Below are 56931 nucleotides of genomic sequence, written 5' to 3' on the forward strand. Positions count from 1 at the left end.
TCGTGGCGATCGCGGCCATGACCGCGAGGACACCGAAGACCAGGAAGAAGAAGCCTCCGGCCTTGGCCATGTAGACCGGCAGCAGCGGCATGCCGACCACGTTCTTGTTGGTCCGGCCGGGGCCCTCGTACTGCGTGTGCTTGTGGAAGAACACCAGGATGAGGTGGGCGACCACCAGGCCGAGCATGATGCCGGGCAGCAGCAGGACGTGCGCCGAGTAGAACCGGGCCACGAAGTCGCCGCCGGGGAACTCCCCGCCGAACAGGAACATCGACAGGTACGTGCCGATGATCGGCACGGACAGGATCGCGCCCTGCATGAAGCGGACACCGGTGCCGGAGAGCAGGTCGTCCGGGAGCGAGTAACCGGTGAAGCCGGTGAACATGCCCAGGAAGAACAGCAGGAAGCCGAACAGCCAGTTGATCTCACGCGGCTTGCGGAACGCGCCGGTGAAGAACACGCGCATCATGTGCACGAACATCGCCGCGAGGAAGACCAGTGCGCCCCAGTGGTGGATCTGCCGGATGAGCAGACCGCCGCGCACATCGAAGGAGATGCGCATGGTCGAGTTGAACGCCTCGGACATCAGCTGTCCCTGGAGCGGGACGTAGCTGCCGTCGTACTCCACCTCGTTCATCGACGGGTGGAAGAACAGCGTCAGGTACACACCCGTCAGGATGATGACGATGAAGCTGTAGAGCGCGACCTCACCCAGCATGAAGGACCAGTGGTCCGGGAAGATCTTCCGCATGTTGGCCTTGGCCAGGGAGTAGATCCCGAGGCGGCCGTCGGCCCAGTCGGCGACCCGCTCGCCGGCTGGTGCCTTCTTCTTCGTATCGGTCACAGTGCTCATCCGCGCTCCCAGAAGGACGGGCCGACGGGCTCGTCGAAGTCGCCGAGCGCCTCCAGGTTGCCCTTGTCGTTCACGCCGATCCGCAGCTGCGGGAGGGCGTGACCGGCCGGGCCGAAGATGACGCGGGCGCCGTCGGAGAGGTCGAAGGTGGACTGGTGGCACGGGCAGAGCACGTGGTGGGTCTGCTGCTCGTACAGGGAGATCGGGCACCCCACGTGGGTGCAGATCTTCGAGAAGGCGACGATGCCGTCGTGCGACCACTCCAGCTCGCGCTTGTCCTTGATGTCGTCCGGCTGGATGCGGACGATCATCAGGGCGGCCTTGGCGATCTGGATCTGGAAGTCTTCGTCGTGCACCGACAGACCCTCGGGCATCGCGAAGGTCAGCGAACCGACCGCGACGTCCTCGGGACGCAGCGGCTCGTCCGTGTTCATGTTGATGAGCTGCTTGCCGTTGGCCCACAGGGTGGTCCGGAGCTTCTTCTCGGGCAGCGGGCCCATGTCACGCAGCAGCACGATGCCGGAGAGCGGTACGAGCGACAGCGCGCCGAACATCGTGTTGCGGATGAGCTTGCGACGGCCCATGCCCGACTCGGCGGCACCGGCCGCGAAGTCCGCCATGACCTTCGACTTGGTTTCCGGCGACGCCTCGATCGGGTGGCGCTCGTCGGCGATCTCGACGTCGGACATCAGGGTGCGGGCCCAGTGGACCGCGCCCGCGCCGATGAAGAAGAGCGCGGCGCCGAGGGTCAGACCGAGCGAGAAGTTGAGTGCGGACACCCGGCCGAACGGCCAGATGTACACGATCTTGTCGACCGGGAAGATCACGTACGCCGCGATGAAGCCGACGGTGGCCAGCATCGACAGCGTGAACATGAAGGCGACCGCACGCTCGGACCGCCTGGCGGCCCGCTCGTCGATGTCCTGGATGCGCGGCTTGTGGGGCGGGAGGCCCGGGTCCGCGAACGGGTCGTCGAGGACCGTCACCGCGCCGTGCGCGGTGTCCTGCTCAGCGGGCAGGTTCTCTTCTGGAATCTCTTGGCTGCTCATGACTTCTTGGCCTTAGCGGTGTGGGCCGCGACCCAGACGGCAACTGCGATCAGCGCACCCAGGCCGAAGACCCATGCGAACAGACCCTCGCTGACCGGGCCGAGGCCGCCGAGCGAGAGCCCGCCGGGGTTGTCGGCCTTTACACCGTTGACGGCCTGGACGTACGCGATGATGTCCTTCTTCTCCTGCTCCGGCATGGACGTGTCCGGGAAGGAGGGCATGTTCTGCGGGCCGGTCTGCATGGCCTCGTACAGGTGCTTCGGGCTCACGCCTTCGAGGTCCGGGGCGTACTTGCCGTTCGTCAGCGCGCCGCCCTTACCGGTGAAGTTGTGGCACTGGGCGCAGTTGGAACGGAACAGGTCGCCGCCCTTGGCGATATCGGCGCCGTCGGGGCTGTACTGGCCCGCCTTCGGCGTGATCGGGCCGGCGCCGAGGGAGGCGATGTACGCCGCGAGCTGATCGATCTCAGCCTGCGAGTAGATGACCTTCTTCCTCGGCACCTGGGCGCCCGGCTGCTGGGCCGGCATGCGGCCCGTGCCGACCTGGAAGTCGACGGCGGCCGAGCCGACGCCGACCAGGGACGGGCCGTCAGTGGTGCCCTGACCGCCGGTTCCGTGGCAGGTTGCGCAGCCGACGGCGTAGAGCTTCTTGCCCTCCTCGATGGCGAGGGACTGGGCGGTTACATCGGCCTTCGCCGTGCCCGCGGGCGCGAACGCGGCGTACAACCCCCCAGTGGCCGCCAGCGCGAGGAGTAGGACGACGACCGCCGCCAGCGGATGGCGTCGTCGTGCGGAGAGCTTTTTCACGGATTACCCCGGTGTCAGGATCTTCTGCGTCGATGCTTGCTGGATGTCTCGGGTCCGGGACCCGTTACTTGATCATGTAGATCGTGGCGAAGAGGCCGATCCAGACGACATCGACGAAGTGCCAGTAGTAGGACACGACGATGGCGGCGGTTGCCTGCTCGTGAGTGAACCTCTTGGCCGCGTACGTCCTGCCGAGGACCAGCAGGAAGGCGATGAGACCGCCTGTCACGTGCAGGCCGTGGAAGCCGGTGGTCAGGTAGAACACCGAGCCGTAGGGGTCGGAGGACAGCGAGAGGCCGTCCTTCTTGACCAGCTCGGTGTACTCGAACACCTGGCCACCGATGAAGATGGCACCCATCACGAACGTGACGATGAACCACGCCCGGAGCTTCTTCACATCGCCCCGCTCGGCGGCGAAGACGCCGAGCTGACAGGTGAGGGAGGAGAGCACCAGGATCGTGGTGTTCGTCGCCGAGAACGGGAAGTTCAAGGCCGAGGCCTTTTCCGACCAGTACTCGGCGCCCATCACGGATCGCAGGGTGAAGTACATCGCGAAGAGGGCCGCGAAGAACATCAGCTCGGAACTCAGCCAGATGATGGTTCCGACGCTGGTGAGGTTCGGTCGATTGACCGAGGGGTGCGCGTGCCCGGTTTCTACTGTCGTTACTGTCGCCACGACCGACATTATGTCGGTCGCTTATCCCGCCCTCACTCCGGGGGGTGCCGTTCGGAGTGTCAGGGGCGTGTGTCCAGCCCGAACGGCCCATCGAAGCGGCCTCCCTGGCGGTGTCGTACCGGTGTTGACGGCGTGTGGGACGGAGTAGCATCCCGCGCATCGGTTGATGACCTTCACGGAGGAACGATGCAGTCGAGCGCCACGGTCCTGGTCTACAGCGACGACGCGAACACGCGGGAACAGGTGCGGCTTGCCGCGGGTCGCAGGCCCGCGGCCGACGTTCCGCCGGTCGAGTTCATCGAGTGCGCGACACTCCCGGCCGTGCTCGCGCGCCTTGAGGAGGGCGGGATCGACGTCTGCGTCCTGGACGGCGAGGCCGTCCCGGCGGGCGGGATGGGCGTGTGCCGGCAGATCAAGGACGAGGTCTTCCACTGCCCGCCGGTGCTGCTCCTCATCGGCCGCCCGCAGGACGCCTGGCTGGCCACCTGGAGCCGCGCGGACGCCGCGGTCACCCTTCCGGTGGAACCGGTCGAGTTCGCGGCGTCCCTGGCCGCGCTGCTCCGTTCGCGGCTGTCCATCGACGCCTGACGGCTAGATGGACGGCTGCAGGCGGGTCGGGGCGGGCTGGTAGGCGGCGCTCTTGGCGTCGGCCACCAGGGCGCTGCCCTGACGCCACTTGTCCCAGGCCAGGTTCCAGTCGCCGAAACCGTTCCCGAACGGGTCCATCGTGTCGCCGATGCTGTTGACGGTCTGCACGATGTCGCCCGGACGGACGGTCTCGAAGAACCAGGCCGCGTTGCCCGTCGACATGCCGACACAGCCGTGGCTGACGTTCGCGAACCCCTGCGAGCCCACGGACCAGGGCGCGGCGTGGACGTACTCACCACTCCAGGTCACCCGTGTCGCGTAGTAGACGGGCAGGTCGTACGACTCCGAGCTGCCCGCCGCGATGCCGACGCTGGTGGACCGCATCCGGACGTAGTACTCCTTGCCGAGCACGACCTTGACGCCGTTACGGGTGGAGAAGCCCGGTTTGCCGGTGGTCACCGGCATGGTCTTGATCACTTCTCCGTTGCGCCGCACGGTCATGGAGTACGAGCCCGCGTCCGCGACGGCCTCGATCCGGTCGCCGATGGTCAGCTTGAGCGGCTTCGACTCGCCTCCGTAGACCTTCTCGCCGACCTTGACGCCCGCGAGGTTGCCGGTGACGTTGATCACCGCGCCGGTGGGCCAGTACTCCTTCGGGCGGAAGTGCAGCTTCTTGTCGTCCACCCAGTACCAGGAGCCCTCGACGGACGGCATGGAGCGCACCTTGAGGGCCCGTTCGACGACCGCCCGGGCCTTGCGGTCCTTGACGGGGAGGCTGAGGGCGGCCGTGATGGGCTGTCCGACGCCGTATTTGCCCGCCTCCGGGCCGAACTCGACCGTCAGGGCCCGCTTGGCCGGGGCGGTCTCGAACGTGAACGTACGGGTGCCAGGAGCGCCGTCCTCGTCCTCCACGGACACCTTGACGGTGTAGCGGGCGCCGGCCGTCAGGGAGCCCGTGGAGCGCCACAGGCGGCCGTCGGCGGTGAGCTCGCCGGCCAGGTGGTGCCCGGTGGCGTCGACGGCCGTCACGTCGGTGATGCGGCCGTCGGTGCCCTTGGCCGTGATCTCCAGCGCCTTGTCCGGGTCGGCCTTCCTGCCGTCTGCCGGGGCGCTGAAGGAGACCTGCTGCGCCGCGTCGTACGGCTTCGTCGACAGCGGATGGCCGTCGGTGCCCGCGCAGGCGCCGACGCCCGCGGTGATGAGCGCGGCCAGAAGGGTGCAGCTCACAACAGTCCGAATGCGCGGCGTGTCGTTCATGACATCACCGTAAGAACATTCCACGCGACCAGCGCGCCGAGTGCTGCAAACGAGGGGCCCGGACACATCGGGTGACGAAGTGTCCGGGCCCCTCGGGGTGTTGCGGGGTGGAGCGGGTGGAGCTACTGGTTCTGGTTCTCACCGCGGTAGAACTCGAACACCCAGCCGAACAGACCGACCAGGATCAGCGGAGCCGAGAAGTACAGGATCCACCAGCCCATCGCGACGGCCAGGAAGGCGAGCGCGCCACCGATGGCCAGCGAGAGCGGCTGCCAGCTGTGGGGGGCGAAGAAGCCCACCTCGCCGGCCTCGTCCGCGACGTCGGCCTCCTTGTCGTCCTGCGCCATCGCGTCGACCCGCCGGGCCGTGAAGGCCAGGTAGTAGCCGATCATGATGGAGAGACCGAAGGCCAGGAAGAGCGCCGTGGTGCCGACCGGCTCCTTCGACCACACGCCGTAGAGGACCGCCATGGCGAGGATGAAGACGCTCAGCCAGATGAACAACTTGCCCTGGATCTTCACTTGCCGGCCTCCTTGCTGCCGGTGAGGGCCGGGGCCTCGTGCGGCTTGTTCTCCAGCTGGTCGACCGCCGCGATCTCAGGGTGGTGCAGGTCGAACGCCGGGGATTCGGAGCGGATCCGCGGCAGGGTGAGGAAGTTGTGCCGCGGGGGCGGGCAGGAGGTGGCCCACTCCAGCGAACGGCCGTAACCCCACGGGTCGTCGACCTCGACCTTCTTGCCGTACTTGGCCGTCTTCCAGACGTTGTAGAAGAACGGCAGGATCGACAGGCCCAGCAGGAACGAGGAGATCGTCGAGATGGTGTTCAGCGCGGTGAAGCCGTCGGCGTCGAGGTAGTCCGCGTAACGACGCGGCATGCCCTCGGCACCGAGCCAGTGCTGCACCAGGAATGTGCCGTGGAAGCCGATGAACAGCGTCCAGAAGGTGATCTTGCCGAGCCGCTCGTCCAGCATCTTTCCGGTGAACTTCGGCCACCAGAAGTGGAAGCCGGCGAACATCGCGAAGACCACGGTGCCGAAGACGACGTAGTGGAAGTGCGCGACGACGAAGTACGAGTCGGAGACCTGGAAGTCCATCGGCGGCGAGGCCAGGATGACGCCGGTCAGACCACCGAAGGTGAAGGTGACCAGGAAGCCGATCGTCCAGAGCATCGGTGTCTCGAAGGACAACGAGCCCTTCCACATCGTTCCGATCCAGTTGAAGAACTTCACGCCCGTCGGCACGGCGATGAGGAACGTCATGAAGGAGAAGAACGGTAGGAGGACGCCACCGGTGACGTACATGTGGTGGGCCCACACGGTCACGGAGAGACCGGCGATCGCGATGGTCGCGGCGATCAGACCGATGTAACCGAACATCGGCTTGCGGCTGAAGACCGGGATCACTTCGGAGACGATGCCGAAGAACGGCAAGGCGATGATGTACACCTCTGGGTGTCCGAAGAACCAGAAGAGGTGTTGCCACAACAGCGCGCCGCCGTTGGCCGCGTCGAAGACGTGGGCACCGAACTTGCGGTCCGCCTCCAGGGCGAACAGCGCGGCCGCCAGGACCGGGAAGGCGAGCAGGACCAGGACACCGGTCAGCAGCACGTTCCAGGTGAAGATCGGCATGCGGAACATCGTCATACCGGGCGCGCGCATGCAGATGATCGTGGTGATGAAGTTGACCGAGCCGAGGATCGTGCCGAAGCCGGAGAAGGCCAGACCCATGATCCAGAGGTCGGCGCCGACACCCGGCGAGCGGACGGCGTCCGACAGCGGGGAGTAGGCGAACCAGCCGAAGTCGGCCGCACCCTGCGGGGTGAGGAAGCCGCCCACGGCCATGAGCGAGCCGAAGAGATACAGCCAGTACGCGAACATGTTCAGCCGCGGGAACGCCACGTCGGGCGCACCGATCTGCAGCGGCATGATCCAGTTCGCGAAACCGGCGAACAGCGGCGTCGCGAACATCAGCAGCATGATCGTGCCGTGCATCGTGAACGCCTGGTTGAACTGCTCGTTCGACATGATCTGCGTACCCGGACGGGCCAGCTCGGCGCGCATGAAGAGCGCCATGAGTCCGCCGATGCAGAAGAAGGCGAACGACGTGACCAGGTACATCGTGCCGATCGTCTTGTGGTCGGTGGTGGTCAGCCACTTCACCACGACATTGCCGGGCTGCTTGCGGCGTACCGGGAGCTCGTTCTCGTACGAGTCCTCAGCCGCGGCCGCACCCTGGGGTTCGTTGAGGATGCTCACAGTTGGTTCTTCTCCGCATTCCTGGCCGGGTCCGTCTGCTCAACGCCCGACGGGATGTAGCCGGTCTGCCCCTTCTCCGCCAGCTCCTTCAGGTGCTGCTGGTAGCGCTCCGGGGAGACCACCTTGACGTTGAAGAGCATCCGGGAGTGGTCCACGCCGCAGAGCTCGGCGCACTTGCCCATGAAGGTGCCCTCCCTGTTCGGAGTCACCTCGAAGGCGTTGGTGTGACCCGGGATGACGTCCTGCTTCATCAGGAAGGGGACCACCCAGAAGGAGTGGATGACGTCACGCGAGGTCAGGACGAACCGGACCTTCTCACCCTTCGGCAGCCACAGGGTCGGACCCGGGTTGCCGTTCTGCGGGTTCCGGTCACCGGGGATGCCGGCGTCGTAGACACCGCCGGCGTTCGCCGGGAAGTCGTCCTGGTACTTGTCAGGAATGGCGTCGAGGTTCGGGGCCGTCTGCGCGTCACCCTTCACCCCGGGCACGTTCTCGATGTAGTTGAAGCCCCAGCTCCACTGGTAGCCGACCACGTTGATGGTGTGGGTCGGCTTGTCGGCGAGCGACAGGAGCTTCGACTCGTCCCGTGCCGTGAAGTAGAAGAGCACGGAGACGATGATGAGCGGGGTGACCGTGTACAGCGCCTCGATGGGCATGTTGTACCGCGTCTGCGGAGGTACCTCGATCTTGGTGCGGCTGCGCCGGTGGAAGATGACGGACCACAGGATCAGTCCCCAGACCAGCACGCCCGTGATGAGCGCGGCCGCCCACGAGCCCTGCCAGAGGGAGAGGATCATAGGCGCCTCTTCCGTGACCGGGGTGGGCATGCCAAGGCGGGGGAAGTCTTCCCAGTTGTACGTGCAACCGGTGGCTGTCGCCAGGATCAGGCCCGCAGTCAGCACCTGCGGCAGCATCCGCCGCATCGGGCGCCGCGACGTGGGGGTACCACCCGCGCCCTTCAGGCAGCGGGGGAGGTCGGAGCCGTTGGGACTCACGTAGCGCCTTCCCGAGAGTCTCGGCCCGCCCTGGTCGGCCACGGCCGTCCGTCTCGCTGGTCGGTCGCCGCCCCGGCCGCGGGCAGGGGTTTGGATGTTTATGCGGACCAAACCCTACTGGACGCTATTTGGGGTCGCGCGGGGAGGGTGCCCAACGCGCCGTCCGACTCCCCGAAGGGGTGGACGCGAGGCCTCCGCAGGCCGGTCGCGACCCCCCGGACGTGGGGCGATCGGCCGCGTGGGAGGGACATCTGACGGGGGATTACGGAGCGGGGGCTAGCGTGGTCCGGTGCCCTACTTCGACGCCGCCTCCTCCGCCCCGCTCCACCCCGTCGCCCGCCAGGCGCTGCTTGCCTCGCTCGACGAGGGCTGGGCCGACCCCGCCCGGCTCTACCGCGAGGGGCGGCGGGCCAGGATGCTGCTCGACGCGGCGCGGGAGGCCGCGGCGGAGGCGGTGGGCTGCCGTCCCGACGAGTTGGTCTTCACTCCTTCGGGGACGCGGGCGGTGCATTCCGGAATTTCCGGGGCGCTCGCGGGGCGTCGGCGTGTCGGGTCCCGGCTGGTGGTCTCGGCGGTCGAGCACTCCTCCGTCCTGCACGCGGGCGAGGCGCACGCGGCGGCCGGCGGCTCGGTGGCCGAGGTGCCGGTGGCCCGGTCCGGGGCGGTGGAGGCGGCGGCCTTCGCGGCGGCGGTCCGGGAGCCGGGGACGGCGCTGGCGTGTCTGCAGTCCGCCAACCACGAGGTGGGGACGGCGCAGCCGGTGGCGGAGGCCGCCGAGGCGTGCGGGGCGGCGGGCGTGCCGCTGCTCGTGGACGCGGCGCAGTCGCTGGGGTGGGGGCCGGTGGAGGGGGCCTGGTCGCTGCTCGCGGCGAGCGCGCACAAGTGGGGTGGTCCGGCGGGCGTGGGGCTCCTGGCGGTCCGTAAGGGTGTCCGTTTCGCCCCCCAAGGTCCGGCGGACGAGCGGGAGTCGGGGCGGGCGGCCGGTTTCGAGAACCTGCCGGCGATCGTGGCCGCGGCGGCCTCGCTGCGGGCGGTGCGGGCGGAGGCGGAGGCCGAGGGGGCCCGGCTGCGGGGTCTGGTGGACCGGATCCGGGCGCGGGTGCCGGAGCTGGTGCCGGATGTGGAGGTGGTGGGCGATCCGGTGCGTCGGCTCCCCCATCTCGTCACCTTCTCCTGCCTCTATGTCGACGGAGAGACGTTGTTGCACGAGCTGGACCGGGAGGGATTCTCCGTTTCGTCCGGTTCGTCGTGTACGAGTTCGACGCTGACGCCCAGCCATGTGCTGCGCGCGATGGGGGTGCTGAGCGAGGGGAACGTCCGGGTGTCGCTGCCGGCGGGCACGACGGAGGAGGACGTGGACCGCTTCCTGGCGGTGCTGCCGGGGGTGGTCGCCGGGGTGCGGGAGCGGCTCGGCGCGCCGGAGGCGGCTACGGAACCGGGCACCTCGGGGTCCCTCGTGGTGGACGCCCTGGGCAAGCGCTGCCCGATCCCGGTGATCGAGCTGGCGAAGGTGATCGGCGACGTGCCGATGGGCGGCACGGTCACGGTCCTCTCCGACGACGAGGCGGCCCGCCTGGACATCCCGGCATGGTGCGAGATGCGCGGCCAGCAGTACGTGGGCGAGGAGCCTTCGCCGAGGGGCGGCGTGGCGTACGTGGTGCGGCGGGTGGCGTAGGCGGGCGTGCGGGGGCTCCGCGCCGGGCGGAGCCCCTCGGCTCGTCAGGCCAGGTGGGACTGGACCTCGGTGGCGGCCTCTTCGCCGTAGGCCTTGGTGAAGCGCTCCATGAAGTTGGCGCGGCGCAGTGTGTACTCCTGGGTGCCCAGGGTCTCGATCACCAGCGTCGCGAGCATGCAGCCGACCTGGGCCGCGCGCTCCAGGCTGACGCCCCACGCGAGGCCGGTCAGGAAGCCGGCCCGGAACGCGTCACCGACGCCGGTCGGGTCGACCTTGGCGTCCTCCTCCGCGCAGCCGACCTCGATGCTCTCCCCGCCCGCGCGCTCGATGCGCACACCGCGCGAGCCGAGCGTGGTGACGCGGTGGCCGACCCGGCCGAGGATCTCCTCGTCGGTCCAGCCGGTCTTGGACTCGATGAGCCCCTTCTCGTACTCGTTGGAGAAGAGGTACGTCGCGCCGTCCAGGAGCGTGCGGATCTCCTCGCCGTCCATCCGCGCGATCTGCTGGGAGAAGTCCGCCGCGAAGGGGATGGAGCGCGTCTTGCACTCCTCCGTGTGGCGCAGCATCGCCTCGGGGTCGTCCGCGCCGATCAGGACGAGGTCGAGGCCGCCCACCCGGTCGGCGACGGCCTTCAGCTCGATCTGCCGGGCCTCGCTCATCGCGCCCGTGTAGAAGGAGCCGATCTGGTTGTGGTCCTTGTCCGTGGTGCAGACGAAGCGGGCGGTGTGCAGGACCTCGGAGATCCGCACGGAGCCGGTGTCGACGCCGTGCCGGTCGAGCCAGGCGCGGTACTCGTCGAAGTCGTAACCGGCCGCACCCACGAGGATCGGGTTGCCGCCGAGCTGGCCCATTCCGAAGCAGATGTTCGGGCCCACGCCTCCCCGCCGGATGTCGAGGTTGTCGACGAGGAAGGAGAGGGAGACCGTGTGCAGCTGGTCCGCGACGAGCTGGTCTGCGAACCGGCCGGGGAAGGTCATGAGGTGGTCGGTGGCGATGGAGCCGGTGACTGCGATACGCACGGCTGGGCGCTCCTGCGGGACGGAAAGCGGTTGACAGTTCACGCTACCGGCTGGGACGGGCCCTGCCGAACAGTGGAAACTACCCCAGAGTAGGTCTTTTCCCTGAAGCCGTGGCGTGCGTACGGTGCGCCTATGTCGACGCAACCCGCTCCCCGAGAGCCTCAGGAGTCCGATTTCAGTCTGGCCCAGCTGCGCGGCGACAGCGCGCGGATGGCCCCGCACTGGGTGGTGCCGGCGGCCGACGCGCCTGCCCCGGTCTCCCCCGCAGGCATCCACGGTGTCGTCGTCCCGCCCTCCTCGGCGCGGCTGATCGACGCCACCTCGGAATACGGCACCTGAGGGACGGAACCACCCGCTCGCCCGTTCCGTCCCACTGATGTCTTCGGGACGAAGGAGCTATGCGGTGAGCGGTACGGAGAACCGGCGGAAGCGGCCCCGGCCGCTGGTCGTGGCCTCGGTGGCGGCGGGCGTCCTGCTCGTCGGGGGCGGCGGGGTGTACCTGGCGAGCAGCACGGACGGCACCGCCACTCCCGGCGGCGCCGCCGCGGCGCCCCCGCCGCTGAGCCTGGACGCCACGGGCGACGGTGCGAACAGGGACGGCGGGCCCGGCATCGCGCCGGGCGAGCCCGACCCGAACGACGGCGGAGCCGTCTACAAGGCCAAGGGCCCGCTCCCCAAGGGGCCCTCATCGGCCGCGGTCCACCGGCCCGAGGGCCGGGTCACCTCGGCGGAGGTGACCCGGCTGGCACAGGCCCTGGGCATCGCGGGCACGCCGAGGCTGGAGGGCGAGGTCTGGAAGCTCGCACCGGAGAAGGACGGTTCCGGGCTGCGGCTCGACGTGTCCGCCGAGGCGCCCGGCAGCTGGACGTTCACGCGGTACGACGGGGGCCCGGTCGGCGACACCTGCCTCAAGGGCAAGGCCTGCCCGCCGCCGGGCGAGGCGAAGCCGCCGAGCGGCGGGCCGGTGAGCGAGGAGGCGGCGCGGGCGGCGGCCGCTCCGGTCCTGAAGGCGGCCGACCAGGACGACGCGAAGGTGGACGCGAGCCAGCTGATGGGTTCGGTACGGGTGGTCAACGCCGATCCGGTCGTGGGCGGCCTTCCCACGTACGGCTGGTCGACCGGGATCCATGTCGGCCCGGGCGGTGAACTGGTCGCGGGCAGCGGGCAGTTGAAGGAACCGGTGCAGGGTGCCACGTATCCCGTGATCGGCGCCGAGCAGGCGCTGGAGGAGCTGAACAAGTCGGCCGTTCCGGGCTCGGTCGGCATCGGCGGCTGCGCGACGGCCCCGCCGGCGGCGGACACCCCGGACGCGCCCTGCGAACCGCGGAACGAACCGCGCGAGCAGGCGGTCACGGGCGCGGTCTTCGGGCTCGCGGCGCGGTTCGTGGACGGTGAGCGGGCGCTCGTACCGTCGTGGCTGTTCCAGGTGGAGGCGGAGGCCGGGGCGAAGCCCCACACGGTCGTACGGACGGCGGTCGCACCGGAGCATCTGGCGCCCCCGGTCAAGCCGACCCCGACGCCCACCCCGACGCCGGATCCGGGCGAGGGCACGGCGCCGGTGCGGCAGATCGAGTCGTACCGCGTCGACGGCACCGGCACGAAGCTGTCGGTGACCTTCTGGGGCGGGGTGTGCAGCACGTACACGGCGACGGCCGAGGAGAGCGCCGACAAGGTGAGCGTACGGGTGACGGAGAAGCCGACCGACCCGGACCGGGCGTGCATCGCCATCGCGGTGGAGGTGACCCGGACGGTGACCCTGGAGCAGCCGCTCGCCGGCCGTACGGTCGTGGACGCGGCGAGCGGGCAGCCCGTACCGAGGAAGTGAGATCCGCTGACACGACGAAGGCGGCCGCCCGGATCTCCGGGCGGCCGCCTTCGTGTACGTACGTACTTCGGCGACTTAGCTGAACGAGTCGCCGCAGGCGCAGGAACCCGTGGCGTTCGGGTTGTCGATCGTGAAGCCCTGCTTCTCGATGGTGTCGACGAAGTCGATGGAGGCGCCGCCCAGGTACGGGGCGCTCATGCGGTCGGTGACGACCTTGACGCCGTCGAAGTCCTTGACGACGTCGCCGTCGAGCGAACGCTCGTCGAAGAAGAGCTGGTAGCGCAGGCCGGAGCAGCCGCCGGGCTGTACGGCGACGCGCAGCGCCAGGTCGTCGCGGCCTTCCTGGTCGAGCAGGGCCTTGACCTTGGCCGCGGCGGCGTCAGACAGGAGGATGCCGTCGCTGACAGTGGTCTTCTCGTCCGATACGGACATCTGCTTCTCTCCCGGGTTGTACGGAGACGGAGACTGCTTGCCGACGGTTGCAACCGGCGGGGCCCCGGATTCATTCCGGGCGAGCCCTAGTCTTTCCCTTTCATGCTCGCACACCCGCCCGCGGAACCAGGAACGAGCGCTCACGGACCGGGAACGAGCCCGCGTGGGCCGAGAAGGAGCTCGCACGGACCGGGAACGGGCAAGTGCCGATCTGTGGACCCCGAATTCGTCACATCGACACTATGGCCATCGTCAAACTGACGTGAAGCGGTTATGATAGATAACGTCATTTAGACGAAAAGGTCTTCCGTTGAAAGAAAGGGTGCGTGACGTGACCACCGCCCAGCCCCTGGACGTCCAGCCGACGCCGCTCGCCCTCCTGCTGCTCGGCCGCGAGGCCGACCCCAAGAGCGAGCGCGGAGTGGAGTGTCCCGGCGACCTTCCGTCGCCCTCCGACCCGGACCTCGTCGAGCGCGCCCGCGCCGCCAAGGAGAAGCTCGGGGACAAGGTCTTCGTCCTCGGCCACCACTACCAGCGCGACGAGGTCATCCAGTTCGCCGACGTCACCGGCGACTCCTTCAAGCTCGCCCGCGACGCGGCGGCCCGCCCGGAGGCCGAGTACATCGTCTTCTGCGGTGTGCACTTCATGGCCGAGTCCGCGGACATCCTCACCACGGACGACCAGAAGGTCGTACTGCCGGACCTCGCGGCCGGCTGCTCGATGGCCGACATGGCCACCGCCGAGCAGGTCGCCGAGTGCTGGGACGTGCTGACCGAGGCCGGCATAGCCGAGCAGGTCGTGCCCGTCTCGTACATGAACTCCTCGGCCGACATCAAGGCCTTCACCGGCAAGCACGGGGGCACGATCTGCACCTCGTCCAACGCCAAGCGCGCCCTCGACTGGGCCTTCGAGCAGGGTGAGAAGGTCCTCTTCCTGCCCGACCAGCACCTGGGCCGGAACACGGCGGTGCGCGAGATGGGCATGACGCTGGAGGACTGCGTCCTGTACAACCCGCACAAGCCGAACGGCGGCCTCACCGCCGAGGAGCTGCGGAACGCCAGGATGATCCTGTGGCGCGGGCACTGCTCGGTGCACGGCCGGTTCTCGCTGGACTCGGTCAACGACGTGCGCGAGCGGATCCCGGGCGTGAACGTGCTCGTGCACCCGGAGTGCAAGCACGAGGTCGTGGCGGCGGCGGACTACGTCGGCTCGACGGAGTACATCATCAAGACCCTTGAGGCGGCCCCGGCCGGCTCGAAGTGGGCGATCGGCACCGAGCTGAACCTGGTCCGCCGGGTGGCCAACGCGCACCCGGACAAGGAGGTCGTCTTCCTCGACAAGACGGTCTGCTTCTGCTCGACCATGAACCGGATCGACCTGCCGCACCTGGTGTGGGCGCTGGAGTCGCTGGCCGAGGGCAAGCTGGTCAATCAGATCCAGGTCGACAAGGAGACGGAGAGCTTCGCGAAGCTGGCGCTGGAGCGGATGCTCGCACTGCCGTAGCCGGTTCCCGACGTACCAGGTACGACGTCACGCCGAAGGGCGCCCCGCAATGCTCGCGGGGCGCCCTTCGGCGTTCCTAGGCTTCCCCCCGGCGGGCCTTGAGGGCCGCGCCGAGCGCCTCCAGGGCCGGCACGGCCGTGGTGAGCGCCGCGCGCTCGTCCGCAGGCAGCGCCGCCAGCGCGTCGGCGAATATCTCCGCCCAGGCGTTCTCGATCAGAGCCATGCCCTGCTCCGCCTTGGGGGTCGGCCTCAGCCGGGTGACCCGCCGGTCGTGCGGGTCCTTCTCCTTCTCCAGCAGCCCGCCGTTGACCAGGCCGCGGACCGTCGCACTGACGTTGCTCGCGCGGGCTCGTCATCGGCCGGGCCGTCGTCTCCGACGTCGCCGAGGGCGCGGCGGCGGCGCGGCTGATCGGGATCCTGATGGCGCTCGGCGGCATCGCCCCGATCGTCGCCCCGCTGGCGGGCGGCGCGGTCATCGAGGCGTTCGGCCGGCGCGGGGTCTTCTGGGTGCTCGCCGTGATCGCCGCGGTGGTGGCGGTGACGGTGGTGGTCGCCGTACCGGATTGCCTGCCGGCGGAGCGCAGGCGGACGGGGGGCGCGGCGGAGTTAGGGCAGCAGCTGCGGAGCGTGGTGCGCGACCGGGCGTACGTCGGCTACACGCTGGCCTTCGGCGTGCTGTTCTGCTCCATCGCCGGGTCGCCGTTCCTGCTGCAGAACGTGCTCGGGCTCGGCGTCGGGGCCTCGTCGGTGGCCTTCTCCGCCGGGGCCGTCGTGGCGACGGTCGCCGGCGCGGTGAGCGCGCGGTCGGTGGGACGGGTGGCTCCGGAGCTTCCCGAAACCCTGCCGGGGGCGTAGGGGGCACACCGCACAACGCCGGAGGCCCGGCTCGGCACCTCTCGGTGCTGGGCCGGGCCTCCGTTTGTCGTGCTGCGACGTGTCAGACGTCCAGCGCGTCCAGCAGGGTCGCGTCCGCGGGGGTCACGTCCGACTGCTGCTGCTTCTCCAGCGAGCCGCCGGCCTTCTTCGCCTTCTTCGCCGCCTTCTTCTTCGCGCGGCGCTCCTTGCGGAGCTCCACCATCGCGTAGAGCGTCGGGACGAGGAGCAGCGTGAGCAGCGTCGACGTGATCAGACCGCCGATCACCACGACCGCCAGCGGCTGGGCGATGAAGCCGCCCTCGCCGGTGATGCCGAGCGCCATCGGGAGCAGCGCGAAGATCGTCGCGAGCGCCGTCATCAGGATCGGGCGAAGCCGGTGACGGCCACCCTCGACGACCGCCTCCACGACGCCCAGGCCCTGCGCGCGGTACTGGTTGATCAGGTCGATCAGGACGATCGCGTTGGTGACCACGATGCCGATCAGCATCAGCATGCCGATCATCGCCGGGACGCCCATCGCCGTGCCCGTCACGATCAGCAGACCGATCGCGCCGGTCGCCGCGAACGGGATCGACACCAGCAGGATCAGCGGCTGGATCAGCGACTTGAAGGTCGCGACCAGAAGCATGAAGACGATCGCGATCGCCGCGAGCATCGCCAGACCCAGGTTGACGAAGGCCTCGGACTGGTCCTCGGAGACACCGCCGATGGACGCGGTCGCGCCCTCCGGCAGGTCGAGCGCGCTGATCTTCGACTGGAGCTCGGTGCTCACCGCGCCGGTGTTGTCACCGGTCGGCTTGGCCGAGATCGTCGCGGCCCGCGAGCCGTCGATCCGGGTCATCGAGACCGGACCGGGGACCAGCTTCACCTCGGCGATGTCGCCGAGCGTGACCGGGCCGAGCGGCAGGGCCTTCAGGCTCGCCATCGTGGTGGCCGGCTTCGCCGAGGTCAGGACGATGTCCCGCTCGGTGTCGTCCAGGATCGCCTTGCCCGCCGGGGTGCCCCTGACCGCCTGCGCGACGGCCATGCCGAGGGTGGTGTCGTCGAAGCCGAGGTCCGCCGCCTTGGCGTTGGCCTTGACGGAGATCCGCGGCACCGACTGCGACAGGTCGCTCTGGACGTCGGTGACGTCGTCCAGCTTGGCGACCTCCGCCTTGACCGCCTCGGACGCCTTCTTCAGGGTGTCCGCGTCGGAGGCCTTGACGACCACGCTCAGGTCCTGGCTGCCGAAGCCGTCGCCGGCCGCGATCGTCGTGTCGCCGATGCCGTCGAGCTTGCCGAGCGCCGCGTCGATGGCGTCCCGGGTCTTCTCGTACGACGCCGAGTCCTCAAGGGTCAGCTGGTACGAGGCCTGGTTGGCGCCCGTGCCACCGCCGAAGGCGGCCATGAAGCCCGAGGAGCCGACGGTGACCTGGTAGTCCTTCACCCCGTCGGTCGCGGCGATGACCTTCTCGACCTTCTGCGCGGCCTCGTCGGCCGCCGCGAGGCTGGTGCCCGGAGCCAGCTCCTGCTTGATGCTCATGACCTCCTGCTCGCCCTGGTCGAAGAAGTTCGTCTTCAGGAGCGGGGCCATGCCGAAGGTGCCGACCAGGACGACGATCGCGATCGCCACGCTGGTGAGCCGGCGCCGGGTCGCGAACCGCAGGACCGGGACGTACAGGCGCTGCAGCCGGCTCTTGTTCTCCTTCTCCTCGGCCAGGCGCCGGGCCTCGTCCGGGTTCTCCGACGTGCCCTTGGGCGCGCGCAGGAACCAGTACGAGAGGACCGGGACCACTGTCAGGGAGACGAGCAGCGAGGCCAGCAGGGCCGCGGTGACCGTCAGGCTGAACGAGCCGAACAGCTCGCCGACCATGCCGCCGACCAGACCGATCGGCAGGAAGACCGCGACCGTGGTGAGCGTGGACGAGGTCACGGCGCCCGCGACCTCGCGGACGGCGGTGAGGATCGCCGACTCGCGCTCCTCGCCGTAGCCGAGGTGCCGCTTGATGTTCTCCAGGACCACGATCGAGTCGTCGACGACCCGGCCGATGGCGATGGTGAGGGCGCCCAGCGTCAGCATGTTGAGCGAGAGGTCACGGGTCCACAGCACGATCAGGGCCAGCACGACCGAGAGCGGGATCGAGACCGCGGTGACCAGCGTGGAGCGGATCGAGGCGAGGAAGACCAGGATCACCAGGACGGCCATGACGAGGCCGAGCGCACCCTCCGTGGTCAGACCGGAGATCGACTTGGAGACGGCCGGGCCCTGGTCGGAGACGACGGTCAGCTCGGCGCCCGCGCCGAGGTCCTTGCGGAGGTCGGGCAGCTTCTCCTTGACCGCGTCGGAGATCGCGACGGCGCTGCCGTCGTTGTCCATGGTGGCCATCACGGCGAGGCTGGGCTTGCCGTTGGTACGGGTGATGGAGGCGCGGGAGGCCTCCTCCTGCTTCACCGTGGCCACGTCGGCGAGCCGGACGGCCTCGCCCTTCGCGGGCTTGAGGCGCAGGTCCTGGAGCTGCTTGAGCGAGGTGAACCCGCCGCCGACCTGGACCGTACGGCTCTTGCCGTCCTCGGAGAACGAGCCGGCCGGGACCGTACCGCCGCCGGAGCGGATCGCCTCGACGAGCTTGCCGGCGTCGAGGCCGGCCGCCGCGAGCTTGGCGTTGTCGGGGGTGACGGAGACCTGGACGTCCTGGACGCCGTCGATGGAGACCTGGCCGACGCCGTCGATGTCCTCGAGCGCCGGGACGACGGTGCGCTCCAGCTGGGCGGCGAGCGCCTGCTGGTCCTTGTCGGAGGTGACGGCGAGGACGACGGTCGGGATGTCGTCGGTGGAACCCGCGACGACCTGCGGGTCGACGCCCTCGGGCAGCGCGACGCGCGCCCGGTTCACGGCCTGCTGGACGTCGGCGACGAGCTGCTTGGTGCCCTCGTCCCCGTAGTCGAAGGTGGCCATGATGACGGCGTTGCCCTCGGAGGCGGTGGACGTGACGCCCTTGATGCCGTCGACGGCCTTGATCGTGCTCTCGAGCGGTTCGACGACCTGCTTCTCGACCACGTCGGGGGACGCGCCCTGGTAGGGGGCGAGGATCGAGACCATCGGGAGCTCGATCGACGGCAGCAGTTGCTGCTTCAGCTGCGGGATGGCTATCGCCCCGAAGACGATGGCGACGATGGACATCAGCCCGATCAGGGCCCGTTGCGCGAGGCTGAATCTGGACAGCCAGGACATGGGGTCTCTCTTCTGTGGCGTGCTCGGCAGGCGGGCGCCAGGACGGTTCCAGGGGTGCCCGCTAACACCATCAGCCATGGGAAGCAGCGGATCCTCAGCCCCCGGGCCCGATTCCTTATCCGGCGCATACCGCGTCTGGAGTACTCCGGGGTACTCCCTCACTCCACCCTTGGACGTACCAACCCTGACTCGTAGGCCGTGACCACCAGCTGGGCGCGGTCGCGAGCCCCGAGTTTGGCCATGGTCCGGTTGACATGCGTCTTCACCGTGAGCGGGCTGACTTCAAGGCGCTCGGCGATCTCGTCGTTGGAGTGGCCGCCGGCGACGAGGACGAGTACCTCGCGTTCGCGGGTGGTCAGCGCGGCCAGGCGCTGGGAGTACGCGGCCCCGTCCTGGTCGCCGTCGAGGTCCGAACTCCCGCCCTGCGCGAGGAACTTGGCGATCAGCCCCTTCGTCGCGACGGGCGAGAGCAGGGCCTCCCCGGCGGCGGCGATCCGGATGGCGTTGAGCAGTTCGTCCGGTTCCGCACCCTTTCCGAGGAAGCCGGAGGCCCCGGCGCGGAGCGACTGCACGACGTACTCGTCCACCTCGAAGGTCGTCAGCATGACGATCCGTACGCCGGACAGCTCCGGGTCCGCGGTGATCAGCCGGGTGGCCGCGAGCCCGTCCGTGCCGGGCATCCGGATGTCCATCAGGACGACGTCGGCGCGGGTGGAGCGGGCCAGGGCGACGGCCTCGGCGCCGTCGGCGGCCTCGGCCACGACCTCCATGTCCGGCTCGGAGTTCACGAGCACCTTGAAGGCGCTGCGGAGCAGGGCCTGGTCGTCGGCGAGCAGCACGCGGATGGTCATCTGTCTTCCCCCGTACGGGCCGTCGCGGCCGTTGCGGCCGTCACGGGCAGTATCGCCTGGACACGGAAGCCGCCGCCGTAGCGGGGTGCCGCGGTCAGCGTGCCGCCGAGGGCGGTGACCCGCTCGCGCATGCCGAGCAGCCCGTGCCCGCCGGTGTCGTCGGACGGGGTCGACTGCGGTACGCCGTTGTCGAGGATGGTGACCTCGACGGTACGGCCGACCCGGATGACGCTCACCTCGGCCTTGGCGCCCGGGCCCGCGTGCTTCCGGACGTTGGTCAGGGCCTCCTGGATGATCCGGTACGCGGCGAGGTCGACGGCCGCCGGCAGGTCGGTCCCGTCGGTGACGCGGGCCAGCTCGACGGGGAGGCCTGCGTTGCGGAAGGTGTCGAGCAGCGCGTCGAGGACGGTGAGGCCGGGGGCCGGTTCGGTGGGCGCCTCGGGGTCGCCGGACTGGCGCAGCAGGCCGACGGTGGCGCGCAGCTCGTCGAGGGCGGAGCGGCTGGCGTCCCGTACGTGCGCGAGGGCTTCCTTGGCCTGGTCGGGCCGCTTGTCCATGACGTGCGCGGCGACCCCGGCCTGGACGTTGACCAGGGCGATGTGGTGGGCGACGACGTCGTGCAGATCGCGGGCGATCCGCAGCCGCTCCTCGGCGACCCGGCGGCGGGCCTCCTCGTCCCGGGTCCGCTCGGCGCGCTCGGCCCGTTCCCGTATGGCGTCGACGAAGGCGCGGCGGCTGCGGACGGCGTCGCCGGCGGCCGCGGCCATCCCGGTCCAGGCGAAGACGCCCAGGTTCTCCTGGGCGTACCAGGGGGTGGGCCCGAAGAGCATCGAGGCGCCCGTCAGCACGGCCATGGTGATGAGGCCGACCCGCCAGGTGGTGGGGCGGTCGGTGCGGGAGGCGACGGTGTAGACCGCGATGACGACGCTCATGACGACCGGGGCGGGCAAGTTGTCGGCGATCAGCTCGACGAGGGTGACCCCACCGGTGAAGGCGAGCACGGCCATGGGGGCGCGGCGGCGCAGGACGAGGGCGGCGCCGCCGAGCAGCATCAGGAACACGCTGCTCGCGTCGGGGGTGCGGTCGCCGAAGGTCGGGCCGTTCGGGCTGCCGTGGGGATCGGCGAAGGAGGCGCTGATCATGCAGACGAGCACACCGAACGCGAGGGCCCCGTCGAACGCGAGGGGATGCGCCCGCAGCCACTGCCGGAGCCGGGGGAAGCCGCTGTCGAGGGTGGTCACGACAAGCAACGGTACGGGGTGGGGAACACGGCAGCGCCCCGCTTCCCCCGGGAGGGGAGGCGGGGCGCTGCCGCTGTCGGAGGCGTCAGCCCGGGATCAGACCGTCGTCGGAGAGCATCTCCCGGACTTCTTCGAGCGTCGCGTCGGGGGACGGGAGGATCAGTTCGGAGGGTTCAAGCGCCTCGTCGGGGAGCGGTTCGCCGAGCTCGCGCACCGTGTCGAGAAGGTGCGTGAGCGTGCGGCGGAAGCCGGGGCCGTCCCCGGACTCCATCTCCGCGAGCAGTTCGTCGTCCAGCTTGTTCAACTCGGCGAAGTGACTGTCGGCCAGTGTCAGCTGGCCCTCCCCCATGATCCTCACGATCATGACGCGCCGTCCTTACTGCTTGTCGAACCGGGGGTTGGAGGACTGCTGCCCCTGGGCCTGGTCCTGCGGCGTGGCCGTGCCGTTGCCGCCCTCGATGGCCTGCTTGGAGGCCGACGGGCCGCCGGCGAGCTCCGCCTTCATCCGCTGGAGCTCCAGCTCGACGTCCGTACCGCCGGACAGCCGGTCGAGCTCCGCCTGGATGTCGTCCTTGGCCAGGCCCGACTGGTCGTCGAGCGCGCCCGAGGCGAGCAGCTCGTCGATCGCGCCGGCCCGCGCCTGGAGCTGGGCCGTCTTGTCCTCGGCGCGCTGGATCGCCACGCCGACGTCGCTCATCTCCTCGGAGATGCCCGAGAAGGACTCGGCGATCCGGGTCTGCGCCTGGGCGGCCGTGTAGGTCGCCTTGATCGTCTCCTTCTTCGTACGGAAGGCGTCGACCTTGGCCTGCAGCCGCTGCGCCGCCAGCGTGAGCTTCTCCTCCTCGCCCTGCAGCGTCTGGTGCTGCACCTCGAGGTCGCTCACCTGCTGCTGGAGGGCCGCCCGCCGGGAGAGCGCCTCACGGGCCAGGTCCTCACGGCCGAGCGCCAGCGCTTTGCGGCCCTGGTCCTCCAGCTTCGTGGACTGGCCCTGCAGCTGGTTCAGCTGCAGTTCGAGCCGCTTGCGGGAGGTCGCCACGTCGGCGACGCCCCGGCGGACCTTCTGCAGGAGCTCCAGCTGCTTCTGGTAGGAGTAATCGAGGGTCTCGCGCGGATCCTCGGCCCGGTCAAGGGCCTTGTTTGCCTTCGCGCGGAAGATCATCCCCATACGCTTCATGACACCGCTCATGGGCTTCGCGCGCCCCCTTCTGACGGACTCGGCTCAAGCACTCCAACAGGATCCACAGTACGGGCCCTGTCTCCATTACCGCACTGTTCGGGGCCGGATGTGCTCCTCCCCAAGGACGATCACGAACGGGCTCTCTCCGGCCCAGGGTGTAGGTGGACCTCGGGGAAACCGTGCGTGTCGTCCGCGCGTACCCCCACAGACGCGGTCCGATACCAGATCGTTCCCGCCCGCACTGGGGTCCACACCCCCCACCACGTACTCTGGCAATGTGTTCCGTAGCCGTTCCAAGGAAGAGAAGGCCGCCACCGACAAGGTGAGCGTGGACCTCTCCAAGCAGCCCCGCGACCCCGAGGCCCCCAAGGGCCGCCCGACCCCGAAACGGAGTGAGGCGCAGACCCAGCGCCGTCGCGCCGCGACGGTGCCGACCGACCGCAAGGAGGCGTCCAAGCGCCAGCGCGAGGCGCGCCGCTCCGACCTGGCTCGTCAGCGCGAGGCGCTGGCCAGCGGTGACGAGCGCTATCTGCCGGCCCGTGACAAGGGTCCGGTGCGCCGCTTCGTGCGCGACTTCGTCGACTCGCGCTTCGCCATCGCCGAGTTCTTCCTGCCGATGGCCGTGGTGATCCTCGTCCTGTCGATGGTCCGCGTGCCGGTCCTGCAGAACGTGTCGCTGCTGCTCTGGCTCGGTGTGATCGTGATGATCGTCATCGACTCGATCGGTATCTGGCTCCGTCTGAAGAAGCAGCTCGCCGAGCGCTTCCCGAACGAGCCGACGCGTGGCGCCATCGCCTACGGCCTGATGCGTACGCTCCAGATGCGCCGACTGCGACTGCCGAAGCCGCAGGTCAAGCGCGGAGAGCGGCCCTGAGCGCGGACGGCTCCGAGCCGGGCCCGGGCAGCGCTCCGCTGCCTGCCGCCTCCTCCCCGTGGCCGAGCGGCTACGGCGGGCTGCGCGACACCGTCCGCCAGGAGCTCGTCGCGCGTCAGCTCGACGAGCAGATAGCCGGCCGGTACCCGGTGGGGCAGCGGCTGCGGATCCTGGACGCCGGCATGGGCCAGGGTACGCAGGCGCTACGCCTTGCCAGGGCCGGTCACACGGTGACCGGTCTGGAATCCGATCCCGAGCTGCTCAAGGCCGCGCGTGAGTCGCTGGCCACCGAGCCTGCCGGGATCCGTGAGCGGGTCCGGCTGATCGAGGGGGACGGCCGCGAGACGGGCGTGCACTTCCTGCCGGGCAGCTTCGACGTCGTGCTCTGCCACGGCGTGCTGATGTACGCGGACGAGCCGGACGCGCTGCTCGCGGGCCTGGCCCGGATGCTGGCGCCCGGCGGTCTGCTCTCCCTGGTCGTACGGAACGCCGACGCGCTGGCCATACGTCCGGGGCTCGCCGGGGACTGGTCGGGGGCGCTGACCGGGTTCGACTCGGACACGTACACCGACGGCAACGGGGTGAAGGTGCGGGCCGACCGGCTCGACGCGCTGACGTCGACGCTCGCCGGGATCGCCGCGCCGCTGCACGCCTGGTACGGCGTGCGGGTCTTCACCGACGGCGTGCCGGGCGGGGTGGGACTGCCGGCCGCCGAGGAACTGGAACGGCTGCTCGCCGCGGAGGACCGGGCCGGGCGGACGGAACCGTACCGGCGGGTGGCGGCGCTGCTGCATCTGTGCGGGGTGCGGGGCGGCTGATCGCCCCGGGCCGGGGTTTGCATCCGACCCCGGGGGGTTGCGCCCGATGCCGGGGTTGCGCCCGACGCCTGATCGGACCTCTTCACCGAGCCGGACCGATCGGGTGAACGTGATACTCCGGACATGGACGTGTCCCGTGCCCGACGCCTTCTCCTCGCCCTGACCGCCGGTGCCTGCGCGGTCGCCCTCGTCGGCGGCTGCTCCTCCGGCGACGCGCAGCGGGCCGAGTCCTCCACGCAGGCGGCCGCGCCGGCCGTCGCCAACGAGCTCCAGGACGACTACCAGGCCGTGATCAAGGACGTCCTGCCGTCGGTCGTGCAGATCGACGCCACGAACAGCCTCGGTTCCGGGATCGTCTACGACGGCAACGGCCACATCGTCACCAACGCGCACGTGGTCGGCGAGGAGAAGACCTTCCGGGTCACGGCCGCGACCGGCAAGGAGCCGATGGCGGCCCGCCTCGTCGCCACCTACCCCGAACAGGACCTCGCCGTCATCCGGCTGAACTCCGTACCGGACGGGCTGAAGGCGGCGACCTTCGGTGACTCCGCCAAGGTCGACATGGGCCAGATCGTGCTGGCCATGGGCTCCCCGCTGGGCCTGTCGGGCAGCGTCACACAGGGCATCGTCTCGGCGACCGGCCGCACGGTCAGCGAGGGCAGTGAGGGCGGCGGTACGGGAGCGACCCTCGCGAACATGGTCCAGACGTCGGCCGCGATCAACCCGGGCAACAGCGGGGGCGCGCTGGTCAACCTGGACGGCGAGGTCATCGGCATCCCGACGCTCGCGGCCAGCGATCCGGAGCTGGGCGGGGGGTCGGCGCCGGGCATCGGTTTCGCCATCCCGGTGTCGATGGTCCGGACCGTCGCCGACCAGATCATCAAGGACGGCAAGGTGACGGACTCCGGGCGGGCTGCGCTGGACATCACCGGCCGGACGGTTCTCGACGACGCCTACGAGCCGGCGGGGGTCGCGGTGGTCGAGGCGCCGGCGGACGGGGCAGCGGGCAAGGCGGGGATCAAGCCGGGGGACGTGATCACGCGGGTGGGGGACACGGACGTCACGACGATCACCTCGTTGCAGGAGGCGCTGGCTTCGATGAAGCCTGGGGACGAGGTGACGGTGGTGTACGAGCGGGGTGGGAGCGAGGCGAAGGTCCAGGTCACGCTCGGGGAGATCTAGGGCAGGCCGACGGGTGCCGGCCGTAGGTGGTGCGCCCGGCCTCCGGCCGGGCTGGGTCTCCCACCCTCCCCCAGAGCTTCGCCCGGGGGTACCCCCGTCTCGCTGCGCTCGCCCGTGCTACTTGGCGGACAGATGCGGGTCTCCCGGTGGGCCGCACACGCCGTCGGCGAGTGCGGGCTCGTGGGCATCACGGGGGCGCGTGCCGGCGGGCAGCACGCGCCGTCGGCGGCTGCGGGCCCGTGGGCATCACGGGCCGGAGTCGCCGCCTGTGGCCACCACCGGCCCGCGGCACGCCACCCCTGCCGCCGAGCGCTCTAGCTCTCCGCTGCCGCGCTGAGGGACATCACGTAGATCTGGGTGTCGTCCTCGAAGAGGGTGACCGATTCCGCGCCGCCGTCCAGGAGCTCCTTCCAGACCTCACCGATCCAGGACTCGGCGTCGCCCTGCGTCGTGAACTCCTCCGGTTCCACCGCCGGAGCGGTCTCCGTGCCGTCGGCCTTCTCGAACCGCCACGTCCATGCCATGTGCGCCTCCTGAGGTTCACCGGATGATCGGTTTCCTGCCCGCAGCGTAGCCGGGCGCGCACCCCTCGCGGTGACGCGGGAGGATCAATGGGTGGAACTGACTCTGCTCGGCACCGGCGCCCCCCTCGGGCTCCCCCGCCCCGAATGCCCCTGCGCCGTGTGCGCGACCTCCCGTGGCGACCGCGCGCGGGCCGCCACCTCGCTGCTCGTGGACGAGTCGCTGCTGCTCGATCTGACGCCCGGGGCCGCGCTGGCCGCCGCCCGGGCGGGGCGCTCGCTGGTCGGCGTACGGCAGGTGCTGCTCACGCATCCGCACGACGGGCCCGCGGTGGAGGTGCCGGCCGGGCTGCCGGACGCCGGACGGGTGCCGGACGGCCGCGAGTTGACGCTGATCAGCGGGCACACGGTGCGGGCCGTGCCGATGGACTCCCCGGGTACGGGGTACGAGGTGACGTCGCCCGAGGGGGAGCGGCTGCTCTATCTGCCGCCCGGGGGCTCCCCCGCCGGTCTGCCGGACGATCACCGGCCGCCGTACGACATGGTCGTCATGGACGTCACGGACCGGCCCGACGCGCTGGCGCGGCTGCGGGCGACAGGCGCGGTCGGGACGGACACCGACGTGATCGCCGTGCACCTCGACCACGACGTGCCGAACGGCCGCGAGCTGGACCGGCGGCTCGCGGCGGCCGGGGCGCGGGCGGTGCCGGACGGCACGACCCTGTACGTCGGCGAGTACCACGCCGTGCCCGAGGTGCCGCGTCGCACGCTGGTGACGGGCGGGGCCAGGTCGGGCAAGTCGGTGGAGGCCGAGCGGCGTCTGGAGACCGTCCCCGAGGTGCTGTACGTGGCGACGGGCGGGACCCGGGAGGGCGACCCGGAGTGGGCGCAGCGGGTGGCCCTGCACCGGGACCGGCGGCCGGGCTCCTGGCGTACGGCCGAGACCTGCGATCTTGTACCGCTCCTGGAGGCCGAGGGTCCCGCGCTGCTGATCGACTGTCTGTCTCTGTGGCTGACGGACGCCATGGACCAGGTGGGCGCCTGGGACGACGAGCGGTGGGCGAGCGGGGGTCAGGAGGCGCTGCGGGAGCGGATGGAGGCGCTGGTGGCGGCGGTGCGCGCCACGTCTCGTACGGTCGTCGCCGTGACCAACGAGGTCGGGTCCGGGGTCGTGCCGGGCACCGCCGCCGGGCGGCGTTTCCGGGACGAGCTGGGGCGGCTCAACGCGTCCTTCGGGGACGAGTGCGAGCAGGTGCTCCTGGTCGTCTCGGGACAGGCGCTGGTGCTGCGCGGGTAGGGTTCGAACACCCGTAACCCATAGCCCATCGCCACCCCGACGTCACGAGGAAGAGCCTTGAACCTGGACGACTTCTCCGATCTGATCGAGCGCCCCGACGGCGGGGTCCGGCGTGACGCCGAGGAACGCCGGGAGCGGCTGGTCGTTCCGCCCGGCGCGCTCGGCCGGCTCGACGAACTCGGCGAGTGGCTCTCGGCCGCGCAGGGTTCGGCCAAGGTGCGGGTGATCGAGCAGCCGAAGGTGGTGCTCTTCGCGGGCGACCACGGGGTGGCCTCGCTCGGTGTCTCGGGGCGCCCGGCCGGTACGGCGTACGAGCTGGTCCGTTCGGTGCTCGACGGGGCGAGCCCGGTGGCGGTGCTCGCGCGCACGGCGGGCGTCCCGGTGCGCGTGGTGGACGCCGGTCTGGACTGCGAGCCGGAGCTGCTGCCCGCCGAGGTCGTACGGCACCGGGTGCGGCGCGGCAGCGGCCGGATCGACATCGAGGACGCGATGACCGCCGGGGAGACCGCGGCGGCGATCCGGCTCGGCATGGCGATCGCGGACGAGGAGGCCGACTCCGGTACGGATCTGGTCGTGCTCGGCGATCTGAGCGTGGGCGGTACGACGCCCGCCTCGACGCTGATCGCGGCCCTGTGCGGGACGGACGCCTCCGTCGTGACGGGCCGGGGCGGCGCGGGCATCGACGACCTGGCGTGGATGCGTAAGTGCGCGGCGGTACGGGACTCGCTGCGGCGCGCCCGGCCGGTCCTGGGCGACCAGTTGGCGCTGCTCGGCACGGTCGGCGGGGCGGACCTGGCGGCGATGACGGGGTTCCTGCTGCAGTCCGCGGTGCGCCGGATGCCGGTGATCCTGGACGGTGTGGTGGGCGCGGCCTGTGCGCTGGTGGCGCAGCGGGCGGCGTTCCGGGCGCCGGACTGGTGGCTGGCGGGTCAGGTGAGCGGTGAGCCGGCGCAGGCGAAGGCGCTGGACCGGATGGCACTCAACCCTCTGCTCGACCACGGCGTCACTGTGGGCGAGGGAACCGGGGCTTTGCTCGCTCTTCCCCTCGTCCAGGCCGCGGCCGCCCTTGCGGCGGAGCTGCCCGAACAGCCGGAACCGACCATTCCGGATGATGCGCCGGACGGCGCTCCGGACGAGGAGAGCTAGACGGATCACGGCGCCGGAAGCAGCCGTCCGCCACGCGCGGACGACCGCTTCCGGCGCCCCGTCATGGCAAGCGATGCCCCATATGATCGCTTTTCATGGGAGAGGTCCGTTTGTCCACCGAAGGAACGCCCCGGGGCACCGTCCGATCACGGCGGGGGGCCGCGTTCGCCGTCTGGTACCTGCGCGCCGTCACGTTCATCAACTTCCTGAGCGCCGTGTGGGTCTCCCTCGGCCAGGACCTCCGCCGGCACAACACGGACAACTACTTCACTCCGTACATGCTGACCGCGGGCTTCGCCTCGGGCGTCTTCACGCTCTTCCTGGCGATCACCATGCGCCGCCGAAAACGCGCCGCGTGGATCCTCAACATCGTCCTCAGCGGCCTCTTCCTGCTGCTCTTCGCCTTCGCGATGTTCTTCCCCGAGATCCGGCAGCACACCCAGAACTGGATCTCGCTCGTCCTCACCGCCGCGTTCGTCCTCGCGCTGATCGCCGGCCGCAAGGAGTTCTACGCGAAGGGTGACCGTTCCAACCCGCTGCTCGCCGCCGCCGTCGCCGTCGGCGGACTGCTTGTGACCTCGCTGCTCGCAGCCGTACTCGTCACCGTCACCAACACCTCCACCGGCACCTCCACCTTCCTGGAGCGCTGGCGGTACGGCGTGATGCGGCTGGTCACCCTGGCCGCCGACGACTCGCGCTTCGCCGGGATCGCCACCCCGGGCTGGGTCAACGTCACCATCAACGTGCTGTCCACGCTGCTGATCATCGCCGTGCTGTACGCCGCGTTCCGCTCCCGCCGGGCCGTCGACCCGCTCACCGCGGAGGACGAGGACAGGCTGCGGACACTCCTCGACAAGCACGGCGACCGCGACTCGCTCGGCTACTTCGCGCTGCGCCGCGAGAAGAGCGTGGTCTGGTCCCCCAGCGAGAAGGCCGCCGTCGCCTACCGGGTCGTCGGCGGGGTCTCGCTCGCCTCCGGGGACCCGATCGGCGACCCCGAGGCCTGGCCCGGCGCGATCGAGCCCTGGCTCGCCGAGGCCCGCGAACACGGCTGGATCCCGGCCGTGATGGGCGCGAGCGAGGAGGCCGGCACCATCTACGCCCGGCACGGCCTGGACGCCCTGGAGCTGGGCGACGAGGCGATCGTGGAGACCGACGAGTTCACCTTGGACGGCCGGGCCATGCGGACGGTCCGGCAGGCGTACAACCGGGTCAAGCGGGCCGGGTACGAGGTACGGATCCGGCGTCACGAGGACATCCCCGCCGACGAGATGGACGAGTTGCTCCGTAAGGCCGACGACTGGCGCGACGGCGCCACCGAGCGGGGCTTCTCGATGGCGCTCGGGCGGCTCGGCGACCCGCGCGACGGACGCTGCGTGATGCTGGAGTGCACCGACGAGCGGGGCGATCTGCGAGCGGTGCTCTCCTTCGTGCCCTGGGGCCCGAATGGGCTCTCCCTCGACCTGATGCGGCGCGACCGGGACTCCGAGAACGGCCTGATGGAGTTCATGGTCATCGAACTCCTCCAGCGTGCCAAGGAGATCGGGATCACTCAGGTCTCACTGAACTTCGCCATGTTCCGGTCCGTCTTCGAACGCGGCTCGAAGCTCGGGGCGGGACCCGTGCTGCGGATGTGGCGTTCGCTGCTCAGCTTCTTCTCCCGCTGGTGGCAGATCGAGTCGCTGTACCGCGCCAACGCCAAGTACCGACCGATCTGGGAGCCCCGCTTCATGCTCTTCGAGAAGAGCGCCGACCTGCTGCGCATCGGCCTCGCCGCCGGCCGCGCCGAAGGGTTCCTGGAGGCCCCGGGACTGCCCAAGTGGCTGCACCGCAAGCACCTGGAGGGCCGGCGGTGAGGTCCGCTCTCCAGCGCTTCGCGTGCCGCGAGTGGGGGTCGCTGTACACGGCCGTGCGGACCGCGCTCGTCATACGGAAGTGGCGTGCGATCCCCATGACGCTGGCGGCCGTCTGCCTGACGGCGCTCTTCCAGGTCGTACAGAACCAGGACTGGGGCTACCAACCCGTCCAGAACATCGGCTCGGTGCGCGCCGAGGACCCGCTCTGGCTCGCCCTGCTCCGCACCCCGCTCTCCCTCTTCGTGCCCGCGCTCGACCTGCCGGTGTGGGGCGCGCTCGCGCAGGTCCTGCTGGTCTTCGGCATCGCCGAGATCTGTCTGGGCCGGTGGCGGACCCTCGGAATCGCGTATCCGGCGACGCTGGCCGGGACGCTGTACGCCCGGGTCGGCATCGCGCTCGGCCCGGACAACCTGTCGGGGTTGCCTGCCTCGGACGCACAGGTCGTCGATACCGGCCCCTCGGCGGCGGTGGTCGGCCTCGCCGTGTATGTCTGTTGGCGTTACCGGGCCTGGTGGACCGGGTCGCTGGTGGTCGTCGCGATGGTGGTGGAGGTGCTGGTCAAGAGCAACCTCGCGGGCAAGGAGCACCTCGCGGCGATCGCCGCCGTGCTCGTGCTCGTCGCCGTCACGGCGTGGCGCGAGCGCCGTCAGCCGCCGTCTTCGGGGCCGTCGGAGCTGTCGGAGCCGTCGGAGCTGTCGGAGCTGTCGGAGCCCGAGGACCCCGAGCGGCCGGGCACCCGTTCCTGGAAGCCGCCGATCACGTCCTGAGCGCGGCGGCGCACCTTGTCCCAGCGCCGGTCATGCCGGTAGGTGCGCAGCCGGGAGCGGGCCCGGGCCCGGTGGCGCCTGCGGTAGAGGTGCTTCGACCACCACGAGCCGGGCCGGGCGAGCCGTACGGCCCCGAAGATCGCGACGAACGGCACCAGGGTCCCGAGCACCGCCATCCGGAACTTCCCCTTCACCAGGGTGATCAGGACGAAGAGGAAGTTCACCAGCAGCGTGAGGACGAAGGTGGCCCGGTTCTGCCGCTCGTCCGGTGTCACGTCGTTGACGCCGAGCGGCGAGAAGCCGCCGAGGACCAGCATGACCAGGGCGGCGGTCAGGACGACCACCTCGACGCTCTTGCGGCCCTGGTCGCTCCAGTAGACGTCGTCGAGGTGGAGGATCAGCGCGAACTCGTCCAGGACGAGCCCGGCGCCGATCCCGAACACCGCCGCGAAGACACCGGCGGTGACCCCGCTCCGGCCGCTGGCGACCGCACCGAAGCCGCCGACGACGGTGAGGACGACGCCGGGGACGACGTGATGGATGTGCAGGCCGCCGGCGGACTTCACATTGCCGAACGGGCCCTTCCCGGCCCGGATCAGCCGCACGATCATCCGGGTGACCAGGAACGTCACGACGAAGGAGAACAGCGCGATCAGCAGCGGGAGCTTCCCCGGCTCGACGATGTTGCGGTAGAACCAGTGACCCATGCCACCTGCTTCCGATATGTGCGTGATGCGCAATTTACCGCGTGAGGCGCTGGCTTACCCTGCCCGGATGGACGGCCTGCGTTTTGCCTTCGGCACCCTCACCGTGTTGCCCGCCCGCATCACCCGCTGGGACCGGGGCGCGGCGCGCGAGGGCATGCTCTGGGCCCCGCTCGCGGGCCTCGTCGTCGGCCTGTGCGCCGCCGCGCTCGGCGGGGTGCTCCTGCTGCTCGGCTCCGGGCCGCTGCTCGCGGCGGTCGCCACGGCGGCCGTCCCCGCGCTGCTGACCCGCGGGCTGCACCTGGACGGGCTCGCGGACACGGCGGACGGGCTCGGCAGCGCGAAGCCCGCCGAGGACGCCCTGCGGATCATGAAGCAGTCGGACATCGGCCCGTTCGGCGTGATCACCCTCCTCTTCGTCCTGCTCGCCCAGGTCGCCGCGGTGTACCGGCTGTACGAGGAGGGCTGGGCGTACGGCGCGGTCGGCGCCGCGCTCGCCGCGACCGTCGCCCGCCTCGCCCTCACCCACGCCTCTCGCGAGGGCATCCCGGCGGCCCGCCCGGAGGGCCTGGGCGCGATGGTCGCCGGTACGGTCCCGGTCCGCGCGGCGGCCCTGGTCACGGCGGCCGTCCTGGCCGCGTGCGCCGCGACGGCGGCGCTGTTCTCCCCGTACGACGCCCTCCGCCACGTCCTCGCGGCGGGCGCGGGCCTCGCGGCGGCGGCGCTGCTGCTGCGCCGCTGCGTCCGACGGTTCGGCGGGGTGACCGGCGACGTGTTCGGCGCGCTGGAGGAGACGGCGGGCACGGTGGTCCTCGTGGCACTGACGCTGGGCCTCGGGTCGCACTGAGCGCCGGGGTGGTCCCTTCGTGATGGGGCGGAGGGCAACCTTCCGCCCGTCCGCCCGGGAGTGCCTGGACTTCAACACCGGTCTGCGCAGCAGCAGGCTGGTGGTGCGCGTCCCATGCGGCGGCGTCCACGACGGGCGGGTCCTCGGGCAGCACACGCTCGCCGGCGAGTACCCCGGGTGCTCGGCTGCACAGGACCGGGCGGGGCGGGCGTGCACGGGGTCCGGGACCGGTGAACGGACCTGGTACACCTGGTCGACCGCGTGGGAGTGGCGGACCGACGGCAAGGGCCGGGCCACCTGTTACTCCGTCACCGGCGGCTGAACGGCGGCCATCCGCGACTCCCTCGCCAGGCCGTGCGGGAGCGTTCCCCAGGGATGGGCGCCCGTGCCGGGGACCGTGCAGTGGACGCGGGTGGCCGGGCGGGCGTCGCGGGGGGCCGCGTAGACCAGGTGGCAGTAGTGGTCGGCGACCGGTAGGTCGAGGCGTCGGTAGGAGTCCCAGGGGCCCTCGAAGGTGACCAGCAGGTCAGCGAGTTCGGCGTAGCCGGGGGCGGGGTGGGCGCCGTGGTTGAGGACCACGGTGCGGGCCCCCGCCGCGCGGGCGGCGACGCCGATGCGGCGGACGTGGTCGAGCGCCTCGGGCGCGGTCGGCACCTGGTCGAGGAAGGCGCCGTCGGCTCCGTACCAGTCGCGGTGCCGCAGCAGTTCGGCGACGACCTCGCCGTGCGGGCGGCGGCCGTACGCGGTGTCGGTGTAGCCGAGGACCCGGGCCCCGGCGGCGCGGAGCCGTGCGGCGACGGCGGCGAAGTCGGGGTCGGGGGCCGGCCCCGCGCCGTTGGCGGGGTTGAGGACGACGCCGTACAGCGAGGGCGCCGCCTCGACCACGGCGTCCCAGGCCTCGGGGCGGTCGGCGGGATGCTCGTAGAAGGGCACGATGAGGGAGGGGTGGGACGGGTTCACGGACCTTCCTCGGACACGGGGGCTGCCTTTCTCAGACACGGTGGGCGGTCGGTCGGACGAGCAGGGCGCAGGTCAGGACGGCCAGGACGGCGGCGGCCACCGCGGCGACGACCGGCCCCGACGTCGGGGCGAGGGTCTGGGCCGCAGCCGCGAGCGTGCACACGGCGGCCGCGCCGCGCACCGCGCCGAAGGCCTGGAGGAGCAGCCCGAGCCACAGCACCACCCCGACGAGCATCAGCCCGACCAGCCCGGCGCCCGCCGGGGCCGGGGCACCGGGCCACACCAGGGTGCCGACGACGGCCAGGGCGAGGAGTACGGCGAGATAGGCGCCGAGGCAGTGCGCGAGGGTCCCGGCCGCCGCCCGCCGGAACTCCCGGGCGCTGGTGAGGGTCCGCAGCCCGGCCAGGCTCTCGCGGCGGAAGCGGTGCAGCAGCCACTCGGCGGGCCCCATGGAGAGCGTGAGCGCGAGCACGGGCCCGGCGCCGGTCACCAGGGCGTCGCCACCGCCCGCGTACAGCACGAGCAGCCCGCTGCCGAGGCCGAACAGGCCGTACGGGAGGGAGACGGCGAGCGGCGGTCCGGAGCGGGGCCGGCGGCGGGGGCCCGCTCCGGACGGCCGGGGGCCTGTGCCGGGCGGCCGGGGGCCGCGCAGCACGAGCGCCGCGAAGGCGACCGCCGCCGCGAGGGAGAGCAGGGGCAGCCCGACCCTGACCGGGTCGGGGAGGTCGTAGCGGAACGCGGGTACCGCACCGGCGAGCGGGGCCAGCGCGCAGAGCAGGGCGCGTTCGCGGCCGAGGACGAGAAGGACGGTCGCGGCGCCCAGGTAGAGGGACTGGCACGTGGCGAAGACGACGGCCGGCAGATCGCCCGGACCCGCCGCCGCGAAGGCGACCGCCGAGCCGACGAGCGCGCCCGCCGGTGCGCCGAGGAGCAGGCAGCGGGCAGCGGCGCCCCGGTCGCCGAGCCCGAGCCAGGTGTACGCGCGGTGGGACAGGGCCTGGTTCCACACCCAGCCCGCCACGGCCCCGGCGAGCAGCGGCACCGTGCCCGCCGCACCGAGGAGCGGGGCCCCCAGGACGTACGCGAGCCCGGGCAGGGCGAAGACGAGGCCGCGCAGCAGACAGCCGCCGAGCCCGTGGTGCCAGGGCCCGGCGGGCGTGGCGTCCGGCTCGGGGTGGCGCCGCTCCACGCGCGCGTAGAGGTCCTCGGCGAGGGCGAAGGAGTCGGCGCGTCCGTAGGTGAGCCGGATGTGGTCGTCCGTCAGCCCGTCGGACTCCAGGATCGCGGCTATCTCGTCCGGGTGGACGGCGTCGGCGGCCAGCCCGGACAGCCGGTCGGCGAGTTCGTCCATCGGATCGGCGGCGTACAGCCCTTGCGCGGGTCCGGACGCCACCCGCTGGCGCGGGATCACCGGCAGGGTGTCGCGCATGGTGCCGTTCTTCAGCCAGAGGGAGCCGCTCATGACAGGGAGCCTCCGCCGACGAGTTCCGGCCGGCTGGGGGTACCTCCCAGGCGAAGCTCTGGGGGAGGGTCGGTGAGGAGCACGGTCCAGTCCTCCGGCTCCGCCAGGGTCTCGACGGGCCGGCCGGCCAGCTCTCCGTAGATCCGGCGGAAGCCGTCCACCGAGCGGTGCAGGGTGAACCGGTCGACGACCCGCTGCCGGGCCCTGCGCCCCAGTTCGGCCCGCCGCTCCCCGTCCCGCAGCAGTTCGGCGACTGCCGCGGCCATCACGGCGGGCTCGCGGGGCGGGACGACGAGTCCGGTGTCGCCGACGGCCTCCCGTACCCCGCCGACGTCCGTGGAGACCGTGGCCCGGCCGCAGGACATCGCCTCGATCAGGGAGAACGGGAACCCCTCGCTGATGGACGACAGCATCACCACGCTCCCGGCCGCGTAGGCCCGGGCCACGTCGGTGACCCGCCCTTCGAAGGTGAGGCCGTCGGTGACGCCCAGCTCGGCGGCGAGCTTCTCCAGGCGGGTCCGGTAGTCCTCGTTGCCCGCCGGGACCGGTCCGAACAACCGCAGCCGCAGCTCCGGGAGTTCGGCGCGGACTACGGCGTACGCCCGGATCAGCGTCTCCAGGTCCTTGATGGGATCGACGCGGCCGCACCAGCTGAGGGTGGGTACCTCCGGCTCGGGTCCGGCGTACGGGAAGGCGTGCGGGTCGACGCCGTTGTAGACGGTCCGGATGCGGGCGGTGGGGGCGCCGCCGCGCTCCTCCCAGCGCCGGTTGTACTGGTTGCAGGGGGTGATGAGGTCGGCCTTGCGGTAGCCGAGGGTGTTGAGCTCGCGGTAGAAGCCGAGCATCAGGGCCTTGACGGGCCAGCGCTGGGCCTCGGTGCGGTAGCCGAGGTAGCGCTCGCGGAGGTAGATGCCGTGTTCGGTGAGCAGGAAGGGCACCCCTTCGAAGTGCTGGGCGGCGAGCGCCGGGAGCGTCGCGAGTCCGCTGGAGACGGCGTGCGCGACGGTGTCGTCGGGTATCCGGGCGGCGAGCGGGCGCAGCGCGTGTTCGAGCAGGTCGGTGGCGGTGAGCGCGTCGTGGATCGTGGGGCGGGCGGCGGCCGTCGGCAGATGCGGCATGGACCAGATCCACATCAGGGAGCGCAGCACGCGCTCGGAGCGCAGGGCGGCGGTGAGCCCGCCGCGCCGGGCCAGTTCGGCCAGGGCGTAGAGGCCCTCGCCGAAGTCGCAGCCGGCGTCGGGGTCGAGGATCGAGAGCAGGAAGCGTTCGTACGTGTCGGTGAAGCGGCGCCGCTCACGGCCCCGAAGGGCCCGGCCCGCCCGCCCCGACCGGCCCGCCCGCCCCCGCTCCGGGGCCGGGCCCCAGAGCGGGAAGGCGGTGTGCCGGGAGATGTTGGGCGGCAGCTCCCAGGTCACGGGTTCGCGGCCGTTGCCGGTGAGGGCGAGGATCTGGAAGTCGACCTCGGGCATGCCCCGGACGAGTTGGTCGCACCAGGTGCTGACTCCCCCGTGGACGTGCGGATAGGTGCCTTCGGTGAGCATCGTGACGTGACGGCCACAGCTCGGCATGTGCGGGTTCCCCCCAGAACGTACGGTGCGGTCGGGTCAGGCCGTCGGGAGCTTGAGCGTGGTCGCGGACTGGAGCGCCTCGGGCGCGGTCCAGGCCGAGCGGGCCCCGGCGTAGGCCGTGCCGAACACCGCCGTGCCGAGCAGGAGTTGCTTGCGCGTCCCCTCGGGGACGGTGACCGGGGCGTTGACCCCGGCGGGCGCCTTGACGGTGACCGCGGCGCCGATGCGGTACGCGGTGACCTGGCCGGCCGCGAGCGCCCGGTCCCAGGCCGCGCGGCGGTCCAGCTCGACGCCGACGTCGCGCTGACGGGGGTTCACCAGCGGGGTGTTGTCGGCGAACAGGCCCCGGTAGTCGGCGAGGACCCGGTCGAGGACGGGGTAGAGGATGCGCTCCTCGGCCAGGTTGGACTGGTGGGCGTAGTGCGGCCGCGGGTCGTTGGCCACCACGTGGGAGAGAGCCGTGCGGGCCTCCTGCGGGACGATGTAGCCGGCGTACCCGGTGGCCGTGTCGAGCGGGGCGGGCAGGCAGGTGGAGGCCGGGTTGGACTCGCAGATCCCGCTGCCGCCGTCGGCCCGTGAGGTGTAGATCCAGTTGTACTCGTCGGCCATCTCGGCGGCCGTGCCCACGTTGTAGTACACGTTCATGGGGTGGCGCGGGACGGTCTTCGCGGCGCCCGTCCCGGTCCCGACGACGCGCTGCTGCGGCTCGCGGGAGTTGTCGCTCGCGGTCCACTTCACGCCGGTGTCGGCCAGCGCGCCGGTCAGGTTCGGGTTGTCGGCGGGCTGCTGCGGCAGGGTCTTCAGGCCGGAGTGCTCGCCGGTGACCAGTTCGGTGCGGTCGACGGAGATGCCCTTGCCGACAGCCCAGTTCTGGTTGTCGCGGATCTGCCCGGCGATCTCGGCCCGGCTCATCCAGAGGGTGGCCCCCGCGGCGTTCTTGGCGCACCGCCAGGGGACCGTGGAGGTGTCCTGGACGCAGCCGAGGAAGGGGTGCGTGTAGGTGTGGTTGGTCCAGCGGTACTGGGCTCGGTCGGCGATCAGCCGCGTCGCGAGCGGGTCGGTGCCGCCGTGCTCGGTCTTCCACTGCTCGCCCTGGCCGCCGTTGTAGACCATGTCGAGAGTGAATCCGGCCGACTTCTGCCAGGCGGCGGCGTACGTGGCGTCGGCGGCGGTCATCCGGACCGGGTTCCCGCCGGCCTCTCCGTCGCCGCCGGGGCAGTCGAGGTCGCCGGGGGTGCAGTTCCGTGCGGTGTCCCAGCGGGCGTCGGGGGCGAAGACGTCGTCGACCTGGACGGAGAAGTAGTTACGGCTCTGGCCGAGGTGGACGCCCTCGGTGAGCCACTCGACGATGCCGCGCGCCAGGACCCGGAACTGTCGCTGGTACTGGTTGTAGGCGAAGGTGACGACGAGTTCGCGGCGCCCGTCGCGGGCGTACTCGCCGATCAGGCTCGCCCGCCCGCCGTCCGCGACGGGCACGTCGAGGAGGCTGGTGAAGCCCTCGCGGGGGCGGCCCGCGTAGCCGTGGCTCTCGGAGATCGTGGGGTCGTTGTCCTCGAAGGTCAGCGGTCCGTCGAGGTAGCGGAAGGGCCCGGCCTTGCCGGCGGGAGTGACGGTCGCCGAGGCCCCGTCGAGGGGGCCCGAGTAGCCCCCCTCGTTGGTGTAGTCGAGGCCGACGCCGGGGTGGGCCCAGGTGTACGCGTCGACCTGCGGGATCCGGAAGGTCTTCTCGTACGCCGTGAGCGCGGTCTGCTCGGCGGAGTCCGGCCCGAAGGCCGACTCGTGGGGCAGGACAACGCCCTGGTACTTGGCCCGGGGGCGGCCCGAGACCGTGTCGCTGAGGAAGCCGGCGTCGATGACCGGGCGGCCGGAATCGGCCAGATCGACCCGGCGGTACGGGACGCCCGTGGTACGCAGCTCGGCGACGATCGCCTCCACGGCGCTGCCGCCGTCGTCGACGACCAGGACGGTGAGGTCGACCCGCGGGACCGGCGGCTCGGCGGCGCTCGCACCCGCCGACGGGACGACGGTGGCGAGCAGCGCGGCGGCGACCAGAGCGGTCGTCCTGGCAGTTCTGGGCATGCGGGATCCGGCAGAGTCCATCGGAGTGGTGTCCCCCCTCGACAGGTCCGCCGGACGCGGAGGACCTGTGGAGATGATGCGGATGGGGCAAAGGGGCGAGTGCCGCCCTTGCGCGAATGAGGCGAGTGTGGACGAGCTCGCGGGCCCCGCACCGTAAACGCGAAAGAGACACCACGGATGAGTGAATCACCGTCGCCGTGAGCGAACACGAAGAGCGAGCGTAGGCTCGTTCTCGGCGCTCTCCGGGCCGAAATACGATGCGGCGGGCACGGTCGGCCCATCCCTCGACCGCCACAGAACTCAATGGAAGCGAGATTTCACCACCGTGACTGCTCTCACTCTCAGCACAGCCGGCGCCGCGACGCTGCGCGCCGACGCCCTCGTCGTCGGTGTCGCGAAGTCCGGCAAGGGCCTGGTCGTCGCCCCCGGCGCCGAGGCCGTGGACGAGGCGTTCGACGGCAGGCTGGCCGCCGTCCTGGAGACCCTGGGCGCTGCGGGTGCCGAGGGTGAGGCGACCAAGCTGCCCGCCCCCGCCGGCCTGAAGGCCCCCGTCGTCCTCGCCGTCGGCCTGGGCTCCGCCCCCGAGGACGGCGCGTACGGCACCGAGGTGCTCCGCCGCGCCGCCGGCACCGCCGCCCGCACCCTGCACGGCGCCAAGAAGGCCGCGTTCGCGCTGCCCGTCGCCACCGCCGAGGACGCCGAGGCGATCGCCGAGGGCGCGCTGCTCGGCGCGTACGCCTACACCGCGTACCAGGACTCCAAGAACGGCAAGGACGCCAAGAAGCCGCTGGCCGAGGTGGCCCTGCTCGGTGCCAAGCCGCGCGACAAGGCGCACAAGGCCGCCGCCGAGCGCGCCCAGGCGCTCACCGAGGAGATCAACCGCGCCCGCGACCTGATCAACATGCCGCCGAACGACCTCTACCCCGAGACGTTCGCCGCCGTCGTCACCGCCGTCGGCAAGGAGCACGGCCTCAAGGTCCAGGTGCTCGACGAGAAGGCGCTGGAGAAGGGCGGCTACGGCGGCATCCTCGGCGTCGGCAAGGGCGCGGCCCGCGGCCCGCGCCTGGTCCGGGTCGCCTACACCCACCCGAAGGCGGAGAAGACCCTCGCCCTGGTCGGCAAGGGCATCACCTACGACTCGGGCGGCATCTCCCTGAAGCCGGCCGGTCACAACGAGACGATGAAGTGCGACATGAGCGGCGCGGCCGCCGTGTTCGCCGCCGTCGTCGCCGCCGCCCGGATCGGTCTGGCCGTCAATGTCACCGGCTGGCTGGCGCTCGCCGAGAACATGCCCTCCGGCAACGCCACCCGCCCCGGCGACGTGCTGCGCATGTACAGCGGCAAGACCGTCGAGGTCCTCAACACCGACGCCGAGGGCCGTCTTGTCCTGGCCGACGCGCTGACCCGGGCCTCGGAGGAGAACCCGGACGCGATCGTCGACGTGGCGACCCTGACCGGCGCGATGGTCCTGGCGCTCGGCCACCGCCGGTTCGGCATCATGGCCAACGACGACGACTACCGCACCGCGATCCACGAGATCGCGGAAGAGGTCGGCGAGGACTCCTGGCCGATGCCGCTCCCGTCGGACCTGCGCAAGGGCATGGACTCGCCGACCGCGGACATCGCCAACATGGGTGAGCGGATGGGCGGCGGCATGGTCGCCGGTCTCTTCCTCCAGGAGTTCGTCGGCGAGGGCATCACCTGGGCCCACCTCGACATCGCGGGCCCGGCCTTCCACGAGGGCGCCCCGTACGGCTACACCCCCAAGGGCGGCACCGGGTCCGCGGTCCGCACCCTGGTGAAGCTGGCCGAGAAGACCGCCGACGGCGAGCTCTGACGGTCGGGTGACTCGCGGTGCGGCCCCGGGACCGGGTCCCGGGGCCGTACCCGTTGCGCTCTCGACGAAATCCGTACGTTCGTACGGGCCGGTTACCTGTCCGTACGGGCGATCGGCCGGTCTCACACACCGGCCCCGCGTCCCGCCTTCCGGCAACAAGTGCGAAGATGGGTTCTCGGCAGGACAGGGCCCCCACCACAGGGCCGAAATAAAAGCGGCCGAACACCAGCCGCCGCCCGGTCACAGTCGACCGGCGACGAGCGCACATGCATGGAGGACGTGACGTGGCGAACGACGCCAGCACCGTTTTCGACCTAGTGATCCTCGGCGGCGGTAGCGGCGGTTACGCCGCGGCGCTGCGCGGAGCGCAGCTGGGCCTGGACGTCGCACTGATCGAGAAGAACAAGCTCGGCGGCACCTGCCTGCACAACGGCTGCATCCCGACGAAGGCCCTGCTGCACGCCGGCGAGGTCGCCGACCAGACCCGCGAGGCGGAGCAGTTCGGTGTCAAGGCCTCCTTCGAGGGCATCGACATCAAGGCCGTGCACAAGTACAAGGACGACGTGATCTCGGGCCTGTACAAGGGCCTGCAGGGTCTCGTCGCCTCCCGCAAGGTGACGTACATCGAGGGCCACGGCCGGCTCTCCTCCCCGACCTCGGTCGACGTGGACGGCCGTCGCGTCGAGGGTCGGCACGTCCTCCTCGCCACCGGTTCCGTACCGAAGTCGCTCCCCGGCCTGGAGATCGACGGCAACCGGATCATCTCCTCCGACCACGCCCTGACCCTGGACCGCGTCCCGGAGTCGGCGATCATCCTCGGCGGCGGTGTCATCGGCGTCGAGTTCGCCTCCGCGTGGAAGTCCTTCGGCACCGACGTGACGGTCATCGAGGGCCTGAAGCACCTGGTCCCGGTCGAGGACGAGAACAGCTCCAAGCTTCTTGAGCGCGCGTTCCGCAAGCGCGGCATCAAGTTCAACCTCGGCACGTTCTTCCAGTCCGCCGAGTACACCGACAGCGGCGTCAAGGTCACCCTGGCCGACGGCAAGACCTTCGAGGCCGAGGTCCTGCTCGTCGCCATCGGCCGCGGCCCGGTCTCGGCCGGTCTCGGCTACGAGGAGCAGGGCGTCGCGATGGACCGCGGCTACGTCCTCGTCGACGAGCACATGCGCACCAACGTGCCCACGATCTCGGCGGTCGGCGACCTCGTCCCGACCCTGCAGCTCGCGCACGTCGGCTTCGCCGAGGGCATCCTCGTCGCCGAGCGGCTGGCCGGTCTGAAGACCGTTCCGATCGACTACGACGGCGTGCCCCGGGTGACGTACTGCCACCCCGAGGTCGCCTCCGTCGGCATCACCGAGGCCAAGGCCAAGGAGATCTACGGCGCGGACAAGGTCGTCGCCCTCAAGTACAACCTCGCAGGCAACGGCAAGAGCAAGATCCTGAAGACCGCGGGCGAGATCAAGCTCGTCCAGGTCAAGGACGGTGCCGTGGTCGGCGTCCACATGGTCGGTGACCGCATGGGCGAGCAGGTCGGCGAAGCGCAGCTGATCTACAACTGGGAGGCGCTGCCGGCCGAGGTCGCGCAGCTCATCCACGCCCACCCGACGCAGAACGAGGCCCTGGGCGAGGCGCACCTGGCGCTGGCCGGCAAGCCTCTGCACTCCCACGACTGACGCTCACGTCATCTACGGGCGCGACGACCACTTTCCGCAATTCGTTAGGAGCAACTGAAACCATGTCGGTTTCCGTAACCCTGCCGGCGCTCGGCGAGAGCGTCACCGAGGGCACCGTCACCCGCTGGCTCAAGGCCGAGGGTGAGCGTGTCGAGGCCGACGAGCCGCTGCTCGAGGTCTCGACCGACAAGGTCGACACCGAGATCCCGGCCCCCGCGTCGGGCATCCTCGCCTCCATCAAGGTGGCCGAGGACGAGACCGTCGAGGTCGGCGCCGAGCTCGCGATCATCGACGACGGCTCCGGTGCGCCGGCTGCCGCCCCGGCCCCGGCCGCCGAGGCCGCTCCGGCTGCCGCTCCCGCCGCCGAGGCTCCGGCCGCTCCGGCTCCGGCGCAGGAGGCCCCCGCGGCCCCCGCCGCCGAGGCTCCGGCGGCCGCCCCGGCCGGTGGCGCCAGCGGCACCGATGTCGTGCTCCCCGCCCTGGGCGAGTCCGTCACCGAGGGCACCGTCACCCGCTGGCTGAAGGCGGTCGGCGAGGAGGTCACGGAGGACGAGCCGCTGCTCGAGGTCTCCACGGACAAGGTCGACACCGAGATCCCGGCCCCGGCTTCGGGTGTCCTGCTCGAGATCGTCGTCGCCGAGGACGAGACCGCCGAGGTCGGCGCCAAGCTGGCCGTCATCGGTGCCGCGGGTGCCGCTCCGGCTCCGGCCGCCCCGGCTCCCGCGGCTGCTCCGGCCCCGGCCGCTCAGGCTCCCGCCCCGGCTCCGGCCCCCGCCGCTGCTCCGGCCCCGGCTCCGGCCGCTGCCCCGGCTCCGGCCGCTCCGGCCCCCGCCGCCCCGGCTCCGGTCACCCCGGCCCCGGCTGCGCCCGTCGCCGCCGCGCCCGCCCCCGCCCCCGCCGCCGCACAGCCGGCGGACGACGGCGCCTACGTGACCCCGCTGGTCCGCAAGCTCGCCTCCGAGAGCGGCATCGACCTGGCGTCCGTCAAGGGCACCGGCGTCGGCGGCCGGATCCGTAAGCAGGACGTCCTCGCGGCCGCCGAGGCCAAGAAGGCCGCCCCGGCCCCCGTCGCCGCCGCCCCGGCCGCCCCGTCGAAGGCCCCGGCCCTGGAGACCTCCCCGCTGCGCGGTCAGACCGTCAAGATGACCCGCATGCGCAAGGTCATCGGCGACAACATGATGAAGGCGCTGCACGGCCAGGCCCAGCTGTCCTCGGTCGTCGAGGTCGACATCACCAAGCTGATGAAGCTGCGCGGCCGTGCCAAGGACGCGTTCGCCGCCCGTGAGGGCGTCAAGCTGTCCCCGATGCCGTTCTTCGTGAAGGCGGCGGCCCAGGCGCTGAAGGCCCACCCGGTCATCAACGCCCGGATCAACGAGGCCGAGGGCACCATCACGTACTTCGACTCGGAGAACATCGGCATCGCCGTGGACTCCGAGAAGGGTCTGATGACGCCGGTCATCAAGGGTGCGGGCGACCTGAACATCGCCGGTATCTCCAAGGCCACGGCCGAGCTGGCCGGCAAGGTCCGCGGCAACAAGATCACCCCGGACGAGCTGGCCGGTGCGACCTTCACCATCAGCAACACCGGTTCGCGTGGTGCGCTGTTCGACACCATCATCGTGCCGCCGAACCAGGTCGCCATCCTGGGCATCGGCGCCACGGTCAAGCGCCCGGCGGTCATCGAGACCGCCGAGGGCACCGTCATCGGCGTCCGTGACATGACGTACCTGACGCTCTCCTACGACCACCGTCTGGTGGACGGCGCCGACGCGGCCCGTTACCTGACGGCCGTCAAGGCGATCCTGGAGGCCGGCGAGTTCGAGGTGGACCTCGGTCTCTGAGGCCCCACGTGGGCTTGGCAACGTAACAAGCCTCACCTGCGGCGCCCCCGCCCGGAAGTGTTTCCGGGCGGGGGCGCCGCCGTATTGTCTTGAGTGTCAACGCGTCCCTTAAGGAGCGGCTACATGAGCGTCCCCGTCGTCCACTCGCTGCGCGAACAGATCCGCGAGCACATCGTGGAGGGCATCGTCAGCGGGCGCTGGAAGCCGGGCGAGCGGATCGTGGAGCGCCGGATCGCGACGGAGCTGGAGGTCAGCCAGACGCCGGTCCGGGAGGCGCTGCGCGAGCTGGAGTCGCTGCGGCTGATCGAGTCGTCGCCCAACAAGGGCGTACGGGTACGGAATCTGACGGCGGCCGACCTGGAGGAGAGCTACCCGGTCCGGGCGGGCCTGGAGCAGATCGCGGCGGAGCTGGCGGCGAGGCGGCTGGCCTCCGACTGCTCGGCCCTGGAGCCGCATGTGGCAGCCCTCTACGAGGCGGACGCGGTCGCGGACGGCACGGCGCAGGTACGGCACACGGTGGCGTTCCACCGGGAGCTGGTGAAGGCGGCCGGCAACAGCGTGCTGCTGCACACGTGGGAGGGCCTGGGCATCGAGGTCTTCACGGCGCTGTCGATCCGCTGGCTGGGCACGGTCCAGAAGTCGTACGCGGAGGAACACCAGGAGCTGGTGGAAGCCTTCCGCCGAGCGGACCCGAACATCGGCGCCCTGGTCAAGGCCCACGTCCTGGGCTGCGCGCCGCGCGCGTAACGCGCCGCCGGGTCCGGCCGCACGGGCGACTTCCCCCCACCCCGCCCCTCCCCGAAACCCTGCCGGGGGCTGGGGGGTGGGGTTTGTTGCTTCCCGGGGCTCCGCCCCGAACCCCCACGCGCCAGCTCCGCGCCGCGAACCACGCGCGCGTGCCCGCGCCGGGACGGCGCGCACGGGCACACCCCGCAGCCGCGTAGCCGGCCAGGTCCGGCCGTCCGGTCGGTTTCCCCCACCCCACCCCTTCCCGAAACCCTGCCGGGGGCATGGGGTGGTTGTCGTTCTCGGGGGCTCCGCCCCCATCCCCCGCACGCGGCAGCTCCGCGCCACGCGCCCGTGCCCGCGCCGGGACGGCCGGGGGCACACCCCGCAGCCCTTGCGCCCGAAGGGCGCGGAGGGCCCGAAGCGCGCGGAGGGCCCGGGGCTCCCGGGCACGTGCGCCCGGGCCGGGCCCTGGTGGGCCAAGGCCCTGGCCAGGGGCCGCGGGCACCGCGCACCGCCGCGTGGCGCGCCCTAGCCGGGGCCCACCGGCCCCGGCGCCCCGGGCGCGCACCGCTCCCGGCCCGGGCCCGCCTGGCCGGGCCCACGGGCACCGACGTGCGGGCCCCTGGCCGGGTTCAGGGCCCGCTTCGCCCCCCCCACCCCGCCCCGCTCATCCGTGCGAACCCCCTCTCACACGCCACCCCACCTGCGAAAACAAGGCACCCGGTGCCCGTTTTCGCGGCACCCTGTGCCGACTTTGGTGTTCAGGGGAAGTTTTTCCCTGCAACACTTTGATCGATCATCGATCGGCGGCTTACAGTCTTCGGCGGGCCGTACCCCGGCCCTTCGCCCTGTCCTGCCAGACAAGGCACCCCTTCTCCACCCCCATCTGTCCGGAAGGCGGCGATCATGACCGATCCCGTAGGCAAGATTCCGAGTGAGCTCGACCAGCTCCCGGACCGTGACGCCGAGGAGACCGCCGAGTGGGCGGCCTCCCTGGACGCCGTCACCAAGGCCGCCGGCCCTCATCGGGCCGCCTACCTGATGCGCCGCACGCTCCAGCACGCCGAGGGCGCGGGTCTCGCGCTCCCCAAGCTGCTCGAGACGGATTACGTCAACACCATCCCCACCTCCTCCGAGCCGGCCATCGACGGCGACGAGGAGATGGAGCGCAGGATCACCGCCTGGAACCGCTGGAACGCCGCCGCCATGGTGACCCGCGGTGCCAAGCACGGCGTCGGCGGCCACATCGCCACCTTCGCCTCCGCCGCCTGGCTCTACGAGACCGGCTTCAACCACTTCTTCAAGGGCAAGGAGTCCGGCGACGCCGCCGGCTCCGGCGACCAGCTCTACATCCAGGGCCACGCCTCCCCCGGCATCTACGCCCGCGCCTTCCTCGACGGCCGCCTCACCGAGGCCCACCTCGACAACTTCCGGCAGGAGTCCGGCGGCAACGGTCTGCCGTCGTACCCGCACCCGCGCCGGCTTCCCTGGCTGTGGGAGTTCCCGACCGTCTCCATGGGGCTCGGTCCGCTCTCCGCCATCTACCAGGCGCGCTTCAACCGGTACCTCACCAACCGCGGCATCAAGGACGTCTCCGCCTCGCACGTGTGGGCGTTCCTCGGTGACGGCGAGATGGACGAGCCCGAGTCGACGGCGGCCCTCGCACTCGCCGCCCGCGAGGGTCTCGACAACCTGACCTTCGTCATCAACTGCAACCTGCAGCGCCTCGACGGCCCCGTCCGCGCCAACTTCAAGATCGTGCAGGAGCTGGAGGCCCAGTTCCGCGGCGCCGGCTGGAACGTCGTGAAGTCGCTGTGGGGCAACGCCTGGGACGAGCTGTTCGCGCTCGACACCGACGGCGCCCTCGTCCGCCGCCTCCGCGAGGTCCCGGACGCGCAGGTCCAGACGTACCAGACCCGCGACGCCGCCTACATCCGCCAGGACTTCTTCGGCTCCCACCCCTCGCTCGTCGCGATGGGGCAGACGCTGAGCGACGACAAGATCCTGGAGTGCTTCCACCTCTCCCGCGGTGGCCACGAGCCGCGCAAGGTGTACGCCGCGTACAAGGCCGCCGTGGAGTTCAAGGGCGCGCCGACGGTCATCCTCGCGCAGACCGTCAAGGGCTTCACCCTCGGTGAGGGCTTCGCGTCGAAGAACGCGAACCACCAGATGAAGAAGCTCAGCACGGACGAGTTCAAGAACATGCGGGACCTGCTCGACCTGCCGATCTCCGACGCGCAGTTCGTCGACGGCGTGGTCCCCTACGGCCACCCCGGCGTCGACTCCCCCGAGGTCCGCTACCTCCAGGAGCGCCGCGCCGCCCTCGGCGGCCCGGCCCCGGCCCGCCGCGTCCAGCCGCTCGCCCCGCTGCCGGCCCCGGCCGAGAAGGCGTTCGCCGCCTTCGACAAGGGCTCCGGCGCGCAGTCGATGGCGACGACGATGGCGTTCGTCCGGCTGGTGAAGGACCTGATCCGCGACAAGGAGACCGGCAAGCGCTGGGTCCCGATCGTCCCGGACGAGGCCCGTACCTTCGGTATGGAGTCGCTGTTCCCGTCGCTCGGCATCTACTCGCCGAAGGGCCAGACGTACGAGCCGGTCGACCGCGACCAGCTGATGTACTACAAGGAGGCCGTCAACGGCCAGATCCTCAACGAGGGGATCACCGAGGCCGGGTCCATGGCCGACTTCATCGCCGCGTCCAGCGCGTACTCCACGCACGGCGAAGCGATGATCCCCTTCTACATCTTCTACTCGATGTTCGGCTGGCAGCGCACCGCCGACCAGATGTGGCAGCTCGGCGACCAGCTCGGCCGCGGCTTCCTCGTCGGCGCCACCGCCGGCCGTACGACGCTGACCGGTGAGGGCCTCCAGCACGCCGACGGCCACTCCCCCGTCATCGCGGCGACCAACCCGGCCGCCCTGACGTACGACCCGGCCTTCGCCTACGAGGTCGCGGCGATCGTCAAGGAGGGTCTGCGCCGGATGTACGGCGAGGCCGCCGAGGGCGAGGACCAGAACGTCTTCTACTACCTCACGGTCTACAACGAGCCGATGCCGCAGCCGGCCAAGCCCGCCGGCATCGACGAGGGCATCATCAAGGGCCTCTACCGCTTCAACACGGCCGAGTCGGCGGGTCTCTCCCTGCCTGCGAACGCCTCGCGGATCCAGCTGATGTCCTCCGGTACGGCCATCCACTGGGCCCTGGAGGCGCAGAAGCTACTCGCCGCCGAGTGGGGCGTGGGCGCCGACGTGTGGTCCGCGACCTCCTGGACCGAGCTGCGGCGTGACGCGCTCGAGGCCGACGCGGCGCTGCTGCGCGGCGAGGAGCAGGTGCCGTACGTCCGCAAGGCGCTTGAGGGTGTGGAGTCCCCGGTCCTGGCCGTCTCCGACTACATGCGTCAGGTCCCGGACCAGATCGCGCAGTGGGTCGAGCAGGACTGGTCCTCGCTCGGTGCGGACGGCTTCGGTCTGTCGGACACCCGTGACGCGGCCCGCCGCCACTTCGGTGTCGACGCGCAGTCGATCGTGGTCGCGGCCCTGGCCCAGCTCGCCCGTCGCGGCGAGGTCCCGGCCTCGGCCGTGAAGGAGGCGCGGGAGCGCTACGGCCTGTAGAGGCCCGGGGCTTGCCCCCGACTTGTCAGTGGCGGCGCGCATGATGGGGTCATGCGCGCCGCCCGGCTTATCAAGATGGTCCTGCTCCTCCAGTCCCGGCCCTCGATGACCGCGGCCGAACTGGCCACGGAGCTGGAGGTGTCCGAGCGGACCATCACCCGTGATGCCCTCGCCCTCTCGGAGGCGGGGGTTCCGGTGTATGCGGACCGGGGCAGGGCTGGTGGGTACCGGCTCGTCAGCGGGTACCGCACCCGACTCACCGGCCTTGCACGCGGCGAGGCGGAGGCGCTGTTCCTCTCCGGGCTGCCGGGCGCGCTGCGGGACATGGGCCTGGCGGAGACCGCCTCGACGGCCCGGCTGAAGGTCTGCGCGGCCCTGCTGCCCTCCGTGCGGGACGCGCCCCAGTCGGCGGCACAGCGCTTCCACCTGGACGCGCCGGGGTGGTACCAGGAGCCCGAGACACCCGAGTTGCTCGCGCCGATCGCGGAGGCGGTCTGGGACGACCGGCGGCTCTCCGCGCGCTATCGACGCGGGGACGCGGAGGTGGATCGGGAGCTCGAACCGTACGGTCTCGTCCTCAAGGCGGGTGTCTGGTACGTGTGCGCCCGGGCGGGCACCTCGTTCCGCACGTACCGGGTGGAACGGTTCACCGCCGTATCGGTGGGCGAGGAACATTTCGTACGGGACGGGGACTTCGACCTGCCGGCCTTCTGGGCCGAGCGGGCGGCGGCGTTCGCCCGCTCGATCCTGCGCGCCGAGGTCGTCCTGCGGCTCTCGGAGGCAGGCGCGCGCCGGCTGCCGTACGTGACGGACCGCGCGGCGGCCGAGGAGGCACTTGTGGGCGGCAGGAAGGACGACGGCACGGGCTGGACGACGGCGACGCTCCTCGTGGAGAACGAGGAGGTCGCCTTCAGCCAGCTGCTCGCGCTGGGCCCGGAGGCGGAGGTGCTGGCTCCGGAGTCGCTCCGGGCCCGGTTCGCGACTGCGGCGGAGGGACTGTCGGCGCTGTACGCGTGAGACTCCCCGAACGCCTGCCGCCGGACACCGGTCCGCACGGACGCCGGTCCGCACCGGGACGCCCGGGCCCTACGGACGCCGGGCCGCACCGGGACGCCCGGCCCGAACCGAACGCCCGGACCGAACGCCCGGACCGAACGCCCGGACCGAACGCGGGCGCCCAGCCGCCCCGGGCTACCGGTAGTCGGTCACGTCCGGCTTCTCCGCCTCTCCCGCCTCGGCCCGCTCCCCCGCGACCATGTAGCCCCAGGCGTCCGGCTGTGAGCCGTCGGCGTCCGTGAAGCCGTACACCTTGGCCAGCTGTCCGCTGGAGAGCGATTGTCCGGTCCAGCGGGCCCGGTCGGGGTCGGCGGCGAGGGCGGCGATGGCGCGGCCCACGTAGACCGGGGACTCGGCGATCTCGAAGCCCGGGACCTTCTCGATCGCGTCCCGCCAGTTCTCCTCGGTCACGCCGAAGGCCGCCAGCATCTGTTCGGAGCGCAGCCAGCCCGGGGTGAGCGCGACGGCCGTCCCGCCCACGCTCGCCAGGTCGTGGGCGAGCGCGAACGCCATCCGGATCGGGGCGTTCTTGGTGAGGTCGTAGAAGAAGTTCTCCCGGAACCGGGTGTTCCATTCGGCGGTGCCGTCGGTCATCTCGACAACGAGTCCCCCCGGGTGGCGGATCAGCAGCGGCAGGGCGAGCCGCGAGGTGATCGCGTGCGTCCGCACGCCGAGCTCCATCATCCGCAAGCCGTCGGTCAGATCGGTCTCCCAGACCTTCAAGCCGAACTTGAGGAGGTGTTCCCCGCCCCACACGTCGTTGACGAGGATGTCGAGCCGGCCCCGCTCCTCGTCGATCCGCGCGACCAGGGCCTCGACCTGGTCGATCTCCAGATGGTCGGTGGGCACCGCGATGCCCTCGCCGCCGGCCGCCGTCACCAGCTCGGCCGTCTCCTCGATGGTCTCGGTCGTACGGCCGACCTCGCTGACCTTCGCGCGGGTGGTGCGTCCGGTCACGTACACGGTGGCGCCGGCCGCGCCCAGCTGTACGGCGATGGCCCGCCCCGCGCCCCGTGTGGCGCCCGCGACCAGTGCGATCCTGCCGCTCAGCGGCTTCGTTTCGGTCTCCATGGCACGAGCGTGACAGGAAAGTACGACATCTCCTGTCCGATTTGATTTTGGTTGTTTCCGGGTGCGTCGCCCTCCCCCAAGGTCGATGCTTGGTCCGTGATGGACGAGACGGAGTTCTGGGAGATCATCGACTCCACCCGCGGGGCCGCCGAGGGCGACCCCGAGGAACACGCCGACCTGCTCGTCGAGCGGCTGCTGCAGCTCGACCCGGACTCCGTGCTCGACTTCGCCCGCCATTTCGAGGCCCGCTACAACCGCGCGTACCGCTGGGATCTGTGGGGCGCGGCGGCGGTGCTGCTCGACGGGGCGGGCGACGACGCCTTCGACTACTTCCGCTGCTGGCTGATCGGGCAGGGCCGGGAGGTCTTCGAGGGCGCGGTGCACGATCCGGATGCGCTCGCCGAGCTGCTCGAGGACTTCGACGAGGAGATCGACGGGGACGGCGAAGAGCTGGGCTTCGCCGCCGACGAGGCGTACGAGCAGCTCACCGGCATCGAGGCGCCCGATCTGGGGATTCCGCCGCAGCCCGCGGAGCCGGAGGGCCCGGCCTTCGATCTGGAGGACGACGCGGCGCTCGCGGAACGCTTCCCACGGCTGTGGGAGCGCTTCGGGGCGCCGGTCGGGTAGGCCCGCCGTACGTGAGAGGTACGGACCCGGGGGCCGTCCCACCCCGGGTCCGTACCGGCCTGTCGGGCCTGTCGGCCTTTCAGAAGTGCGTGCCGCCGTCGATGCGGACCTCGGTGCCGGTGATGAACCGTCCGTCCTCGCTCGCCAGCATCGCGACGACGCCCGCGACCGTCTCCGGTCCGGCGAAGCCCTGGCCGAGGGCGGGCGAGAGCTTCATGAAGAGCGACAGGTCGGCGTCCTCGGGCAGGCCGGGGCCGACGCTCTGGCGGCTGGCGCCGGTGCCGTCGGTCATGCCGGAGGAGATCGAGCCGGGCTGGACGGCGGTGAAACGGATGCCCTGCTTGGCGTACTCGGCGGCGAGCGCGTGCGTCATGGACTGGACGCCGCCCTTGCTGGCCGCGTAGGCGGCCATGTACGGGTGGGCGAACTGCGCCGAGGTGGAGGAGAAGTTCACGACGGCGGAGCCGTTGCCCGCCAGGAGGGCCGGGATCGCCTCGCGGATCACCAGGAATGTGCCGGTCAGGTTGATCCGCACGACCTGCTCGAAGGCGTCGAGGCTCGTCCCGTGGGTGTGCGAGGAGCGCAGGATGCCGGCCGCGTTGACCAGCACGTCCAGGCCGCCGAGCGCCGCGACGGCGGCGGCGACGCCGTCCCGTACGGACGTCTCGTCGGAGACGTTCACGACGAGCGTGGTCAGCCGGTCGGCGGCGGCGCCGGCCTTGGCGGCGGTGTCCTTCAGGCCGTCCTCGCTGATGTCGGCGGCGGCGACGCGGCCACCCTCGGCGAGCATGCGCAGCACGGTGGCCTGGCCGATGCCGGAGCCGCCACCCGTGACCAGTGCGCGACGTCCTTCGTAGCGGTTCATGTCCTGTCCGACCTCTCGGTGTCGAGCCCCTTGATGCAGATGACACCGTACGCCTGGATGGCACGTTTTGCCACAGCTGCATGAAATGCAGGGTCGGCAGGGGCGGGCGTACCCTCGTACGGTGAGCACTCAGCCCGCCGCCAGGCCCACCTCCCTGACCGAGCGCCGCAAGGCGGCCACCCAGCTCGACATCGCGCGCGCCGCCGCCGAGCTCTTCACCGAGCGCGGCCCGGACGGGACGACGGCCGAGGACATCGCCCTGCGCGCCGGGGTCGCGCTGCGCACCTTCTACCGCTACTTCCGCTCCAAGCAGGACGCCGTCGCCCCGCTGCTCGCGGTGGGCGCGGACCGCTGGCGGGAGTCGCTCGCGGCGGCGGAGCCGGGCTCGACCGTGCCGGCCGCCCTGGAACGGTCGGTCGCAGAGGCGCTCGCGGGCGCCGACGAGGAGGCCGCCGAGGGGCTGCGCTGGACGCGCGGGCTGCTGCGGGCGGCGGCCGAGGACCCGGCGCTGCGGGCGGTCTGGTACCGGGTCAACCAGGAGTCGGAGGAGAAGCTGCTCGCCGTGGTGGCCCAGCTGGCGGGCCCCGACGCGGACCCGCTGGAGGTCCGGCTCGCGGCGGCCGCGGCGACGGACGCGATCCGGGTGGCCCTCGAGGCGTGGGCGGAGACGGACGCCCCGGTCCGCGGCAAGGACGCCCCGGCCGAACTCGCGGTGCGCTGCCTGCGCGAACTGATGGGCGGCCTTGGGCCGTTGACGCCGGGGCGGTGAGGTAGCGGCGGGCGGGGGCGCGAACGGCGGCCGTTCGGGGCTGTGAGCCCGGGCCCGTCGTACGAGCCCCCCGCGTACCCCATCTCCCGCCCACCGGGCCCCTGGGGGCAGGATGGGCCGCATGGAACGCTCCCGCATCGCCGTCACCGGCGCCTCCGGACTCATCGGCACGGCCCTGGTGCGCTCGCTGCGCGCCGACGGCCACCACGTCTCCCGCCTCGTGCGCCGCCCGGCCCGGACCGCGGACGAGGTCGAGTGGGACCCGGCGCGGCTGTACGTGGACGCGGCGGGGCTCGTGGGCGTCGACGCGGTCGTGCACCTGGCGGGCGCCGGCGTCGGCGAGCGCCGCTGGAGCGAGGCGTACAAGAAGGAGATCCGCGACAGCCGCGTGCTCGGTACGCGCGCCCTGGCGGAGGCCCTGGCCTCGCTCGCCGACCCGCCGCAGGTACTGGTGTGCGGCACGGCGCTGGGCTACTACGGCGACACGGGTTCGCGCGCGGTGGACGAGAGCGCGCCCGCGGGCGAGGGCTTCCTGCCGTCCGTCTGCGTGGAGTGGGAGGCCGCGGCGGCCCCCGCCGAGGAGGCCGGCATCCGGGTCGCGTACGCCCGTACGGGCCTTGTGGTGGCCGCCGAGGGCGGCGCGTGGGGCCGGCTCTTCCCGGTGTTCCGGGCCGGGGTCGGCGGACGGATGGGCGACGGCCGGCAGTACTGGAGCTTCATATCGCTGCACGACGAGGTGGCCGCCCTGCGGCATCTGATCGACACGGAGTCCCTCGCGGGCCCGGTCAATCTGACGGCCCCCGAGCCGGTCACCAACCGGGAGGTGACGGCGGCGATGGGCCGGGTCCTGCGCCGTCCGACGTTCCTCACCGTCCCGGCGCCGGCGCTGCGGCTGGCGCTCGGGGAGTTCGCGGTGGACGTGCTGGGCAGTCAGCGGGTGCTGCCGAGCCGGCTGTTGGAGTCGGGGTTCCAGTTCGCGTTCCCGACGATCGACGAGTCGATCCGGGCGGCGGCCTGACGCGTCGCGGTGCGACCCCGTCGTGCTGCGTGCACCCCGGTGCGCGCCGCTGGCGCGGCCGGGCACGGCTGCCCGAGGCTGGCAGGTCCTGAATGCGAACTCGGGCATTCCGGGGGCCGGTTGGGGGCATAGGCCTCCCACCAAGCCGCGCCGACCTGGGGAGGGGCACGTGCTCAGTACCGCACGCCATACGGATGTCGTCACGGATGACGTGACGGACGACGTCACGGACGTCGTCATTGTCGGGGCCGGGATCGCGGGTCTCGCGGCCGCCCACCGGCTGACCAGCGCCGGACTCGGGGTCACGGTCCTGGAGGCCGGCCCGCAGGTCGGCGGCCGGATGCTCACCGACGACGTCGACGGCTTCCGGCTCGACCGGGTGGGGGCGCCGCTCACGACCTCGTACACGGAACCGTTCGGCACACGGGGGCTGGAGGGGGTGCCGCTGCGGCCGTTCGCGCCGGGGGCGCTGGTGCACAGCGACGGGCGGTACGTGCGGATCGGCGAACCGTTCCCCCACCCCCGCCGACGCGCCGCCTCGCACGGTCGGGGGTCGGCGCACGGTCGGGGGGCCGGTGCGTCGCACGCCGCCTGGCGCGTAGGGGGCGCGTACACGGTTGCGCGCGCCCTTGCGAGCGCCCCCCGTAATCCGGCGGCCTCGCTGGACCAGGCGCGCCTCGGCGCCTCCCTGGCCCGGCTCGCCGCGACGCCCGCGCAGCGCCTGCTGACCCGTCAGGAGCGGACCGCGCGCGAGGGCCTGACGGCCCGGCTGCCCGCCCGTACGGTCCAGGGCGTGCTGCGGCCCCTGGTCGCGGCGCTGCTCGGCGACCCCGACCTGCGCACGTCGAGCCGCTACGCCGACCTGGCGCTGCGCGCGTTCGCCCGGGGCCGGTCGGGCGTACCGGAGGGCGGCTCGGGGGCGCTGCCCGCACTGCTGGCGGCGACGCTGCCGCCGGGCACGGTCCGGACCGGGGTGCGGGTGACGGACGTCGCGGTCAACCGGGTCGAGACGGCGGAGCACGGGGTGTTCGGCTGCCGCTCGGTGGTCCTCGCGACGGGCGCGCGGACGGCGGCGGAGCTGCTGCCGGGGCTGCGGGTGCCGGCCTTCCACCCGGTGACGGTGCTGCACCACACGGCGCCCGAGGCGCCCGCGCAGGAGCCGGTCCTGCTCCTGGAGTCCGACCGGGGCGGTCCGGTGGCGTACTCGGCGGTGATGAGCGCCGTCGACCCCACGCGGGCGCCGGCCGGCCGGGTCCTCGTCACCTCGACGATCCTGGGGGCGCCGCCGGACGACGTGGAGCGGCGGGTGCGCAAGCATCTCGCGACGCTGTACGGGACGTCGACGGACGAGTGGGAGCTGCTGGCGCTCCACCACACGCCGGACGCGGTCCCGGCGATGCGCCCGCCGCACGACCCGCGCCGCCCGGTCCGGCTGCTCTCCGGCCTCTACGTCTGCGGCGACCACCGCGACACGTCCTCCCCCCAGGGCGCCCTGACCTCCGCCCACCGCGCGACCCAGGCCCTCCTGAAAGACCTGGGCGCCCCACTCCCCCAGACCCCACCTTCGGAGGCAGCGGCGTAGGGCCCGCCCCTTTGTGGGCAACGGTCCCGCCGGACCCCCCGCCCCGTTGTGGGCAACGGTCCCGCCGGGCGCCCCCCCACCCCGTTGTGGGCAATCGTTCCGCTGGGGCGATGGGGGTCCCCCCTGCTCGAGCGAAGCGAGGAGCTTGGGGGAGGGTGGGCACAACGGAACGGCGCCCTTGGCGGGCGCGACCGCCCCGTGCGCCTACGCCCACCCCGAGGTCCCTGAACGCGCAACGGCCCCGGGGTGCAGGCCCGGGCTCTCGTGCGGAGCGCGCCCGCATGGGGCGCCGTCCCGTGTGCCCACGCGTCCCGCCCCAGCGGGACGATTGCCCACACGAGGGGTGGGGGAGGCGGGACGGCCGCCCACACGGGGGGTGGGGGAGGCGGGACGGCCGCCCACACGGGGTGGGGGGCGAGGCGACCGACCCACGCGGGGGTGGGCAGGCGGGACCACCCCACGCGGGGGACGGGGACGCCCAGCCACCACCCCACGCGGGGGGGGGCGGGGACGCCCAGCCACCACCCCACGCCGGGTGGGACGCCCGGCCACCGCCCCACGGGGGCGCGCGCGTCAGCCGATCGCCGCCACGCGGTCCCGGTACGTGCGGACCGCTGACGCGTCGCGGTAGGGCTCCAGGCGGCGTTCGAAGTCGCGTACGTACTCCAGCGCGCGGGCCGAGCGCATCTCGGAGGCCTGTTGGGCCGCCTCCGCGCCCAGCGCGCAGGCCTGGTCGAGTTCGCCGAGGCCGAGGCGGGCGGAGGCGAGGACCACGCGGCAGAAGAGGCGGCTGCGGGCGAAGCCGGGGGCGCGCAGCTGGAGGGAGCGTTCGGCGTGCTGGGCGGCGGCCCGGTACTGCTGGAGGTCGCGGTGACAGTGCCCGAACTCGTCGGCGAGCTGCGCCTCGTCGAAGGGCCGCGCCCAGTACGGCACGTCGTCGCCCGGCCTGGCCGCCTCAAGGGCCCGTTCCGCGCGCGCCAGCGCGGCCCCACACGCCCGTGCCTCGCCCAGCACCCCGTGCCCGCGCGCCTCCACGGAGTGCAGCAGCGCCTGGACGACCGGCGGGGCGGCCGAGCCGACGCCCTGCTGGGCGACCCGGGCCAGCTGCACAGCCTCCCGCCCGTGGCCGAGGTAGACGGCCTGGCGGCTCATGGTGATCAGGACGTACGAGCCGTACGCCCGGTCCCCCGCCGCCTGCGCGAGCCGCAGCGCCTGGACGAAGTACCGCTGGGCGAGTCCGTGCGCGGCGATGTCGTACGAGGTCCAGCCCGCGAGCCTCGTCAGGTCGGCCGCCGCCGCGAACAGCCGGCGGCCGACGGACTCGCCGTACGTGCCGCGCAGCATCGGTTCGGCCTCGTGCTCCAGATAGCGCACCAGGGCCTGGCGGGCGTGGCCGCCGCCGTACGCGTGGTCGAGGGTGCGGAACAGCTCGCCGACCGAGCGCAGCGCGGAGATGTCCCCGCTGGAGACCCGCTGCCCCGGCCCCCGGTCCGTGCCGCGCTGCCGGGGCACCGAGAGCCTGCCCTGCGGCGGCACGCGGGCGTCCTGCGCGAGCCGGCCGTTGGGCGCCGCCGTCTCCCCGTGCGCCACCCGCTCGTCGGCGCGCCCGATCAGCCAGTCCCGGCTGGGGACGACGAGACCGGCCGGGGTGAAGGCGATCTTGCGGAGTTCGGCGTGGCTGCCGGAGTCCTTGCGCCACAGCCCGCTGACGATGTCGACGGCCTCCTCGGGCGTCGCCGCGAACTCCAGGCCGGCGTACACGGGCGCGCAGGCGTCCAGACCGAGGTCCTGTGCGGAGAGGCGGCGGCCGAGCCGGCGGGTGAAGACCTCGGCGATGAGGGCGGGGGTGGTGCCCCGCGGCTGCTGACCGCGCAGCCAGCG

49 protein-coding genes and 1 pseudogene (2 of these 50 cut by a window edge) are annotated in these 56931 nt (G+C 71.8%); 25 read left to right on the forward strand and 25 right to left on the reverse strand.

The genetic code is table 11. The features are described 5' to 3' along the window. The 4 genes from Q5762_RS06465 to Q5762_RS06480 all read right to left on the reverse strand — a co-directional run. Window positions 1-853, reverse strand: partial view of a cytochrome bc complex cytochrome b subunit gene (locus Q5762_RS06465; protein ID WP_315890989.1) — the 5' portion only. It extends 773 nt beyond the left edge of the window; 853 of the gene's 1626 nt are visible here — the first part of the coding sequence; its start codon is at window positions 851-853; its stop codon lies off the left edge, out of view. Continuing rightward, on the reverse strand, window positions 850-1902 hold the full coding sequence (locus Q5762_RS06470) for a Rieske 2Fe-2S domain-containing protein (protein WP_315890990.1): 1053 nt from the start codon (window positions 1900-1902) through the stop codon (window positions 850-852). The genes Q5762_RS06465 and Q5762_RS06470 overlap by 4 nt, the downstream gene beginning before the upstream one ends. Then, entirely contained in the window at window positions 1899-2708 is an 810-nt protein-coding gene (locus tag Q5762_RS06475) for a c-type cytochrome (RefSeq protein ID WP_315890991.1), read from the reverse strand. Before Q5762_RS06475 ends, Q5762_RS06470 begins: the two co-directional genes overlap by 4 nt. A 64-nt stretch (window positions 2709-2772) precedes the next feature. Then, window positions 2773-3393 carry a heme-copper oxidase subunit III gene (locus tag Q5762_RS06480; RefSeq protein WP_315890992.1) on the reverse strand — a complete coding sequence of 207 codons (621 nt, stop codon included), beginning with the start codon at window positions 3391-3393 and terminating at the stop codon, window positions 2773-2775. 177 nt (window positions 3394-3570) lie between these two features. Between Q5762_RS06480 and Q5762_RS06485 the strand changes: the two genes are divergently transcribed. Then, window positions 3571-3972 carry a hypothetical protein gene (locus tag Q5762_RS06485; RefSeq protein ID WP_315890993.1) on the forward strand — a complete coding sequence of 134 codons (402 nt, stop codon included), beginning with the start codon at window positions 3571-3573 and terminating at the stop codon, window positions 3970-3972. A gap of 3 nt (window positions 3973-3975) precedes the next feature. Here the strand turns inward: Q5762_RS06485 and Q5762_RS06490 are convergent, their stop codons facing one another. From Q5762_RS06490 to coxB, 4 genes are all read right to left on the reverse strand, one after another. Then, window positions 3976-5229 (reverse strand): Ig-like domain-containing protein, encoded by a 1254-nt coding sequence (locus Q5762_RS06490; protein ID WP_315890994.1) that lies wholly within the window; start codon window positions 5227-5229, stop codon window positions 3976-3978. A 122-nt stretch (window positions 5230-5351) separates the two neighbouring features. Then, window positions 5352-5750, reverse strand: a complete 399-nt coding sequence (locus Q5762_RS06495) for a cytochrome c oxidase subunit 4 (RefSeq protein ID WP_315890995.1) — start codon at window positions 5748-5750, stop codon at window positions 5352-5354. Beyond that, window positions 5747-7483 (reverse strand): cytochrome c oxidase subunit I, encoded by a 1737-nt coding sequence (gene ctaD, locus Q5762_RS06500; RefSeq protein ID WP_315890996.1) that lies wholly within the window; start codon window positions 7481-7483, stop codon window positions 5747-5749. Before ctaD ends, Q5762_RS06495 begins: the two co-directional genes overlap by 4 nt. Continuing rightward, window positions 7480-8478, reverse strand: coding sequence for a cytochrome c oxidase subunit II (coxB, locus tag Q5762_RS06505; RefSeq protein WP_399494571.1), 999 nt, complete (start codon window positions 8476-8478; stop codon window positions 7480-7482). Before coxB ends, ctaD begins: the two co-directional genes overlap by 4 nt. Window positions 8479-8767: 289 nt before the next feature. Here coxB and Q5762_RS06510 point away from each other — a divergent pair, with 289 nt between their 5' ends. Then, window positions 8768-10153 carry an aminotransferase class V-fold PLP-dependent enzyme gene (locus Q5762_RS06510; protein ID WP_315890997.1) on the forward strand — a complete coding sequence of 462 codons (1386 nt, stop codon included), beginning with the start codon at window positions 8768-8770 and terminating at the stop codon, window positions 10151-10153. Between the two features lie 44 nt (window positions 10154-10197). Here the strand turns inward: Q5762_RS06510 and Q5762_RS06515 are convergent, their stop codons facing one another. Beyond that, on the reverse strand, window positions 10198-11172 hold the full coding sequence (locus Q5762_RS06515) for a carbohydrate kinase family protein (protein WP_315890998.1): 975 nt from the start codon (window positions 11170-11172) through the stop codon (window positions 10198-10200). 132 nt (window positions 11173-11304) lie between these two features. Between Q5762_RS06515 and Q5762_RS06520 the strand changes: the two genes are divergently transcribed. Both Q5762_RS06520 and Q5762_RS06525 read left to right on the forward strand, forming a co-directional pair. Further along, a complete protein-coding gene (locus Q5762_RS06520; RefSeq protein ID WP_315890999.1) occupies window positions 11305-11511 on the forward strand; it encodes a hypothetical protein in 207 nt (68 codons plus the stop codon). A 37-nt stretch (window positions 11512-11548) separates the two neighbouring features. Next, window positions 11549-12997 carry a hypothetical protein gene (locus Q5762_RS06525; RefSeq protein ID WP_399494574.1) on the forward strand — a complete coding sequence of 483 codons (1449 nt, stop codon included), beginning with the start codon at window positions 11549-11551 and terminating at the stop codon, window positions 12995-12997. A gap of 75 nt (window positions 12998-13072) precedes the next feature. Here Q5762_RS06525 and Q5762_RS06530 read toward each other — a convergent pair whose 3' ends face one another. After that, window positions 13073-13429, reverse strand: coding sequence for an iron-sulfur cluster assembly accessory protein (locus Q5762_RS06530; protein WP_018848827.1), 357 nt, complete (start codon window positions 13427-13429; stop codon window positions 13073-13075). Between the two features lie 322 nt (window positions 13430-13751). On the opposite strand from Q5762_RS06530, the gene nadA reads away from it, so the two are divergent. Next, window positions 13752-14933: a quinolinate synthase NadA gene (gene nadA, locus Q5762_RS06535; protein ID WP_315891001.1), complete on the forward strand. Its 1182-nt coding sequence runs from the start codon at window positions 13752-13754 to the stop codon at window positions 14931-14933. A 76-nt stretch (window positions 14934-15009) separates the two neighbouring features. Here nadA and Q5762_RS06540 read toward each other — a convergent pair whose 3' ends face one another. Continuing rightward, window positions 15010-15156: a hypothetical protein gene (locus tag Q5762_RS06540; protein ID WP_315891002.1), complete on the reverse strand. Its 147-nt coding sequence runs from the start codon at window positions 15154-15156 to the stop codon at window positions 15010-15012. A 185-nt stretch (window positions 15157-15341) separates the two neighbouring features. Between Q5762_RS06540 and Q5762_RS06545 the strand changes: the two genes are divergently transcribed. Continuing rightward, a complete protein-coding gene (locus tag Q5762_RS06545; protein ID WP_399494613.1) occupies window positions 15342-15788 on the forward strand; it encodes an MFS transporter in 447 nt (148 codons plus the stop codon). A gap of 82 nt (window positions 15789-15870) precedes the next feature. Here Q5762_RS06545 and Q5762_RS06550 read toward each other — a convergent pair whose 3' ends face one another. From Q5762_RS06550 to Q5762_RS06570, 5 genes are all read right to left on the reverse strand, one after another. Then, window positions 15871-19020 (reverse strand): efflux RND transporter permease subunit, encoded by a 3150-nt coding sequence (locus tag Q5762_RS06550; RefSeq protein WP_315891003.1) that lies wholly within the window; start codon window positions 19018-19020, stop codon window positions 15871-15873. A 158-nt stretch (window positions 19021-19178) separates the two neighbouring features. Continuing rightward, window positions 19179-19871, reverse strand: coding sequence for a response regulator transcription factor (locus tag Q5762_RS06555; protein ID WP_315891004.1), 693 nt, complete (start codon window positions 19869-19871; stop codon window positions 19179-19181). Beyond that, on the reverse strand, window positions 19868-21112 hold the full coding sequence (locus Q5762_RS06560; RefSeq protein WP_315891005.1) for a sensor histidine kinase: 1245 nt from the start codon (window positions 21110-21112) through the stop codon (window positions 19868-19870). Before Q5762_RS06560 ends, Q5762_RS06555 begins: the two co-directional genes overlap by 4 nt. An 85-nt stretch (window positions 21113-21197) precedes the next feature. Next, entirely contained in the window at window positions 21198-21476 is a 279-nt protein-coding gene (locus Q5762_RS06565) for a PspA-associated protein PspAA (RefSeq protein WP_315891006.1), read from the reverse strand. A gap of 12 nt (window positions 21477-21488) precedes the next feature. Next, window positions 21489-22298: a PspA/IM30 family protein gene (locus tag Q5762_RS06570; protein WP_315891007.1), complete on the reverse strand. Its 810-nt coding sequence runs from the start codon at window positions 22296-22298 to the stop codon at window positions 21489-21491. Between the two features lie 268 nt (window positions 22299-22566). Here Q5762_RS06570 and Q5762_RS06575 point away from each other — a divergent pair, with 268 nt between their 5' ends. The 3 genes from Q5762_RS06575 to Q5762_RS06585 all read left to right on the forward strand — a co-directional run bounded on the left by Q5762_RS06575 (window position 22567) and on the right by Q5762_RS06585 (window position 25163). Next, window positions 22567-23163, forward strand: coding sequence for a DUF3043 domain-containing protein (locus Q5762_RS06575; protein WP_315891008.1), 597 nt, complete (start codon window positions 22567-22569; stop codon window positions 23161-23163). Window positions 23164-23201: 38 nt separating this feature from the next. After that, the gene (locus Q5762_RS06580) at window positions 23202-23981 is read left to right on the forward strand and encodes a methyltransferase domain-containing protein (protein ID WP_315891103.1); all 780 of its coding nucleotides are present in this window, start codon (window positions 23202-23204) and stop codon (window positions 23979-23981) included. A gap of 123 nt (window positions 23982-24104) precedes the next feature. Then, the gene (locus Q5762_RS06585) at window positions 24105-25163 is read left to right on the forward strand and encodes a trypsin-like peptidase domain-containing protein (RefSeq protein ID WP_315891009.1); all 1059 of its coding nucleotides are present in this window, start codon (window positions 24105-24107) and stop codon (window positions 25161-25163) included. A 314-nt stretch (window positions 25164-25477) separates the two neighbouring features. Here the strand turns inward: Q5762_RS06585 and Q5762_RS06590 are convergent, their stop codons facing one another. Further along, on the reverse strand, window positions 25478-25687 hold the full coding sequence (locus Q5762_RS06590; protein ID WP_315891010.1) for a hypothetical protein: 210 nt from the start codon (window positions 25685-25687) through the stop codon (window positions 25478-25480). A gap of 91 nt (window positions 25688-25778) precedes the next feature. On the opposite strand from Q5762_RS06590, the gene Q5762_RS06595 reads away from it, so the two are divergent. The 4 genes from Q5762_RS06595 (at window position 25779) to Q5762_RS06610 (ending at window position 30750) form a co-directional block, all read left to right on the forward strand. Then, window positions 25779-26981 carry a bifunctional adenosylcobinamide kinase/adenosylcobinamide-phosphate guanylyltransferase gene (locus Q5762_RS06595; RefSeq protein ID WP_315891011.1) on the forward strand — a complete coding sequence of 401 codons (1203 nt, stop codon included), beginning with the start codon at window positions 25779-25781 and terminating at the stop codon, window positions 26979-26981. A gap of 57 nt (window positions 26982-27038) precedes the next feature. Then, window positions 27039-28127 (forward strand): nicotinate-nucleotide--dimethylbenzimidazole phosphoribosyltransferase, encoded by a 1089-nt coding sequence (gene cobT, locus Q5762_RS06600; protein ID WP_315891012.1) that lies wholly within the window; start codon window positions 27039-27041, stop codon window positions 28125-28127. A gap of 95 nt (window positions 28128-28222) precedes the next feature. Further along, window positions 28223-29983, forward strand: coding sequence for a phosphatidylglycerol lysyltransferase domain-containing protein (locus Q5762_RS06605; protein WP_315891013.1), 1761 nt, complete (start codon window positions 28223-28225; stop codon window positions 29981-29983). Next, complete coding sequence (locus Q5762_RS06610; protein ID WP_315891014.1) at window positions 29980-30750, forward strand: hypothetical protein; 771 nt, start codon at window positions 29980-29982, stop codon at window positions 30748-30750. The genes Q5762_RS06605 and Q5762_RS06610 overlap by 4 nt, the downstream gene beginning before the upstream one ends. On the opposite strand, the pseudogene Q5762_RS06615 reads toward Q5762_RS06610, so the two are convergent. Further along, window positions 30714-31457 (reverse strand): annotated as a pseudogene (locus Q5762_RS06615) (hypothetical protein); the annotation flags it as partial. The gene Q5762_RS06610 and the pseudogene Q5762_RS06615 sit on opposite strands and share 37 nt — an antisense overlap. Before the next feature lie 67 nt (window positions 31458-31524). Here Q5762_RS06615 and Q5762_RS06620 point away from each other — a divergent pair. Further along, window positions 31525-32301, forward strand: coding sequence for an adenosylcobinamide-GDP ribazoletransferase (locus Q5762_RS06620; RefSeq protein ID WP_315891015.1), 777 nt, complete (start codon window positions 31525-31527; stop codon window positions 32299-32301). Window positions 32302-32323: 22 nt separating this feature from the next. Further along, entirely contained in the window at window positions 32324-32623 is a 300-nt protein-coding gene (locus Q5762_RS06625) for a hypothetical protein (protein WP_315891016.1), read from the forward strand. Here Q5762_RS06625 and Q5762_RS06630 read toward each other — a convergent pair. From Q5762_RS06630 to Q5762_RS06645, 4 genes are read right to left on the reverse strand one after another with little or no spacing between them, the layout of a single operon-like run. After that, complete coding sequence (locus Q5762_RS06630) at window positions 32602-33261, reverse strand: spherulation-specific family 4 protein (protein WP_315891017.1); 660 nt, start codon at window positions 33259-33261, stop codon at window positions 32602-32604. The genes Q5762_RS06625 and Q5762_RS06630 overlap by 22 nt on opposite strands. A gap of 31 nt (window positions 33262-33292) precedes the next feature. After that, the gene (locus Q5762_RS06635) at window positions 33293-34723 is read right to left on the reverse strand and encodes a hypothetical protein (protein WP_315891018.1); all 1431 of its coding nucleotides are present in this window, start codon (window positions 34721-34723) and stop codon (window positions 33293-33295) included. Beyond that, on the reverse strand, window positions 34720-36291 hold the full coding sequence (gene pelF, locus Q5762_RS06640) for a GT4 family glycosyltransferase PelF (RefSeq protein ID WP_315891019.1): 1572 nt from the start codon (window positions 36289-36291) through the stop codon (window positions 34720-34722). Before pelF ends, Q5762_RS06635 begins: the two co-directional genes overlap by 4 nt. A gap of 36 nt (window positions 36292-36327) precedes the next feature. Next, complete coding sequence (locus Q5762_RS06645) at window positions 36328-38370, reverse strand: hypothetical protein (RefSeq protein ID WP_315891020.1); 2043 nt, start codon at window positions 38368-38370, stop codon at window positions 36328-36330. 325 nt (window positions 38371-38695) lie between these two features. Between Q5762_RS06645 and Q5762_RS06650 the strand changes: the two genes are divergently transcribed. From Q5762_RS06650 to Q5762_RS06675, 6 genes are all read left to right on the forward strand, one after another. Continuing rightward, window positions 38696-40207, forward strand: coding sequence for a leucyl aminopeptidase (locus Q5762_RS06650; RefSeq protein WP_315891021.1), 1512 nt, complete (start codon window positions 38696-38698; stop codon window positions 40205-40207). A gap of 284 nt (window positions 40208-40491) precedes the next feature. Further along, window positions 40492-41880 (forward strand): dihydrolipoyl dehydrogenase, encoded by a 1389-nt coding sequence (gene lpdA / locus Q5762_RS06655; RefSeq protein WP_315891022.1) that lies wholly within the window; start codon window positions 40492-40494, stop codon window positions 41878-41880. A gap of 62 nt (window positions 41881-41942) precedes the next feature. Next, window positions 41943-43721 carry a 2-oxoglutarate dehydrogenase, E2 component, dihydrolipoamide succinyltransferase gene (gene sucB / locus Q5762_RS06660; RefSeq protein ID WP_315891023.1) on the forward strand — a complete coding sequence of 593 codons (1779 nt, stop codon included), beginning with the start codon at window positions 41943-41945 and terminating at the stop codon, window positions 43719-43721. 123 nt (window positions 43722-43844) lie between these two features. Beyond that, window positions 43845-44468, forward strand: coding sequence for a GntR family transcriptional regulator (locus Q5762_RS06665; RefSeq protein WP_315891024.1), 624 nt, complete (start codon window positions 43845-43847; stop codon window positions 44466-44468). Between the two features lie 888 nt (window positions 44469-45356). After that, window positions 45357-48062, forward strand: a complete 2706-nt coding sequence (gene aceE, locus Q5762_RS06670) for a pyruvate dehydrogenase (acetyl-transferring), homodimeric type (RefSeq protein WP_315891025.1) — start codon at window positions 45357-45359, stop codon at window positions 48060-48062. 51 nt (window positions 48063-48113) lie between these two features. Further along, window positions 48114-49079 (forward strand): WYL domain-containing protein, encoded by a 966-nt coding sequence (locus tag Q5762_RS06675; protein WP_315891026.1) that lies wholly within the window; start codon window positions 48114-48116, stop codon window positions 49077-49079. 174 nt (window positions 49080-49253) lie between these two features. Here Q5762_RS06675 and Q5762_RS06680 read toward each other — a convergent pair whose 3' ends face one another. Beyond that, window positions 49254-50189, reverse strand: a complete 936-nt coding sequence (locus tag Q5762_RS06680; protein WP_315891027.1) for an SDR family oxidoreductase — start codon at window positions 50187-50189, stop codon at window positions 49254-49256. A 99-nt stretch (window positions 50190-50288) separates the two neighbouring features. Between Q5762_RS06680 and Q5762_RS06685 the strand changes: the two genes are divergently transcribed. Continuing rightward, window positions 50289-50816 (forward strand): DUF4240 domain-containing protein, encoded by a 528-nt coding sequence (locus Q5762_RS06685; protein ID WP_315891104.1) that lies wholly within the window; start codon window positions 50289-50291, stop codon window positions 50814-50816. A 79-nt stretch (window positions 50817-50895) separates the two neighbouring features. Here Q5762_RS06685 and Q5762_RS06690 read toward each other — a convergent pair whose 3' ends face one another. After that, window positions 50896-51681 (reverse strand): SDR family oxidoreductase, encoded by a 786-nt coding sequence (locus Q5762_RS06690; RefSeq protein WP_315891028.1) that lies wholly within the window; start codon window positions 51679-51681, stop codon window positions 50896-50898. Window positions 51682-51802: 121 nt separating this feature from the next. On the opposite strand from Q5762_RS06690, the gene Q5762_RS06695 reads away from it, so the two are divergent. The 3 genes from Q5762_RS06695 (at window position 51803) to Q5762_RS06705 (ending at window position 55050) form a co-directional block, all read left to right on the forward strand. Continuing rightward, window positions 51803-52450, forward strand: coding sequence for a TetR family transcriptional regulator (locus tag Q5762_RS06695; RefSeq protein WP_315891029.1), 648 nt, complete (start codon window positions 51803-51805; stop codon window positions 52448-52450). A 121-nt stretch (window positions 52451-52571) separates the two neighbouring features. Continuing rightward, window positions 52572-53468 (forward strand): TIGR01777 family oxidoreductase, encoded by an 897-nt coding sequence (locus Q5762_RS06700; RefSeq protein WP_315891030.1) that lies wholly within the window; start codon window positions 52572-52574, stop codon window positions 53466-53468. 169 nt (window positions 53469-53637) lie between these two features. Further along, entirely contained in the window at window positions 53638-55050 is a 1413-nt protein-coding gene (locus Q5762_RS06705; RefSeq protein WP_315891031.1) for an NAD(P)/FAD-dependent oxidoreductase, read from the forward strand. Between the two features lie 573 nt (window positions 55051-55623). On the opposite strand, the gene Q5762_RS06710 is transcribed toward Q5762_RS06705, so the two are convergent. After that, a protein-coding gene (locus Q5762_RS06710; protein ID WP_315891032.1) for a regulator crosses the window boundary here: on the reverse strand, window positions 55624-56931 show its 3' portion. It continues 153 nt past the right edge of the window; 1308 of the gene's 1461 nt are visible here — the last part of the coding sequence; its start codon lies off the right edge, out of view — the gene reads right to left on this strand; the stop codon is at window positions 55624-55626.

The sequence above is a fragment of the Streptomyces sp. P9(2023) genome, from assembly GCF_032436795.1.
GTDB lineage: Bacteria > Actinomycetota > Actinomycetes > Streptomycetales > Streptomycetaceae > Streptomyces.

Coding starts and splice junctions, on each gene's coding strand:
- Q5762_RS06550 (WP_315891003.1), bottom strand. CDS start 19,020: ATGTCCTGGCTGTCCAGATTCAGCCTCGCGCAACGGGCCCTGATCGGG.
- Q5762_RS06700 (WP_315891030.1), top strand. CDS start 52,572: ATGGAACGCTCCCGCATCGCCGTCACCGGCGCCTCCGGACTCATCGGC.
- Q5762_RS06520 (WP_315890999.1), top strand. CDS start 11,305: ATGTCGACGCAACCCGCTCCCCGAGAGCCTCAGGAGTCCGATTTCAGT.
- Q5762_RS06635 (WP_315891018.1), bottom strand. CDS start 34,723: ATGAGCGGCTCCCTCTGGCTGAAGAACGGCACCATGCGCGACACCCTG.
- Q5762_RS06605 (WP_315891013.1), top strand. CDS start 28,223: ATGGGAGAGGTCCGTTTGTCCACCGAAGGAACGCCCCGGGGCACCGTC.
- Q5762_RS06480 (WP_315890992.1), bottom strand. CDS start 3,393: ATGTCGGTCGTGGCGACAGTAACGACAGTAGAAACCGGGCACGCGCAC.
- Q5762_RS06485 (WP_315890993.1), top strand. CDS start 3,571: ATGCAGTCGAGCGCCACGGTCCTGGTCTACAGCGACGACGCGAACACG.
- Q5762_RS06555 (WP_315891004.1), bottom strand. CDS start 19,871: ATGACCATCCGCGTGCTGCTCGCCGACGACCAGGCCCTGCTCCGCAGC.
- aceE (WP_315891025.1), top strand. CDS start 45,357: ATGACCGATCCCGTAGGCAAGATTCCGAGTGAGCTCGACCAGCTCCCG.
- Q5762_RS06620 (WP_315891015.1), top strand. CDS start 31,525: ATGGACGGCCTGCGTTTTGCCTTCGGCACCCTCACCGTGTTGCCCGCC.
- Q5762_RS06490 (WP_315890994.1), bottom strand. CDS start 5,229: ATGAACGACACGCCGCGCATTCGGACTGTTGTGAGCTGCACCCTTCTG.
- Q5762_RS06665 (WP_315891024.1), top strand. CDS start 43,845: ATGAGCGTCCCCGTCGTCCACTCGCTGCGCGAACAGATCCGCGAGCAC.
- Q5762_RS06585 (WP_315891009.1), top strand. CDS start 24,105: ATGGACGTGTCCCGTGCCCGACGCCTTCTCCTCGCCCTGACCGCCGGT.
- Q5762_RS06680 (WP_315891027.1), bottom strand. CDS start 50,189: ATGGAGACCGAAACGAAGCCGCTGAGCGGCAGGATCGCACTGGTCGCG.
- Q5762_RS06530 (WP_018848827.1), bottom strand. CDS start 13,429: ATGTCCGTATCGGACGAGAAGACCACTGTCAGCGACGGCATCCTCCTG.
- sucB (WP_315891023.1), top strand. CDS start 41,943: ATGTCGGTTTCCGTAACCCTGCCGGCGCTCGGCGAGAGCGTCACCGAG.
- Q5762_RS06690 (WP_315891028.1), bottom strand. CDS start 51,681: ATGAACCGCTACGAAGGACGTCGCGCACTGGTCACGGGTGGCGGCTCC.
- Q5762_RS06565 (WP_315891006.1), bottom strand. CDS start 21,476: ATGATCGTGAGGATCATGGGGGAGGGCCAGCTGACACTGGCCGACAGT.
- Q5762_RS06525 (WP_399494574.1), top strand. CDS start 11,549: ATGTCTTCGGGACGAAGGAGCTATGCGGTGAGCGGTACGGAGAACCGG.
- Q5762_RS06570 (WP_315891007.1), bottom strand. CDS start 22,298: ATGAGCGGTGTCATGAAGCGTATGGGGATGATCTTCCGCGCGAAGGCA.
- Q5762_RS06685 (WP_315891104.1), top strand. CDS start 50,289: ATGGACGAGACGGAGTTCTGGGAGATCATCGACTCCACCCGCGGGGCC.
- pelF (WP_315891019.1), bottom strand. CDS start 36,291: ATGCCGAGCTGTGGCCGTCACGTCACGATGCTCACCGAAGGCACCTAT.
- Q5762_RS06470 (WP_315890990.1), bottom strand. CDS start 1,902: ATGAGCAGCCAAGAGATTCCAGAAGAGAACCTGCCCGCTGAGCAGGAC.
- Q5762_RS06590 (WP_315891010.1), bottom strand. CDS start 25,687: ATGGCATGGACGTGGCGGTTCGAGAAGGCCGACGGCACGGAGACCGCT.
- Q5762_RS06675 (WP_315891026.1), top strand. CDS start 48,114: ATGCGCGCCGCCCGGCTTATCAAGATGGTCCTGCTCCTCCAGTCCCGG.
- Q5762_RS06645 (WP_315891020.1), bottom strand. CDS start 38,370: ATGCCCAGAACTGCCAGGACGACCGCTCTGGTCGCCGCCGCGCTGCTC.
- Q5762_RS06540 (WP_315891002.1), bottom strand. CDS start 15,156: ATGGCTCTGATCGAGAACGCCTGGGCGGAGATATTCGCCGACGCGCTG.
- Q5762_RS06625 (WP_315891016.1), top strand. CDS start 32,324: ATGGGGCGGAGGGCAACCTTCCGCCCGTCCGCCCGGGAGTGCCTGGAC.